The organism is Paracoccus thiocyanatus (assembly GCF_900156255.1).
Taxonomy (GTDB): Bacteria; Pseudomonadota; Alphaproteobacteria; order Rhodobacterales; family Rhodobacteraceae; genus Paracoccus; species Paracoccus thiocyanatus.
Map to the genome: position 1 here is coordinate 1 of NZ_FTMK01000014.1, position 56,089 is coordinate 56,089.

A 56,089-nucleotide genomic window follows, 5' to 3' on the forward strand; every position below is an offset into this window, starting at 1 on the left:
CAGAGCCTCGAACACCCGCAGCCAGACCCCGGATTTCGCCCATCGGTTGAACCGGTTGTAGATCGTGGTCGAAGGACCGTAGCGTTCCGGCAGGTCCCGCCAGGGCGAGCCGGTCCTGAGTACCCAGAAGATACCGTTCAGCACCCGCCGGTCATCCACCCGCGCCACCCCACGCGGCTTGTTAGGCAGAAGCGGGCGGATCAGTTCCCATTCAAAGTCCGTCAGATCGAAACGCGCCATCCTGAACCCTCCATAGGTCCAGTGAATCACGCCGGCCATCATAACGGAATCCCGTTTATGAGTTCACAGCCTAGCCCCAGCCTAGGGCGCCGGTCCCGGACCCGCCTGCCGGTCCCGCCCGCGGGTCCGGTCCTTGCCAAAGCCCGGAATCGGCAGGCGCCCCAAAAGCAGCGCGGCCAGCGCCGGCAGGCCGACGGCGAACAGCATCAGCCCGCCCAGTTCCCGTATTCCCAGCGCATTGGCCAGTTGCAGCGCCATCACATGGCCGAAATAGATCATCGCCGAAATCGGGTCGAGCCGGATCGGCGATTGCGGCATCGACAGCTCCAGCACCGACAGAAACAGCGCCGGCGCCGCGACATAGGACATGACCGGGATGTCCAGCATCACCTGGTCGCCGCGCCAGCCCAGGACCAGCCGCGCCTCGATCACCAGCAGCAGGGTGCCGGCAAGGCTGGCCAGATGCACCAGCCGCCGGGGCGGCAGCCCCCCCGTGCCCAGCCGCGCCACCCGGCGCCCGCACAGATAGCCGATGGAGACGAAGGGGAAGCACATGAACAGCCCGTTCGAGAATTTCTTCACCCCGATCTGCGCGATGCCGGACAAGGCGGCATATTGCAGCGCCAGCCCGATCAGCGCGCATGTCGCCGCCGCGGCCAGCAGGATGCGGTATTCAAAGGCCGGCGCCAACCGCCGCGCCAGGCCGCGCAGCAGCAGCACCGCCGCGCCCGCGACCAGGATGCCGGCCATGAACCACAGGTGGAAATAGCCCCAGGCCAGGGTCTTGAGCAGCGAAAGCGGGCCGCTTACCTGATTCAGCCAGAAGGGCAGATAGACCGCCATCCAGAACAGGTACAGCGCCGTTACCCGCCACAGCCATTTTCCGCCCTTGCCGCGCGCCACCGCCGAATAAAGGAAATAGCCCGCCACGATGCAAAAGATCGGCACCATGACCCGCATCAGCCCGTTGCCGATCAGGAAGATCAGCGGGTTCATATGGGATTGCAGCCAGTAGGTATGGGCAAAGGCGACCAGCACCGCCAGTCCCAGCTTCAGATAATCCAGCGAATGAATGCGATGCAACGCGATGATCCCGACCCTGTGCCGCAGGGGCGGCGCAACCGCCCGCCCCTATCTGACAAGCATTTTGCCCTGTCTGCGCAAGTGTTTTTTCACTTCACATCGCCCCGGCATCGCGCTATAGCCCCGGCTTCGGCCATGCACCCTTGGAGGATGGCCGTCATTTGTAGCATAAGGAAACCAACCATGGCCAAAGAGATCCCGGATCTGGTGGCCGAGGCACGCGCGGGGACAGGCAAGGGGGCCGCCCGCCAAGCTCGCCGCGAAGGCAAGGTGCCCGGCATCGTTTACGGCGACGGCAAAGAGCCGCAGCCGATTCAAGTCGAGTTCAACTCGCTGCTGACCAAGCTGCGCGCCGGTCGCTTCATGTCCACCCTGTGGAACCTGAAGGTCGAGGGGCAGGACGACGTGCGCGTCATCTGCCGCGGCGTCCAGCGCGACGTGGTCAAGGACCTGCCGACGCATATCGACTTCATGCGCCTGCACCGCAACACGCGGGTGAACCTGTTCATCCACGTGCAGTTCGAAAACCACGAAGAGGCCCCCGGCCTCAAGCGCGGCGGCACCCTGGTCGTGGTGCGCCCCGAGGTCGAACTGGTCGTGACCGCCTCGGACATCCCCGAGCAGATCACCGTGGACCTGACCGGCAAGCAGATCGGCGACACCATCCACATCAACGACGTGGTGCTGCCGGCCGGCGTGAAGCCCACCATCGACCGCAACTTCGTCATCGCCAATATCGCCGCGCCCTCGGGCCTGCGTTCGGCCGATAACGAGGAAGCCGCCGAGGAAGAGGCCGCCGCCGAGGCCTGATCGCCTGCCAAAGGCTGAACGGAATCGGGCGGCACCCCTGGCGGGCGCCGCCCTTTCTCTTGCCGCCGCCACCCGCGATTGATACCAGATCGCGCCTGACGCAGGGGGGTAAAGCATGGAACCCATCCATATCATCGGTGCGGGCCTTGCCGGATCCGAGGCCGCCTGGCAGATCGCCCGCGCCGGCATTCCCGCGGTGCTGCACGAGATGCGGCCCCAAGTCGCGACCTTCGCCCACCGCACCGGCGATTGCGCGGAAATGGTCTGCTCGAACAGCTTCCGCTCGGACGACGACCGCATGAACGCCGTGGGCCAGTTGCACTGGGAAATGCGGGCGGCGGGCGGGCTGATCATGGCCATGGCCCAGCGTCACCGCCTGCCCGCCGGCGGCGCGCTGGCCGTGGACCGCGACGCTTTTTCCCAGGCCGTGACCCAGGCTTTGCACGATGAGCCGCTGGTCAGCTTCCAGCCCGGCGAGATCGGCGAACTGCCCGGCGAGGGGCGCTGGATCGTCGCCACCGGCCCCCTGACCTCGGACGCGCTTGGCCAGTCGATCCGCGACCTGACCGGCGAAGGGTCGCTGGCCTTCTTCGACGCCATCGCCCCCATCGTCCATGCCGACAGCATCGACATGTCGATCTGCTGGCGCCAAAGCCGCTACGACAAGGGCGAGACCGAGGCAGAGCGCACCGCCTATATCAACTGCCCGATGACGCGCGAGGATTACGAGGGTTTCATCGACGCCCTGCTGGCTGCCGACAAGACCGAGTTCCACGAGGGCGAAACCGCCGGCTATTTCGACGGCTGCCTGCCGATCGAGGTCATGGCCGAACGCGGCCGCGACACGCTGCGCCATGGCCCGATGAAGCCCGTGGGCCTGACCAACGCCCATCAACCGACGGAAAAGCCCTATGCCGTGGTGCAGCTTCGCCGCGACAATGCGCTGGGGACGCTCTACAATATCGTGGGCTTCCAGACCAAGATGAAATATGGCGCACAAGTGGATGTTTTCCGGCGCATTCCCGGATTGCAAGACGCCAGCTTCGCCCGGCTGGGCGGCATCCATCGCAACAGCTTCCTGAATTCGCCGCGGCTGATCGACGACCGGCTGCGGCTGCGCGCGCGCCCGAACCTGCGCTTTGCCGGCCAGGTGGCGGGGGTCGAAGGCTATGTCGAATCCGCCGCCATGGGCCTGCTCGCTGGCCGCATGGCCGCGGCCGAGGCGCTGGGGCGCGACCTGCCGCCGCCGCCGCCCTCTACCTCGATGGGCGCGCTGGTCAACCACATCACCGGCGGCGCGGATGCCAAGACTTTCCAGCCGATGAACGTGAATTTCGGCCTCTACCCGCCGCTGGACGCCATGCGCGGCGGCCGCAAGGGGCGCAAGGACCGCTACCCGGCCTATACCGACCGGGCAAAAGCCGATTTCACTGATTGGCTTGCGGGACAAAGTTGAACCGGACCCGGTTCGCCCCCTCGCCGACCGGCCCCTTGCATCTGGGCCATGCTTTCGCGGCGCTGACCGCCGCGCGGCTGGCGGATCCCGGCCAGTTCCTGCTGCGGATCGAGGATATCGACCAATCCCGCTGCCGCCCGGAATACGAGGCGCTGATCGCCCAGGACCTGCATTGGCTGGGCCTGGACTGGCCGCAGCCGGTCATGCGCCAGTCCGAACGCCTGCCCGCCTATCAGGCGGCGCTCGATCGGCTGGCGATGCTTGGCCTGACCTATCCCTGCCGCTGCCGTCGCGCCGATATCCGCGCCGCCCTTTCCGCCCCGCAAGAAGACGCGCCGGCCATCGGCCCCGACGGCCCGGTCTATCCCGGCACCTGCCGCGGCCGGCCCATGGCGGATGCCGGCCCCGATGACGCCATCCGCCTGGATGCCGCGCGGGCGCTGCACCATCTCGGCCTGGACGAAATCGCCTTCCTGGATGAAAACATCGCTCCCGGCCTGCCGCACCGGCTGGCGGCACAGGATTTTCTGGACGGCATCGGCGACGTGGTGCTGGCGCGGCGCGGCATGGGCACCAGCTATCACCTTTCGGTGGTGGTGGACGATGCCGCCCAAGGCATCACCCTGGTCACGCGTGGAAAAGACCTTTTTGATTCAACATGGATACACGTCATTCTTCAGAAACTGCTGGAACTGCCGACACCGCGCTACCACCACCACCGCCTGATCCGCGACGCCCAGGGCAAGCGGCTGGCCAAGCGCGACGACGCCCGCGCGCTGAAGCTTTTTCGCGACGAAGGCACCAGCGCCGAGGCGATCCGCCGCCAGCTAGGCTTCTGACGGCGCCATGATGACGACCTCCGCCCCCTCGCGGATGGCGGTGTAAAAGCAACTGCGCCGATTGGTGTGGCAGGCCGGCCCGTGCTGGTCCACCAGCAGCAGCAGGCAGTCGCGGTCGCAATCCACCCGCAGTTCGACCAGCATCTGGACATGGCCCGAACTTTCGCCCTTGACCCAGAATGCCTGGCGCGAGCGCGACCAATAGGTGACGCGCCCCGTCTCCAGCGTCTGCCGCACCGCGTCCATATTCATCCAGGCCATCATCAGCACCTCGCCGCTGCGATGATCCTGGGCGATGGCGGGAATCAGGCCCTTTGCATCATATTTCAGGCTGGAGGGGTCGAACATCGGCTTTCCTTTCGGGCATGCCGCACCTATCTAGACCGGGCGGCAGCAAGGGGAAAGACCATGTCCGACAGCGACCTGATGCAGCTTTATTCCCGGCGCATCCTGGCGCTGGCCTCGGACATCCCGCATCTGGGCCAGCTCGACAGCCCCACCGGCAGCGCCCATCGCCGCTCGCCGCAATGCGGATCTTCGGTCACGGCGCATGTGGTGATGCAGGACGGCCGCATCGCCGATTTCGCGCAAGAGGTGCGGGCCTGCGCGCTCGGCCAGGCCTCGGCCGGGGTGCTGGGACGCACCGCGCTTGGCCGCTCGCGGGCCGAGATCGCGCAGGGCCGCGACGACTTGCAGGCGATGCTGAAATCGGCAGCCCCCGCCCCCGGCGCCCCTTTCCAGGAACTCGAAACCCTGCTGCCCGCCCGAGACTTCCCCAACCGCCACGCCTCGATCCTGCTGGCATGGGAGGCGCTTTTGGGCGCCATCGACGCCTCGGCCTGACCGGCTTCTTCGTTCCCCGAATACCCCCCGGCGGAGGCGCGCCCTGCCCGCCTTCACCGTTTTCCAAATACTCCCGCCGGAGGCGAAAAAGAAAGCCGGCCCGCAAGGGACCGGCAGTTGCGCGCAGGATCATCCGGGGAAAGGACGCGGCCCCAGGCGAAGGGCCGTCGATTGCGCGGGGCAGTAAGGATCAGGCCGCCAGGATCGAGGGCAGCGAAAACAGGATGATGGCCGTCACCGAAATCGCGACGGTGCCAAGCAGGTCAGAGAGGGATTCGCGGGTCATGAGAGTTCCTCCACGGTATGTTTATGCTTTGTTCTCACGCCAAGGGAACAAAGTAAAGAACTTTTTAAGAACATCCGTGGAGCGTCTAGCCGGCGGCGATCAGGCGGATGGCCCGGTCCTGTTCCATCAGCCACAAAAGCAGCCGCACCGCGGCGCCACGTTCGCTTTCCATCGCCGGGTCGCGCTCCAGGAAGCTTTGCGCATCCTTGCGGGCCAGGGCCATCAACCCGGCCTGGCGTTCCAGGTCGGCGATGCGAAAACGCGGCAGGCCGGATTGCGCGGTGCCGATCACGTCGCCCGCCCCGCGCATGGCCAGGTCTTCCTCGGCGATGCGGAACCCGTCCTCGGTCTCGCGCAGGATGGTCAGCCGCCGCCGCCCGGTTTCCGACAGCGGCTCGTGATACATCAGCAGGCAGCTTGACGCGCCCGAGCCGCGCCCGACCCGGCCGCGCAACTGGTGCAGCTGCGCCAGGCCGAAGCTTTCGGCGCGCTCGATCACCATGATCGTGGCCTCGGGCACGTCCACGCCGACCTCGATCACCGTGGTCGCGACCAGGATGCCGGCGCGCCCGGCGGCGAAATCGGCCATCGCCGCGTCGCGCTCTTCGACCGGCATCTGGCCATGGACCAGCCGCACCCGCGCGCCGAACTGCGCCCGCAATTCCTGGAAACGCGCCTCGGCCGCGGTCAGGTCGATCGCTTCGCTTTCCTCGACCAGCGGGCAGACCCAATAGGCCCGCGCGCCGTCCGCCAGCGCGCGGCCCAGATGCGCCACCACCTCGGCCATGCGGGCGTCGGACAGCGCCGTGGTGCGGATCGGTTGCCGCCCGGCCGGCTTTTCGTCCAGCACCGACAGGTCCATGTCGCCAAATTGCGCCAGGGCCAGCGAACGCGGGATGGGTGTCGCCGTCATCACCAGCATGTCGGGCGGCTGATGCCCGCCCTTGGCGCCCAGTTCCATGCGCTGGTTGACGCCGAAACGGTGCTGCTCGTCGATCACCGCCAGGCGCAGGTCGTCGAACGCGACCGATTTCTGGATCACCGCATGGGTGCCGACCAGGATGTCGATGCGCCCCTGGGCCAGATCGGCCAGGATATTGGCGCGCGCATCGCCCTTGTCGCGGCCGGTCAGCGCCTCCAGCCGGATGCCGGCCAGCCGGGCCAGCGGCTCCAGCGCGCGAAAATGCTGGCGCGCCAGGATCTCGGTCGGGGCCATCAAGACGCCCTGCCCGCCGGCCTCGACCGCGACCAGCAGCGCAAGAAAGGCGACAAGCGTCTTGCCGGCACCGACATCGCCTTGCAGCAGCCGGTTCATCCGGTGCGGCGCGGCCATGTCGCCGGCGATCTCCTCGACCGCGCGGGTCTGCGCCCCGGTCGGCGGCCAGGGCAGCCCGGCCAACACCTTGTCGCGCAGATGGCCGTCGCCGCGCGTGACCAGCCCCGCCCGGCGGCGGCGGTCGCGGCGCATCAGCGCCAGCGTCAACTGATGCGCGAAAAGCTCGTCATAGGCCAGGCGCGCCCGCGCCGGATCGGTCGGCGACAGGCCCGCCGGGCTGGCGGGCGCATGGGCGCGGGCCAGCGCCTCGGCCCAGGTCGGCCAGCCCTCGCGCGCCAGGACCGAGGCGTCGATCCATTCCCCCGCCTGCGGCAGCCGCCCCATCGCCGCCCCCACCGCCTTTTGCATCACGCCCTGCGTCAGACGGCCGGAAAGCGGATAGACCGGCTCGAATTCCGGCGGCGGCACCGCGCCCTCGGCGCCGATATGATCGGGATGCACCATCTGCGCCATGCCGTCGAACAATTCGACCTTGCCCGAGACCAGCCGGCGCGCGCCCGTGGGCAACTGGCCCTCGATCCAGTCCTTGCGCGCATGAAAGAAGACCAGCAACAGATCGGCGCTGCCGTCCGAGCAATGCACCCGCCAGGGCCGGCCCTTGGCCGTCGGCGGGCTGTGGCGCTGCACGGTGATCGCCACGGTCACGATTTCGGGCGGACGGGCGTCGGCCAGGCGGGCGATCGGGCGGCGGCGGATGCCGGAATGCGGCAGGGTCAGGACCAGGTCGCGCAGCCGCGTCACGCCCATCTGGGCCAGGGTTTCGGCCGCGCGGGGGCCGACGCCCGGCAGCGTCTCGACCCCCGCGAACAGCGGAAACAGCGCCGGCGGGCGGCCCGGCGTCACCCCTGGGCGAGCGCCAGCCATTCGTCCTCGTCAATGACCTTGACGCCCAGTTCGGCGGCCTTCCTGGCCTTTGATCCGGCCCCCGGACCGGCGATCAGCAGGTCGGTCTTGGCCGAGACCGAGCCCGCGACATGGGCGCCAAGCGCCTCGGCCCGCGCCTTGGCCTCGGCGCGGGTCATCTTTTCCAGCGTGCCGGTAAAGACCAGGATCTTGCCGGCAATGGCGCTGTCGGTCGCGCGCCGTTCGGGCGGCAGGACGGCCAGATGCGCGACCAGCCGGTCGATCGCCTGGCGCTCGCGCGGATTGGCAAGCGCGTCCGACAGCGACATGGCAAGGACCGGACCGACCCCGTCGGCCGCGATCAGCCCCGCCCAGGCGCCGGCGGCATCAGGCGCAACCGCAGCCTGCGCCAGGGCCGCTTCCCGCGCACCCGAAGGCCGGGCGCGGCGAGCCTGGGCAAGCGCGGCTTCGCGTTCGGCCTGGGCGGCCTCTTCGGCGCGGCGATGCGCCAGCGCCGCCGGACGCGCGGTGTCAAGCGCCGTCGCCAGCGCCTGCCAACTGCCGTAATGGCGCGCCAGGTCCTGCGCCGCGACCTCGCCGACATGGCGGATGCCAAGCGCGAAAAGCAGCCGGGCCATCGGGATCTCGCGGCGCTTGTCGATGGCCTGGAACAGGCTGGCGGCGCTTTTCTCGCCCCAGCCCTCCCGGTTCTTCAACTGCTGGGGCCGGCCGGGCCCGTAGCGGTCGCGAAGGGTGAAGATATCGGCCGGCTCGGCGATCCAGCCGTCGCGGAACAGCTCCTCGACCAGCTTGGCGCCCAACCCCTCGATGTCGAAGGCGGCGCGCGAGACGAAATGGCGCAGCTTCTCGACCGCCTGGGCCGGGCAGATCAGCCCGCCGGTGCAGCGCCGCACCGAATCGCCCTCTTCCCGGATCGCCGGAGAGCCGCATTCCGGGCAGGTCTGGGGGAACGCATAGGGCACGGCCTGGGCGGGACGCTTGGCCAGGTCCACATCGGCGACCTTGGGGATCACGTCGCCGGCGCGATAGACCTCGACCCAGTCGCCGATGCGGATGTCCTTGCCAGCGCGGATCTCGCCGCCATCGGCACCGCGGCCGGCGATGTAATCTTCGTTATGAAGGGTGGCGTTCGAGACGACGACGCCACCCACCGTCACCGGATGCAGCCGCGCGACCGGGCTTAGCGCGCCGGTGCGGCCGACCTGGATGTCGATGGAATCCAGCCGGGTCCAGGCGCGCTCGGCCGGGAATTTATGCGCAAGCGCCCATCGCGGCGTGGTCGAGCGCATGCCCAGCCGCGCCTGATAGGCCAGGTCATTGACCTTGTAGACCACGCCGTCGATGTCATAGCCCAAGGTCGCGCGCATCTGCTCGATCCGGTCCCAGGCCGCCAGCATCTCAGCCACCGAAGTGCAGACGCCGGTCAGCGGGTTGACCTGGAAGCCGAAATCCCGCATCCGCGCCACCGCCTTCATCTGGGTTGCGGCCAGGGGCGTGCTGACGTCGCCCCAAGCATAGGCAAAGAAGCGCAGCGGGCGCGATGCCGTCACCTTCGGGTCAAGCTGGCGCAGCGAGCCGGCGGCGGCATTGCGCGGATTGGCAAAGATCCGGCCGGTATCGGACTGGTTCAGCTTTTCGAAATCCGCATGCGCCATGTAGACCTCGCCGCGGATCTCCACCACTTCGGGCAAATCCGTGCCGGCAAGCCGGTCGGGGATGTCGGCGATGGTGCGGGCATTGGCGGTCACATTCTCGCCCACCGCGCCGTCGCCGCGGGTCGCGGCCTGGACCAGCCGCCCGGCTTCATAGCGCAAGGACAGCGACAGCCCGTCGATCTTGGGCTCGGCGGTGATTTCCAGTGCCGCGCCGGGGGGCAGGTTCAGGAACGACCGCACCCGCTGGACGAAGGCTTCTACATCGGCCTGGGTAAAGCCGTTCTCCAGCGACAGCATCGGCAGGCGGTGCCGGATCTTGGCAAAGCGGGTATCGGGGGCGGCGCCGACCTGTTCGGTCGGGCTGCCGGCATGGGCAAGCTGGGGAAAGCGCGCCTCGATCTCTTCCAGCCGGCGCTTGCCGGCATCATATTCGGCATCGCTGAGGAATGGCGCGTCATCCTGGTAATAGGCCAGGTTCGCCCGCGCCACCTCGTCGCCAAGCCGCGCATGTTCGGCGGCGGCTGCCGCGGCGTCCAGTTCCCCGACCGGCACCGGGGCCGAAAGCGGCGCACCGGCCCCATTCCCGGCCGGCGCCGCGCGATCCTGGTCATTTCCGGCCATTTGTCCCCTGTCCCTGCTGCCGGCCTTGCGGCCCCTGTCCGGGGAAAGGTGATAGCGGTGCCAGGGCGGGCTTGTCCAGCGCCCGGCCCCGTCCCCATTCGCCTGCCCCGCGCCGGGCTTCGTTCAGGCGCGCAGCGCCATACGCTCGGCGTTATGCGGCTCCGATGCCGGATCGCGCAGCACATAGCCGCGGCCCCAGACCGTCTCGATATGGCTTTCGCCGTTCATGGCCGCGGCCAGCTTCTTGCGCAGCTTGCAGACGAAGACGTCGATGATCTTCAGTTCCGGCTCGTCCATGCCGCCGTAAAGGTGGTTCAGGAACATTTCCTTGGTCAGGGTGGTGCCCTTGCGCAGGCTGAGCAGTTCCAGGATCTGGTATTCCTTGCCGGTCAGGTTGATCGGGCGGCCCGCCACCTCGACCGAGCGCGCGTCCAGGTTCACCACCATTCCGCCGGTGCGGATCACCGACTGGCTGTGCCCCTTGGACCGGCGGATGATGGCCTGGATGCGGGCGACCAATTCGTCGCGGTTGAAGGGCTTGGTCATGTAATCATCGGCCCCGAAGCCAAAGCCGCGCAGCTTGCTTTCGGTATCGTCCGAGCCGGTCAGGATCAGGATCGGCGTGTCGATGCGCGACATGCGGATCTGGCGCAAGACCTCCATCCCGTGCATGTCGGGAAGGTCCAGGTCCAGCAGGATCAGGTCGTAGTCGTAAAGCTTGGCAAGGTCGATGCCTTCCTCGCCCATATCGGTGCGATAGACGTTGTAGCTGGCATTCGTCAGCATCAGCTCGATGCTGCGCGCCGTGGTCGGATCATCCTCGACCAGAAGGATTCGCATGTCATTTCCCCTTGCTAACCAGTCGACTGGTAAAACCTCCGCGCAAAAGGTTAATATCACGTTACCAGCATATTGAACAAAACAATCTCAATCTAAGGTTGCCTGAATTTCTGCAACTGGGTGATCTTCAACGCATTGCGGCCATGCTGGCGAAAGGCGCTGGCCCAGGCGTCGAACTCCTCCTCCGTCAGGCCATAGCGGCGAATCGCCTCGTCCCGCGCCAAAAGTCCGTAATGGACGGCATCGACGACCGCGGCCTTGCGGCTGGCCACCCAGCGGGTCTGCGGCTGGGGCAGATCGGCCAAGGTCAGGATGCCGCCATCGGGCAGGATCACGGTGCGCGGACCGGGGGTTTTCTTCAAAAACATCGGCAAGTCCCTGTTCTGCTTGCCTGCTTATGGCGCAAACTTCTTAAGCCCCGGTGAAGCTGCGCCAGGTTTTTTCGGCCTCCTGCCCTTGAGAATCCGGGGATTTTACCTATAAATGAGGGGAACTGCGGGACGCAGGCCGCGCGCCCCCGCGAAAGGACGATCCATGACAGCGCCAAGCACCACCCTGCGCCATGCCGCGCCCGATTCCACCGTGAATTCGCTGGGCTTTGCCAAGCCACCGGCGCAGACCCGCGTGGTCGTCGCCATGTCGGGCGGCGTGGACAGTTCGGTTGTCGCCGCCATGCTGGCCGCGCAGGGCTATGACGTGATCGGCGTGACCTTGCAGCTTTACGACCATGGCGCGGCGCTGGCGAAAAAGGGCGCCTGCTGCGCGGGCCAGGACATCCACGACGCCCGCCGCGTGGCGGAACGCATCGGTTTTCCGCATTACGTGCTGGATTACGAAAACAAGTTCCGCGAATCGGTGATCGAGGAATTCGCCGACGCCTACCTGGCCGGCGCGACGCCGGTGCCCTGCATCCGCTGCAACGAACGGGTCAAGTTCCGCGACCTGCTGGACACCGCGCGTGAACTGGATGCCGATTGCATGGCCACCGGCCATTACATCCGCCGTTTCGACGGGCCGCGCGGGGCCGAGCTGCACATGGCCGCCGACCCGGCCCGCGACCAAAGCTATTTCCTGTTCTCGACCACGCAGGAGCAGCTTGATTTCCTGCGCTTTCCCCTGGGCGGGCTGGCCAGCAAGGCCGAGACGCGGGCGCTGGCCGCGCAATACGGGCTGGCCATCGCCGACAAGCCCGACAGCCAGGACATCTGCTTCGTGCCGGATGGCGATTATGCCAGCGTGATCGAAAAGCTGCGCCCCGGCGCCGCCGATCCCGGCGAGATCGTGGACCTGGACGGCAATGTGCTGGGCACGCATCGCGGCGTGATCCATTACACCATCGGCCAGCGCCGCGGCCTGGGCATCGGCGGCCTGGGCGATCCGCTTTACGTGGTGCGGCTGGAGCCCGCGACGCGGCGCGTCGTCGTCGGCCCGAAACAGGCGCTGGCGACCCGGATCGTGCCCGTGACCGAGGTGAACTGGCTGGGCGACGAACCCTTCGCGGGCGAAATCCCCATCAGCGCCCGCATCCGGTCAACCCGGCCGCCCCGCCCGGCCATCTTGCGCGTGACCGGCCCGCGCCGGGCCGAGGTCGAATTGCTGGCCCCGGAAGAAGGCATCAGCCCCGGCCAGGCCTGCGTCTTCTATGCCGGCCAAGGAACGCGGGTGCTGGGCGGCGGCTGGATCTCGCACCGCCGCGGCGGCTGACTTCAGGCCGCCGCCGCCAGCAGGCGGATGCGTTCGACCATGGCGCGCAACCCGTTCGAGCGTTGCGCCGAAAGATGCTCTTCCAGCCCCAGCCGGCCAAGTTCGGCGCTGGCGTCGATCGCGGCCACCTCGCCGACCGGGACGCCGGAATAAAGCGCATGCAGGATGGCGATCAGCCCGCGCACGATCAGCGCGTCGCTGTCGCCTTGAAAGCCAAAGCGGCCGGCTTCGATCCGGGGCATGATCCAGACCTGGCTGGCGCAGCCCTCGACCTTGGTGGCCGGCACTTGCAGGGAAGGGTCCATGGGCTCCATCGCCTTGCCCAGTTCGATGACATGGCGATAGCGCTCTTCCCAATCGTCCAGGAAATCGAAGGTTTCGGCAATGTCTTCAAAGGCGGGCGTGGCCATCGGGGGGTCCTTTTGCGGCGGCGAGCCCGGCATAGCGCGATGGCCCGGCAAGGTCAAAGAGGCTTTCGTCCCCGCACGACTTGCCCTATCACTGCGCCAAAGACTTGGAACAGGGGGGCGGGCATCATGCGGTCACTGACATTGGGCATTCTTGCCTGTGCGATGCTGGTGCCGGCCGGTTGCGGCCGCATGGGCGACAGCGGCTTGAACCCGCTGCGCTGGTTCGGCGGCGGCGCGCCTCGCCAGCAGACGCTGGAGCCCGAAGGCGGCTATCCGATCACGGCCGAGGACGGGCGGCTGCCGCTGGCGCAGGTCACGGCGGCGAAATGGGAACCGCTTTACGAAGGGCGGCTGCTGGTCGTGACCGGGCTTGCCGCCAGCAAGGGCTGGTGGGATGTCGCCCTGGTGACCGAGGTGCCGATGCCGCGGGGACGCATCCGCGCCGATCAGGACGGCGTGCTGCGCCTGCGGCTGGTCGGCAAGCCGCCCCTGGCCGACACCTTTGCCGCGGCCAATCCGCCGAACCCGGCCAGCGATATGGCGACGGTGGCCTTGACCATCCCCAATGCCGCACTGGCCGGCTTGCGCGAGGTGGTCATCACCGGCGCCGGCAACGCCATCACCCTGCGGCGCTGAAGCCCGGCACCGGCAGCGCCAAAGGCTGCGCCCAAGCCGCGGCCGGCGTGGTTGCGCCATGGGTATTTAAGGGACAAGGAAGATCCTGGCGCCGCCCTTCTTCGTTCTTCAAATACCCATGCCGCGACCTTGCCGCATCGGCTCATCTGCCATTTGATCGTCCGGCCAGACTGGCCCTGGACCGGCGTGATCAGCCCATCTTTCGCAGATAGGTCCAGGTCGGCACACGGGCGTCGCGCGCCACCGACCAGCTTTCCGCATCGCCAAGATAGTCGAAGCCGCAATTGGTCAGCACCCTGGCCGAGCCCGGATTGTCCTGGAACGCCTCGGCAAACAGGGTGCGCGAGCGGTGGGGGTTGGCCTCGACCAGGGCCGAGACCGCCTCGGTCGCGAAGCCGGTATTCCAGAAACCGGCGCCGACCCAGAAACCAAGTTCGGACTGCTCCCGGTCGATGCGGGTCAGGGAAACCACGCCCAGCACCTCGGCCAGCTTGTTGGCCGAACCGTCGATGGCCCAGACATCTTCGTCGCGATCTTCCGCCATGGCGCGGCGGACATAGGCTTCGGATGCGCCGGGCGGCAAGGGATGCGGGATCGAACGGGTTCCCTCGGCCACGCGGCGGTCGGCGGTGTAATGCGCGATGAGCCCGGCATCCGACGCCCGAAGCGGGCGCAGGACGAAACGTTCGGTCACGATCTCGATCTGCCGCGCTTCCGAGGAAAGCAATTCGTTCATGTCACTCTTCTCCCTCAACTACTCGCAATCATATGGGTGCCAATCCGGAAAACGCGAAGGGGACCGGCCTTGCCGATCCCCTTTTTCAGCACCTGCGTGGTGAAATCGGCTTACTCGGCGGCCTCAAGATTGGCGGGAAGCACGGAAATATAGGTGCGGCCCTTAAGGCCCTTCTTGAAGGTCACGTGGCCGTCGGCCAGCGCGAACAGGGTATGGTCGCGGCCCATGCCGACGTTCTGGCCCGGCCACCAGGTGGTGCCGCGCTGGCGCACGATGATATTGCCGGCGACGGCCTGCTGGCCGCCATAGAGTTTCACGCCGAGACGACGACCGGCCGAATCGCGGCCGTTGCGGGACGAACCGCCTGCTTTCTTATGTGCCATGGCTCAGTCTCCTTCTGCCTCAGTTGGCGTCTTGGGCCGGAACTTCGGCTTCCGACTTCTTGGCTTTCGCCGGCTTGGCGGCGGATTCGAGTTTGGTGCGGGCGCCGACGGCCGGTTTCACGTCGGTCTTGTCGCCGCCTTTTTCAAGCAGCTCGGTGATGCGGATCAGGGTTAGCTGCTGGCGGTGGCCGCGCGTGCGCTGCGAGGAATGCTTGCGGCGGCGCTTGACATAGGTGATCACCTTGTCGGCCTTGATCATGTCGATGACTTCGGCCTGCACGGCGGCGCCGGCGACCAGCGGCGCGCCCACGGTCGCACCGATCATCAGCACGTCGTTGAACTGGATCTTGTCGCCGGCTTCGGCGTTCAGCTTTTCGACGCGCAACACGTCACCGGCCTGAACCCGGTATTGCTTGCCGCCCGTCTTGAGAACTGCGAACATTCCGTCTTTCCTTGCTCTGCCGCATCCTTCGGCCCCTGGCTTGCAGGTGTTTCCGGGGCCGGGCCCCGCCTTCGGACAGCGCATCCCTGTTCGGGGATGAGGTTCAAAATAACATGCCGGCAACGGACATGCGCCCGGCCGGTTGCGGGTATATCGCGGATACGGCCCCGCAAGTCAACCGAAATGGCGGCCTGCATCGCAGGTTTCGCCCTGCCCGGCGGTGGCTTGACCTTGGGGCACCGTCACAGGTCATCCTCACGCAGACGCTACTTTAGGTTGCGCGATCGTGATCGCTGATATAGGTCTGGATTCGCTGAACCGTTCAGTTCACGGTTTGGCGATCGATGCGAGAAATCCGTCTGTTTTTAGATCTCTCCTCCTGTTTCCGAGAGACGGTTTCAGCACCTGCGGTTGTCTGCCGGCGATGCTGGTAATGCGCTTGATGGAGAAACAGGAATGGCAATTATTAACATTGATCTTCTTAGCGGCGAGACCGTTATCGACAGCACGAATGCGTCTGATGGCGATACCATCGACCTGAACGTCATCGACTCGGGAACCTTGATCGTCGATGGCGTCGACGTGTCGATCAGCAACCTTGTGGGCGTGGGCGCGGCGTCCAGCCCGACATTCGCGGCCCAGAATGGCGGTAGCCTTACCCTGGACCAGGGGCTGCTGAACGCCGATTTGCTCACCAATACCACATTCGAAGTTCGCGACAGCGGGACGGTGACGCTTGATGCCTCGACGCTGAGCGTGGGCCTGACGGAAACGGTGCTGAACGAGTTTAATGTTGAGTTCACCGGCGAGTATCATACCGGCAAGTTCGTCTACGATCCGCCGGCGGTTTCGCTGCTGGTGCTTAACCCGCAAACGCTGAACGTCTCGGGAATGCAGGCCACGGACATCTTCGAAGTGGACGGCCGAACCAACTTTCAACTTGATTCCAGTGACCCCGAAGACGCCTATCGCGACGGCGTTCTGCACCTGACGTCGCCCGGCACTCCGCTTCTGGCCGAAACGGTGAATGTCGAAATCCCCATGACGCGCGCCGAGTTCGACCTTTTCCTGTCGGACCAAAGCACCTACCTGAACGGCGACACCTTTATCTTTCCAGGAACCTTGGCGACGCCCTGTTTCTGCCGCGGCACGCTGATTCTGACGGATGAAGGAGAGGTTCCCGTCGAAAAGCTTCGCGCCGGCGATATCGTGATGACCCGCGATCACGGGCCGCAGCCCATCGAATGGATCGGCTCGCGCCACCTGGGCCCCGAGTTCCTGGACAAGAACCCCAAGCTTCTGCCGATTCGCATCTCGGCGGGCGCGCTTGGCGCCGGATTGCCCAGCCAGGACCTGGTGGTTTCGCCCCAGCACCGGATTCTTGTGCGCTCGCGCATCGCGCAACGCATGTTCGGCGCCTCGGAAGTCCTGGTTGCCGCGAAGCAGTTGCTGCAACTGGACGGCATCGACATTGCGCATGACCTTGCCGAGGCGGAATATTTCCACATCCTGTTCCGTCAGCACGAGGTGGTCATTTCCAATGGCGCCGAGACGGAATCGCTTTACACCGGCCCCGAGGCGCTGAAATCGGTGGGCGCCCAGGCGTTGCAGGAAATCTTCTCGCTTTTCCCGCAATTGCGCGCCCGCGACTATAGCGCTGTTCCGGCCCGGTCGCTTCTGTCTGGCCGGCAGGGCCGCAAGCTGGCGGTGCGGCACGCCGCAAATGGCCGCGCCCTGGTCAGCTAGGCCGTTTCTGCGATCCGCTTGGTAAATAACCCCGCCCAGGATCGGACCCTGGGCGGGGTTTTCCGTTCCAGGCCGCCTTGGCCGGGCCGTCGGCGTCATGACGCCGCCGGGGTGAAATCGGGATTGTCCGTCCATGACATGCAGCGCGCGCCGGCCGTCATTCGCAGGGGGGGAAATCTGGTGGGGCGGGAGGGGATCGAACCCCCGACCAACACGGTGTAAACGTGTCGCTCTACCGCTGAGCTACCGCCCCGAATGGAACATGGCCGTTGAGGCGTGCCGCATGTTCCGTTTGTCTTCGCGGGCTTCCCCGCCCACCGGCCTGCACCGGGCAGGACGGCGCCGTTCGGACCCGGTCCCGCTGATAGCCCGACCGCCGCCGGTTTGGCAAGCGCGGCGTCAGCGGCGCAGACGGGCGATCAGGGCCGAGGTGTCCCAGCGCCCGCCGCCCATGGCCTGCACCTCTTTGTAGAACTGGTCCACCAGCGCCGTCACGGGCAGGCTGGCGCCCGTCTGATCGGCGGTGGCCAGGCAGATGCCCAGATCCTTGCGCATCCAGTCCACGGCAAAGCCAAAGTCGAAGCGGTTCTCGGCCATGGTCCCGGAACGGTTCTGCATCTGCCAACTGCCGGCGGCGCCCTGGCTGATGACCTCGACCACCTCGGGGATCGACAGCCCGGCCTTTTCGGCGAAATGCAGCGATTCCGCCAGGCCCTGCACCAGCCCGGCAATGGCGATCTGGTTGCACATCTTGGCCATTTGCCCCGCGCCCGACGGTCCCATCAGCTTGCAGATGCGGGCATAGGCGGCAATCACCGGCTCGGCGCGGGCATAATCGGCAGGCGCGCCGCCGCACATCACCGAAAGCTGGCCGTTCTCGGCCCCCGCCTGCCCGCCCGAGACCGGCGCATCGACAAAGCCCAGCCCCGATTGCGCGGCCAGCGCCGACAATTCGCGCGTCACCGCGGCGGAAACCGTGGTGTGATCGACAAAGACCGCGCCCTTGCCCATGCCGGCGAATGCGCCCGCCTCGCCCAGGCAGACCTGGCGCAGGTCGTCGTCATTGCCGACGCAGGCCATGACGAATTCGGCGCCCTCGGCCGCCTCGCGGGCACTGGCGGCGCTGCGGCCGTTATGGGCTGCGGTCCAAGCCTCGGCCTTGGCGGGGCTGCGGTTCCAAACCGCGACCTCGTGCCCTGCGGCCGCCAGATGCCCCGCCATCGGAAAGCCCATCACCCCCAGTCCCAGAAAAGCCACGCGCGCCATCGGTTTCACTCCCTCGTGTCGAAAGGCGCGTTGATCCGGCACGCGCCCTGCCCTATTCACCCCGATGAATTCCATCACCCGGCGCGGGGGTCAACCTCTCGCGCCCAAGCTCGGGACCGTGCCTTTCCATGGTGACACTTTTCCGCTGGCTTGTGCGCCTGACGGTCGGGCTGATCATGCTGGCCGTGGTGCTGGTGGTGCTGGCCTGGTATTTCGCCATCCGCTCGCTGCCTGACTACGATGGCAGCTATGCGGTGCGCGGCATCTCGGCCCCGGTCGAGATCGTGCGCACGACCGAGGACGTGCCCCATATCTTCGGCGACAGCGACCGCGACGTGTTCTTTGCCCTGGGTCTGGCCCATGCCCAGGACCGGCTGTTCCAGATGACGGCATTGCGCCGCGCAGCCCAGGGCCGGCTGGCCGAGATCTATGGCGCGGGCGCCCTGCCCGCCGACGACCTGGCCCGCCGCCTGGGGCTTTACCGCAACGCCCGCAGCTCGCTTTCCGCCCAGGATCCCGAGGTCGCCCAGGCGCTGCAAGCCTATGCCGAGGGCGTGAATGCCTGGATCGAACAGGTCAATCTGGGCGCGCGCGGACGGGGTGCGCCGGAATTCTTTCTTTACCCCGACGAGATCGCCTATTGGGAGCCGGCCGATTCGCTGGCGATCCTGAAGCTGTTGGCGGCGTCATCGACCACGCAGCTTCGCCGCGAAGTGCTGCGGGCGCGGCTGTCGCTGGCCGAGCCGCAGCGCGGCCAGGACCTGGTTGCCGGCCAGGACGAGCCGCCCTTGCCCGCCTATGCCGACCTGTTCCCCGGCGCGCGCTTTGCCGGCCCGGAACGCGGCGCGGGTCCGCAGGACTGGACCGCGGCGCTGGCGGGCTATCTGGCGCCGGCGGCGGGGGCCTGGGCGAACGGTTTCGCCGCCGCGGCGGGGCGCACGGCCGCCGGGGGCGCGCTTCTGGCCAATGATCCGCAATTCGCCCTGACCGCGCCGGGCCTGTGGTATCTGGCCCGGATCGAACTGGCCACCGGCGGCGTCATCGGCGGCACCATTCCCGGCCTGCCGCTGGTGCTGTCGGGGCGCAATACCAGCATGGCCTGGGGCATCACCCCGGCCGCGCTTGACGACCAGGACCTGTATGTCGAAGAGGTCCAGCCTGGCGATCCCGACCGTTACCGCGGCCCGCAGGGCTGGACCGATTTCGCCACCCGACGCGAAACCTTGCGCGTCCGCGGCGCCGAGCCCCGGACCATCACCCTGCGCGAGACGGCGAACGGGCCGGTGATCCCGGCCGCGCATCTGGATCTTGCCACCATCCTGCCCGCCGGCCATGTCGCGGCGCTGGCCTGGACCGGCAGCCGGGGCGACGATCGCAGCATGACCGCCCTGATCGGGCTGATGCGCGCCCAGGACCGGCAGGCGGCGGCTGATGCGCTGCGCGACATGGTGGCGCCGATGCTGGTCGTCACGCTGGCCGATGGCTCGGGGGTAAGCCAGGTCCAGGCGGGCATGCTGCCGCAGCGGGCGCCCACACACCAGACCGCGGGCCGGCTGCCGGCGCCGGGCTGGATCGTCGCAAACCGCTGGCAGGGCATGGGTCCCGCACCGGCCGACCCCGGCAAGCTGGACCCCGCCAGCGGCATCGTCGCGACGACGGGCACCGCGGGGCACGGCGCCGACGCCTATCGCCTGGACCGGCTGCGCCGGATGATCGAATCGCGCGAGGTGCATTCGCGCGACAGTTTCATCGCCGCGCAGAACGACATCGTCAGCCCCGTCGCCCGCGCCCTGCTGCCGCTGGTCGGGGCGGAATTGTGGTTCACCGGCGAGCCGGCAGCGCAGGGCACGCCCGAGCGGCTGCGCCAGGACGCCCTGGCGCTGCTGGCGAACTGGGACGGCGCGATGAACGAACACCTGCCCGAGCCGCTGATCCACGCCGCCTGGATGCGCGCGCTTCAGGATCGGCTGGTGCGCGACGACCTGGGGCCGCTGGCCGACGACCTGACCGAGCTTTTTCCCGATTTCATCGACCGCGTGTTCCGCAACCGGGGCGGCGCGGCGGCCTGGTGCGATATCCGCCAATCCGCCCCGGTCGAGACCTGCACCCAGATCGCCCGCCAGGCGCTGGACGCGGCGCTGCTGGACCTGGTTGCGCGCTTTGGCCCCGACCTGGCCAGTTGGCGCTGGGGCGATCTGCACCGCGCGCGCCATGTCCACCCGGCGCTGGGGGACATGCGCGGCATGTCCTATATCGTGAACCTGATCCAGCCGACCTCGGGCGGGGAATCGACCATCGCCCGCGCCGGCTTTCTGGGCCATGGCCGCAATCCCTGGCTGAATGTGACCGGCGCCGCCTATCGCGGGGTCTATGACCTGGCCGATCCCGACAGTTCGGTCTTCATCATCTCGACCGGGCAGTCCGGCCACCCCTTTTCGCGCCATTACGACGACATGGCCGAATTGTGGCGGCGGGGGGAATATGTGGTCATGTCGCTTGACCCGGCGCTGGCGCGGGCGGCGGCGGCGGGCATCACCCATCTGCGACCGGCCGCCGACTAGGGGCTTGCATCCCCGGCGCCGCCGCGCTTCCCTGTGCGGACCCGGCACGGAGGCGGCCATGGCGCGCAAGATCATCATCGACACCGATCCCGGCCAGGACGATGCCGTCGCCATCCTTCTGGCGCTGGCCAGCCCGGAACTGGAGGTGCTGGGCCTCAGCGTGGTGGCCGGCAACGTGGGCCTGGACCATACCCAGCGCAATGCCCGGATGATCTGCGAACTGGCCGGCCGCCCCGACCTGCCGGTCCATGCCGGTTGCGACGCGCCCTTGCAGCGCAAGCTGATCACCGCCGAGCATGTGCATGGCAAGACCGGGCTGGACGGCGTCACCCTGCCCGAGCCGGCAATGCCGCTTGCCCCCGGCCATGCCGTCGATTTCCTGATCGAAACGCTGCGCCGCGAAAAGCCGGGCAGCGTGACCCTGGTGCCCATCGGCCCGCTGACCAATATCGCCACCGCCTTTCGGCGCGCGCCCGACATCGTCCCGCGCGTGCGGGAAATCGTGCTGATGGGCGGCGCCTATTTCGAGGTGGGCAACATCACCCCCGCCGCCGAGTTCAACATCCATGTCGATCCCGAGGCGGCGAAGATCGTCTTTGCCAGCGGCGCGGCCCTGACGGTGATGCCGCTGGACGTGACGCATCGCGCCCTGACCAGCCGCGCCTGGGTCGAAACCATGCGCGGCATGGGCCGCATCGGCCAGGCCGTGGCCGGCTGGACCGATTTCTTCGAACGCTATGACCGCGAGAAATACGGCAGCCAGGGCGCGCCCTTGCATGATCCCTGCACCATCGCCTGGCTTCTTGACCCCGAATTGTTCAGTGGCCGCCTGATCAACGTCGAAATCGAGACGCGGGGCGAATACACCCAAGGGATGACCGTCGCCGACTGGTGGGGTGTCAGCGGCCGGCCCGCCAACGCCACCTTCATCCGCGAGGTCAAAAGGGATGCCTTTTTCGCGCTGCTGACCGAACGGATCCGGGCGCTGGACCAGCGCGCCGGATAGCGGCGGCCGGGTGGCGGCGCGGCGCTATTCCTCGGTCGGAGCGGATGGCGGCGCAGGCGCAGCCGGCGCGGCCTGGGGCGCATCCCCGCCATCCTGGACGGTTTCGTCCTGGCCCGCCTGGGGCGCGGCTTCGGTCTGCGCCCCGGTCTCGGGCGGGGCGGGGCCGGCGCCGATTTCGCGGTCCATGCGCTCGACCAGCTCGTCGGTGACGTCGATGGATTGCGAGGCGACGAAGATCGCGCGCTGGTCCAGGACCACCACCGCACCGCGTTCGCGCATCAGCGCCGCAAGCACCGGCAGGGCGGCGCGGAAGAAGGCCTGCCGCTCTTCGTCGGCCCCGGTATGAAGCGCGCGGGCGGCGGCGTCGCGGGCCCGGCGCACCTCGACGGCGCGCTGGTCGAATTCATCGGCGCGCTTGCGGAACTCGTCGGGCGGCAGGGATTGGCGCAGCGCCGTCAGTTCCTGTTCCTCGGCGGCGAACTGGTCCGCCAGCCGGTCGTTTTCGGCTGCGACCTCTCTGGCGTTGCGCTCTAGCTCGGCCTGGGCGCGCTGCCCCCATTGCGACCCCAGGTAAAGCGCCTCCTGGTCCAGCGTCAGCACCGGCAGCACCCCTTCGCCATGGCTGGGCGGGGTTTCGATCACCATGGGCGCCACGTCGGTATTGGCCGGCCCCGGCGGGGGCTGCGGCGGGTCGACCACCGGCTGGGCCTGCGTCGCCGGCGCCCCGGCCAGCAGGGCCGCCACGGCCAAAGCCGCGATGCCGCGCCGCCAAGCCATCAGAACCGGGTCGAGATCGTCAGGTCGAAGCTTTGCTCTTCGTCATAGTCCTCTTTCTTGAGGGCCTTGGCGAAGTTGAAGCGCAGCGGCCCGATCGGCGTGGTCCAGAAGATCGAGGCCCCCACCGCGGCGCGGACCTTCATGCCGTCATCGACTTCGACCCCGCCGGTGCCGCTGGTGCGGTCCAGCCCCCAGACCGAGCCGGCATCGGCGAAAAGCCCGCCGCTGATGCCATATTCCTCGGGCAGGCCCAGCGGAAATTGCAGTTCGGTGCGCAGGGCCCAGAAATAGTTGCCGCCAAGCGCGTCCTCGTTGGGGGCTTCCAGATCGCGCGGGCCCAGGCCGTTCGGCTCGAAGCCGCGGATCTTGCCGTTGCCGGTAAAGCGGTTCAGGAAACGGCTGTCCTGGTCGTCCAGCATATGGACCGCGCCGGTCTCGAACTCGGCCAGCATGGTCACGCTTTCGCGCCAGGCCCGGCTTTCCACGCCGGCGTAAAGCGTGCTGGTGACCGATTTCACGTCGCCGCCCAGCCCGGCGAAATCCTGGCCCACGCGCAGCCGATAGCTTGTCACCGGGTCCAGCCCGGCGATGCGGCTGTCATAGCTGTAGGTATAACCAAGCGCCGAGGTGAAGAAACCGCCCTGCTCGTCATAAAGGATCTGGGACGAGCCGACATATTCGCCGGTCTCGGTATCGACATGCGGCATTTCCACGTCGAACAGCGTGTCCTTGCTGAGCTTGTAGCGCAGCTCCAGCCGGCCGTTCTGCGAGATGGGGAACTCCATCCCGGTCAGGAAGCCCAGGGTGCGGGTGTTGTAGTCCGAATTCAGCCGGTCGGTGGTGTTGTACCAGACCTGCGCCCGCGCCTTGAGATCGCGGCCCAGGAAATAGGGCTCGATGAAGGTCAGGCCCGAACTTTGCGTATCGGTGCCGGTGGAAAAGGACAGGTCCACATGCTGTCCCCGGCCCAGGAAGTTCTTTTCCGACAGGGCGATGTTGAACCCGGCGCCGGTCGCCACGCCATAGCTGACGCCAAAGTTCAGACTGCCGGTCGGCTGTTCCTCGACATTGACGTCCACGATCACCCGTTCGGGCGAAGAGCCGGGGCGGCTTTCGGCCTGCACATCCGAGAAATAGCCAAGCGCCCGCAGCCGTTCGGCCGAGTTGCGGATCTCGCGCGGGTTGAAGGGGTCGCCCTCGACCGTGGCGAACTGGCGGCGGATCACCTCGTCCAGCGTGGTCGTGTTGCCCTCGATGTCGATGCGCTCGACAAAGACGCGCGGGCCGCGGGTCAGGGCAAAGGTCAGGTCCAGGGTCTGGTTGCGTTCGTTGCGGGTGACGCGCGGTTCGATGCTGACGAAGTCCAGCCCCTTGCGCAACGCCAGCGCCTCCATCCGGCGGATGGTGGTGTCGATATCGGTCGGGTTATAGACCGCGCCGCGCTTGACCCGGTTCTGGGCGGCGAATTCCGCCGCATCGACGCCGGGGATATCGCTGGTCGTGTTGACGGTGCCAAAGGTATAGCGCGGGCCTTCGTGGATCTGGAAGGTGATGTAGAACGCATCGCGTTCGCGCGCCAGTTCCGGCGCCACCGCCTGGACGCGGAAATCGGCATAGCCGCGCGAGCGATAGAAATCGGTCAGCAGCTTTTCGTCCAACGGCACCCGGTCGGGGGCAAAGGTGTCGCGCTGGATAAAGGTGCGCAGGATGCCCGCCTGCTTGGTTTGCAGCACGTTGCGCAGCCGGCGGTCGGAAAAGGCGCGGTTGCCGACAAAGCCGATGCGCTCGATCTCGGTCAGGGCGCCTTCGCGGATCTCGAAGACCAGGTCCACCTGGTTGTTGCCGCGGCGGATGATGCGCGGATCGACACGCGCGGCCAGCCGCCCCTGCGAGGCATAGACCTGGCTGATCGCCGCCGCATCGGCCTCGGCCTGGGCGGGGGAATAGACGCGCCGGGACTGGGACTGGACGATCTCGGCCAGGTTTACGTCCTTGACCCGCCTGTTGCCTTCAAAGGCGACGGTGCTGATGGTGGGATATTCCGACACCCGGACCACCAGCGTCCCGCCCGACGGCACCAGCTCCACCGTTTCGAACAGCCCGGAATTTTGCAGCCGCTGCATGGCGTCGTTCAGCGTCCCGCTGGACACGTCCTGGCCGCGCGGCAGGTCCAGATAGGACAGGATCGTCGCGGGTTCGATCCGCTGGTTGCCCTCGATCCGCACATCGCCGAAGACATAGGCCGAGGCCGCGCCTGCGGCCATGACGACCGGCGCGGCCGTGGCCAGCGCCGAGATCAGCGCCAGCGCGCCCTTGCCGAGTTTCCTGTCCGTCATCGCCGCCCCTCGCGAAAAATGCGTTGCCCGGCGGGTTTGTCCCGCCATATTTGCCCCGATGGATACCGCGAAGCGGGCCGTGCTGTCAAAAGCCAAGGCCGGTTCACGGGCAGAAAAGATCGTTGCTGAGGCCCAGAACCATCAGCGACAGAACCGCCGCCAGCCCCAGCGCCGACAGGATGTCCATCACCCGGTCCGAAGGCCGCCGCCCCGCAACCGCCTCGTAGAGATAGAACATCAGGTGCCCGCCATCCAGCACCGGCACCGGCAAGAGGTTCAGAAAGCCGATGGCCGCCGACAGCACCGCGATCCACCAGATGAAGTTGCCGCCCCCCGCCGCAGCCGCCTGTCCCGTGGTCTCGGCGATCGAGATCGCGCCGCCCAGGTTGCAACTGCCGATCTGGCCGGTGATCATCGCCCAAAGCCCCGACACGGACGAGGCGATGATGTCCCAGGTGCGCGCGGCGCCGATCCCCAGCGCCTCGGCGGTGCCGGCCGGCCGGGTCGCCGGCTCGAAATAGGTGCCGCCGCCGGTCACGCCGATCAGCCAGCGCCGGGTATAGCCGTCCTCGGTCGGCAGGTCCTGTTCGCGCGCCGCCAGGGTATAGTCGGCCACCCCCTCGCCCTGGCGCCAGACCTTCAGCAGCACCGGCCGCCCCTCGGCCTTGGCCACATGTTCGCGCAGCTCGTCAAAGCGCGAGACCGGCTGTCCGTCGATGGCCAGGATCACGTCGCCGGGTTGCAGGCCCGCGGCCGCCGCCGAACTGCGCGGCGCGATGCCCGTGACCAACGGCGGCATCGGGCCAGGCCCCGGCACGGTGATCTGCGCGCCGTCGCGCAGCACCGTCCAGTCATGGCTGTCCCGCGCGGGCAGGTCGGCCGCAGCCGCGCCAAGATCGCGCCAGCTTTCGACCGGACGGCCGTCCAGCGCCAGGACGCGGTCGCCAGGCTGCAACTGCATCTCGACGCCGGGCGGCACCGGGTGCAGCCGGCCGACCTCGACCTCATCGACCGGCAGGCCCTGCCAGATCGCCATGCCGGCAAAGACCAGGATGGACAGGGCAAAGTTGAACAGCGGCCCCGCCGCCACGGTGGCGAAGCGCGCCCAAAGCGGCGCGCCGGTCAGGCTTTGGCGCGCCCGGCCCGGCTCGACCGGGACCGAGCCGGCGCTGGCCGCATCCGCATCGCCCAGGAAGCGCACATAGCCGCCCAGCGGGATCGCCGCCACCTGCCACAACGTGCCATGCCGGTCGCGGCGCGAGACCAGCCGCGGCCCGAAGCCCAGCGAAAAGCACTCGGCCTTGATGCCGCAAAGCCGGCCGATGATGTAATGGCCGTATTCATGCACGGTGACGATGATCGACAGCGCCACGACAAAGGCCGCCGCGGTCCACAGGAACCCGCCCATCATGTCCAGAACCAGGCTCATGCCGCCCCCTGCCATTGCGCGGCCGCCCGGCGCGCGAAACCGTCCCAATGCAGCACCTGGGCCAGGTCGCGCGGGCTTTGCCCGAAACCGGCCTCGCGCGCGGCTTGTTCCAGCGCATGCTCGACCGCCGGGGCCATGTCGGTAAAGCGGATGCGCCCGGCGATGAAATCATCGAGCGCCTGTTCCTTGGCCGCGTTCAGCACCGCGCCCGCGGCCCCCCCGGCCGCAATCGCCTCGCGCGCCAGGCGCAGGGCGGGCCAGCGCGCCTCGTCGGGCGCGGCAAAGCTCAGGCTGCCAAGCGCCGCCAGGTCCAGCGCCGGCACCGGCAGCGCGGCGCGCTCCGGCCAGTTCAGCGCATAGCCGATGGCATGGCGCATGTCCGGCGCCCCCAGATGCGCGATGCTGCCGCCGTCGCGATGCGTCACCATGGCATGGATGATCGACTGCGGATGCACCAGAACCCGCAAACGCTCGGCGCCAAGGCCGAAGAACTCATGCGCTTCAATGACTTCCAGCGCCTTGTTGAACATGCTGGCGCTGTCGATGGTGATGCGCTGGCCCATGTCCCAGTTCGGGTGCCGGCTGGCCTCGGCCACGGTGGCCTGCGCCAGCCGCTCCAGCGGCCAGTCGCGGAACGCCCCGCCCGAGGCGGTGATGGTCACATGCTCGACAGTTTCCAGGTTTTCGCCCTGAAGCGCCTGGAATATCGCGGAATGTTCGGAATCGACCGGCAGGATCCGCGCGCCGGTTTCGCGGGCGCGGGACATGACCAGCGGCCCGGCGGCGACCAGGGTTTCCTTGTTCGCCAGCGCCAGCGTGCCGCCGCGGGCCAGCACCTCCAGCCCCGGCGGCAGGCCGGCGGCGCCGACGATGGCGGAAAGCGTCCAGTCGGCGGGACGCGCCGCGGCCTCGGCCACGGCCTGCGGCCCCGCCGTGGCCTTGATGCCGCTGCAGGCCAGCGCGGCGCGCAACTGGTCCAGGCATTGCGGCCAGGCGGTGACGGCGATTTCGGCCCGCAAGGCGCGGGCCATCTGGGCCAGGCGCAAGACATTGGCACCGCCGGTCAGCGCGACCGTTCGGAACCGGTCCGGCCCGCCCGCGCGCATCAACAGATCGAACGCGCTTTCGCCGACCGATCCGGTCGCGCCCAGCACGGTTATGCTGCGCATCCTTTCAGCCTCCGATCACGGGTAAAAGATTGCCTATCAACAACACAAGCGCCACCAGCAGCGCCCCCGACATGGCGTCGAAGCGGTCCATCGCCCCGCCATGGCCTGGGATCAGATCGGAACTGTCCTTGACCCCGACCCGCCGCTTGAGCCAGCTTTCCGCGATGTCGCCGAACTGCCCGGCCAGCGCCAGCAGCGGTCCCAGCACCAGCACCGGCCAGGGTGCCTGGCCGACCAGCACCAGCAGCAGCGCCAGCACCAGCGCGCCCGCCCAGCCGGCGATGGTGCCGCTCCAGGTCTTCTTGGGGCTGATCGCGGGCCAGAAACGCGGGCCGCCCAGCTTGCGGCCGACGAAATAGCCCAGCAGGTCGGACAGCACCACGGTGCCGACGATCCAGGCCAAGGTGGGCAGGCCCATCACCTCGCGGATGACCACCAGCCCGTAGCCCGCCCCCAGGATCGCCAGGGTGAACAGCAGATAGGCCGGGCGTTCGTGTTCATGTGTGCCCGGCCAGCCGGCGATCATCGGCACCAGCGCCAGCGCCATCGGCCAGTCGCCGGGCAGCACCAGCATGGCCAGCATCACCAGCCCCGACAGGATGGCGATCAGCACCGGGTGGCGCGGACTGTGGAATTCGGGGTGACGCCAGCCGGTCAGCCGCGCCAGTTCCCAGATCATCACCCCGACGGCCACCGACACGCCCAGCCTGATCCACAACCCGCTGGAAAACAGCAAAAGCAGCCCCAGAACCGCCAGCACCGCGCCCGACAGGACGCGCGGCCAAAGGTCGGCCCATCGGTCGCGGCCGCGCTGCAAGGCGCCGCGCAACCGGCCCTGCTGGGGACCATCCCGGCTCATACGCTGCCGAAGCGCCGTTCGCGCAACCCGTAGCGGTCAAGGATTTCGGCCAGATGGTCCGGCGTGAAATCCGGCCAGAGCGTCTGGGTGAATTCATATTCCGAATAGGCCGCCTGGAAGGGCAGGAAGTTCGAGGTCCGCGTCTCTCCGCTGGTGCGGATCACCAGGTCGGGATCGGGATGGCCGGCGGTATCCAGGCAATCGGCCAGATCGGCCTCGGTCGGCTCGGCGATGTCGCCGCGCGCGATGCGGGCCGCCAGCCGGTTGGCGGCGCGCGCCAACTCGTCCCGGCCGCCGTAATTGATCGCCACGGTCAGGTTCAGCCGCGTGTTGCGGGCGGTGCGGCTTTCGATCCCTTCCATCAGGCGTTGCAGCTTGGGCTCCAGCCGCTCGCGCCCGCCGATGAAGCGCATGCGCACGCCTTCGGCCGAAAGCCCGTCGGCCTCGCGCTCGATATAGCGGGCAAAGATGCCCATCAGGCCCAGCACTTCCTCGGTCGAGCGCTTCCAGTTCTCGGTCGAGAAGGCATAGACGGTCAGCCAGTTCACCCCCAGGTCGGGACAGGCGCGGACGATCTGCTTGACGCGCTCGGCCCCGCGGCGATGCCCGACCAGCCGCGGCCAGCCCCGGTTCTTGGCCCAGCGGCCGTTGCCATCCATGATGATGGCGACATGGCGGGGCCGCTGGTCCCCTTCGCCGGGTTTCGACAGGCTGGCTGCGGTTTCGGCCATGCGTCAGACCTGCATGATTTCGGCCTGCTTGGCCTCGAGCGCCTGATCGACCGAGGCGATCATCTTGTCGGTCAGTTCCTGCACCGCCGTTTCCCAGAATTTCTGGTCGTCCTCGGACATGCCCGAGGATTTGGCCTTCTTGATCTGGTCCATGCCGTCGCGGCGCACGTTGCGGATGGCGACGCGGGCATGTTCGGCGAATTGCGCGGCCACGCGGGTCAATTCGCGGCGGCGTTCCTCGTTCAGTTCGGGGATCGGCAGCATGATGATGGTGCCGTTGAGCTGCGGGTTGATGCCCAGGCCCGATTCGCGGATCGCCTTCTCGGCCTTGCCGACCAGCGCCTTGTCCCAGATGTTGATCGTGACCATGCGCGGCTCGGGCACGTTCACGGTGCCGATCTGGTTGATCGGCGTGGGCGAGCCATAGGCATCGACCATGATCGGTTCGACCATGCCGGCCGAGGCGCGGCCGGTGCGCAGCGAGCCGAATTCATGGCGCAGGGATTCCATCGCGCCCTTCATGCGGCGTTCCAGGTCGTCGGTATCGATCTCGATCTCGTCGGACATGCTCGGTCATGGCCTCTATGCTGTGATTTTCGCCGCTTTTAGCCGAGCCGGGCCGGCATGGCAAAGCCTATGCGGGTTTTTCAGCCATGCACACGCGTATATGTGCCGTTGCCCGCCAGAATGCCGCGGAAACCGCCGGGCTCGTCCAGCGAAAAGACGATGATCGGCAGGTCGTTGTCGCGCGCCAGCGCGATGGCCGAGGCATCCATGACCCCCAGGTGCTTTTGCAGCACCTCGTCATAGGTCACGCTGTCGTAACGCTTGGCATCGGGGAATTTCTTGGGGTCCCGGTCATAGACGCCATCGACCTTGGTGCCCTTGAAGATCGCCTCGCAGTTCATTTCATTGGCGCGCAGCGTGGCGGCGGTGTCGGTGGTGAAATAGGGATTGCCGGTGCCGGCGGCAAAGACGCAGACGCGCTTCTTTTCCAGATGGCGGATGGCGCGGCGGCGGATATAGGGCTCGGCCACCTCGTCCATGCGGATGGCCGAGATAACGCGGGTGTGGATCGCCAGCGCCTCCAGCGCGGCCTGCATGGCCAGCGCGTTCATCACCGTGGCCAGCATGCCCATATAGTCGGCGGTTGCCCGCTCCATGCCCTGGGCGCTGCCCTGAAGTCCGCGGAAGATGTTGCCGCCGCCGATGACCATGCAGATCTCGACCCCCATGTCATGGACGGATTTGACCTCTTGGGCGATGCGGGCGACGGTCGGCGGGTGCAGGCCATAGCCTTGGTCCCCCATCAGCGCCTCGCCCGAAATCTTCAGCATGACGCGAGAATAGCTTCCGGGGGTCTTGGACGCGCTTTCCGACATGGGTTCACCTTTTTTGCGGCTGTTTCATCGCCCGGCAAAATGTCGCAAACAGGCTGCATGTTCAACCGCCGCCGACACGAGCCGAAATGACCCAGCGTCACCCCATCCTGTCCGAACTGGATCCCGGCCGCCATGTCCTGATCGCCGGACCCACCGCCAGCGGCAAATCCGCCCTGGCGCTGGAGATCGCCGAGCGTCAGGGCGGCACCATCGTCAATGCCGATGCCTTGCAGGTCTGGTCCTGCTGGCGGGTGCTGACCGCCCGCCCCACGCCCCAGGACGAGGCGCGCGCGCCGCACGCGCTTTACGGCCATGTCGGGCCGGGCCGCGCCTATTCCGTCGGCGCCTGGCTGGCCGAGGTTGCGGCGCTGCTGCGGCCCGGCGGCGGGCGGTTGATCGTTGTGGGCGGCACCGGGCTTTATCTTAACGCGCTCAGCCGCGGGCTGGCGGTGATTCCCCCGACCCCGGCAGAGATCCGCGCCAAGGCCGACCGCCTGCTGCGCGAGCCGGCGGGGCTGGCGCGGCTGATCGCGGATCTGGATGCGCCGACCCGCACGCGCATCGACCTGAAGAACCCGGTCCGCGTCCAGCGCGCCTGGGAGGTGCTGTCGACCACCGGGCGCGGCATCGCCGACTGGCAGGCCGAGACGCCGCCGCCCCTGATCGACCCCGCCACCGCGCATCTGCTGGTGCTGGACCCGGACCGCGACTGGCTGGCCAAGCGCATCGGCGGGCGCTTTCAGATGATGCTGGACCAGGGCGCGCTGGACGAGGTGCGCGCGATGCTGCCGGCCTGGGATCCCCAGGCGCTATGGGCCAAGGCCATCGGCGCGCCGGACCTGGTGGCGCATCTGCAAGGCCGGATCGACCTTGACGAGGCCGTCGGGCGCGCCATCGTCGCGACCCGGCAATACGCCAAGGCACAGCGCAGTTTCTTTCGCGGCAGGATGCGCGACTGGCGCTGGGTCCCCGTCGGCGGCTAAGCGGCAAGCGAATCGAGCCCCGCGCCGGGCGGGCTTCGTTCACGGCTTCGTTGATGGATTCGCATGTCGGCTCGGGGCGGTTCGCACCCGTCCGGCCGGTTTGGCGATCATGTTAGCGGCCCGGTCCCGGCCGGCGGAGCGGGCCGCCGCCTTGGGTGTCAATGCCCGGCGGCGTGACGGATGCGGCGGAATGCAAGCAATGCCCCACCGCGTCCGACCGCCGCCGGAGATCAGCCGAGCCTGCGGCTCAGCGGCATTCCAGTTGGATATTGACGGGGTTCGGCACCAGTTCCAGCATGGCGCCGGAACTTGCATCGACACCCGCGCCGATGATCCCGCCCACCAGCACATTGCCGGCCATTGCCGCGCCGCCGCCGCTGGCGATGCGGTTCGTCACCCGGATCTGCTGCGGCTTGCAGCGATCCTTCGTCACCATGACGTTCAATTCCGACTTGCGCGGAACCTTGAAGCTGCACGGGGTATTGTCGCAGGATTGCCCGTCGCTCAGCTTGACCTGCGCCCCGCCCGGCGTGGAGTTGACGACCAGCACGTCCTTGGTCCCGCGGGTGATGGTTGCGCAACCCGCCAGGGAAAATGCCGCGCAAAGCGCAAAGATACGTCCGACCATAAGAACCTCATACCATATGTGGATCGGGTCTTATTGTCTGTTTTGCGCAATCTCAAGCGGGTTTTTCGCCGCATTTTAGGTATTTAGCCGGAAACGCCTGCAAATATCGCTGCGGTTGGCCGGGCCAGCATCGTTCCCCGGTCAAAGCGCCTCGAACGCGGCCCTCTGCCGCCCGGTCCAGTGCAGGCGCAACCGGACCCCTTCCTCCAGCACCTCTTCGCGGGTGACGACGCCCTGCTGGTGCAGCCAGGCCCTGCGGCGCCCGTCGGAATGCGGCAGCAGCAGCTCCGCTTCGCATCGCGGCTCGTCCAGGGCCTCGGCCAGCAGCGCCTCGATGGCGGCCAGCAGCCCGTCCAGCCCCTCGCCCGACAGGGCCGAGATCGCCTGGACGCCCTGGGTGCGCGCATCTGTGCGCTGAAGCGCGGCGCGGATTTCCGGCGACAGCGCGTCGATCTTGTTCCAGACCTCGATCAGCGGCACGTCCTCTTCGACACCCAGCGAATCGAGGATCTCGCCGACGTCGCCGGCCTGCTCCTCGGTCTCGGGATGGCTGATGTCGCGCACATGCAGGATCAGGTCGGCGGCCAGCACCTCTTCCAGGGTGGCGCGGAAGGCGGCGACCAGCTCATGCGGCAGATCGCTGATGAAGCCCACGGTATCGGACAGGATGACCCGCCGCCCGCCGGGCAAGGTCAGTTGCCGCATCGTCGGGTCCAGCGTGGCGAAAAGCTGGTCCTGGGCCAGGACCTCGGCCCCGGTCAGGCGGTTGAACAGCGTGGATTTCCCCGCGTTAGTATAGCCGACCAGCGCCACGATGGGATAGGGCACCTTGGCGCGGGCCCTGCGATGCAGCTCTCGCGTCCTGACCACCCGTTCCAACTGCCGGCGCAGGCGCACCATCTGGTCGTCGATGGCGCGGCGGTCGGCCTCGATCTGGGTCTCGCCGGGACCGCCGACGAAACCCAACCCGCCGCGCTGGCGCTCCAGATGGGTCCAGGCCCGGACCAGCCGGGTGCGCTGATAGGCCAAGGCCGCCAGTTCCACCTGCAAGACGCCTTCGCGGGTCTGGGCGCGGTCGGCAAAGATTTCCAGGATCAGCCCGGTGCGGTCCAGGATCTTGACGCCCCATTCCTTTTCCAGGTTGCGCTGCTGGACCGGCGTCACCGGCCCGTCGATCAGCACCAGTTCGGCCCCCTCGCCCCCAGCGACGGCGGCAAGGTGCTGGCCGATTTCCTGGCGCTTGCCCTTGGAAAACAGCATGCCGGGATCGGGGTTGCGCAGCCGCGCCACCTCGGCCCCGGCAAGTTCGATCGCGGGCAGCGCACGGGCCAGCCCGACCGCTTCTTCCAGCGCCAGTTCCGGCGCGCGCCGGGTGCGCGCATTGCCCAGATCGGGATGGATCACATAGGCCCGTGTCGGGCGCTGGCGGGTTTCCGTGGGTTCGGCCAATCAGTCCTCGCCCTCATAGAGGCTGATCGGCTGCCCCGGCATGATGGTCGAGATGGCGTGCTTATAGACCAGTTGCGACTGCCCGTCGCGGCGCAGAAGCACGCAGAAATTGTCGAACCAAGTGATGACGCCCTGCAATTTCACACCGTTGATAAGGAAAATCGTGACCGGAACCTTGGCCTTGCGGACATGGTTCAGAAATGCGTCCTGGAGGTTCTGTTTGTCGCCGGCCATTCGATGCACCTTGTTCTTTCTTATCGCTGGTTTCCAAGACTTAGGCGAGCGCGCAGCGGCTTGCAAGCGCGCGATCCCGCCTAGCGGCGCCAATATTCCGGCGAAACCAGCGCCAGGATCGCCAGCGTCTCGACCCGGCCGACGATCATGGCGCCGGCCAGCACCGCCTTGGTCAACGCAGGCAGGCCCGCCCAGCCGGCCCAGGGCGCCCCCGCCATGCCGGCCGATCCCTGGAAGGTCGGGGTCAGCGGAATCGCGCCGGCAAGCTGGCCGGTATTGGTCAGCGCGGCGATGGACAGGATCGTCGCCGAATCGAACTCGATTCGCTGCAACGAGACCAGCATCACCGTCACCGCGATGGAACTGGCGAAAAGCATGAAGAAGATAAAGGCCAGATAGGCCCCTTCGCGCCGCAGCCGCCGCGCCATCCGGCCGCCGCCCCCGACCGAGGCGGGGTGCACGATCCGCTCCAGCTCGCGTTCGGAATGGCGGGCCAGCGCATAGACGCGCAGCAGCTTGACGCCCCCCGCCGTGGTGGCGACGCCGCCGCCCATCATCGCCAGCCCCGCCAGCATCAGGCCGGGCGAGCTCAGCCCCGACCAGTTGCGCGCGCCCTGCCATTCGACCGAGTTCCAGCCGGTGGTGGTCAGATAGCTAAGCCCGTTGAAGATGCCCCCCCAGGCGGCCGAGGCGGCGCTGTCCAGCGTGTCCAGAACCCCCTTGGCCCCGCTGGGCGATACGCCGATCGCGCCGGCGAAATGCCGCGCGAAAAGCACGACCGAAACCAGCAGCACCACGCCCGCCGCCATGCGCAGTTCCGGGTCCTGGACCCAGCTTTCGCTGGTCCGAAGCTCGCCCCCGCCGGGCCAGAAGCGGCGCGACAAGGCTGGGATCAGGAACAGGAAGATCACCACCTCGCCCATGATGCCGCTGCCCTGCCCCGCGGCGCCGTCGACCGGGCTGATGCCGCTGGTCGACAGCGTGCCCATGGCGCGGGTCAGTGCCAGCAGCCCCGGCTCGCCCAGCATCAAAAGCAGCATCCACATCAGCAGCGTCAGCCCGGCATAGACCGGCAGCACCACCCGGCCCGCCCGCATCACCCGATGCACCGGATCGGCCAGTTCGGTCTGAAAGCCGGGATGCGACAGATGACCCGCCGTCGGCGGCGCATCGGCCGAACGCGGCAGCCGCTCGGACCGCTCGCTGCGCCCATAGGGCGAGGACATGATCTCGAACCCGCCGACCCGCAGCGGCGCAAGCAGCGCGATCGCCGCCACCAGCATGAACAGCCCGCCAAGCCAGCCGACGATGGCCCGCCACAGATGCAGCGGCGCCGGCAACAGGTCGGCTGCGTAAAGCGACGCGCCGGTGGCGGTGATCGAAGAGGTCATTTCCCACCAGGCGTTGAAAAAGCCGGTATCGGGCTGGGACAGAACAAAGGGCACGGCCAGCATCGCCGGCAGCAGCGCCATGGTGCCCAGCATGGTCAACAGCACGCTCAGCGCCCTTGGCGCCTCGGGCCGGTCGGCGGTGGCAATGCCCAGCATCGCGGCAAGGATCGCGAACAGCCCCGCCGAACCCAGGAAGATCGAGCCGATCTTATGCTGATCCAGCGCATGGGCATAAAGCCCCGGCCACACCATGGCCAGCGCCCCGATCCCCGCCAGGATCACGATCAGCGGCAGGCGCAGCAATCGCTTCATCGCCCGCCTCAGAAGAAGTCGATCGAGACCTGCAACAGGCGCTCGACCTCGGGAATGTCGGAAACTAGGGCGAAGATCACCACGATGTCGCCCTCTTCGATGCGCAGATCGCCCGTGGGCTTGACCACGCGCCCGCCCTTGCGCACCGCGCCCATCAGCGCCCCCTCGGGAAAGTCGATGTCGCGCACCGCCCGCCCGGCGATGGGCGATGTCGACAGCACCTGCGCCTCGATCACCTCGGCCTCGGCATCGCCGACGGAATAGATGTCGCGCACCCGTCCGTGCCGGATATGGCGCAGGATGGTGGAAACCGTGCTGGCGCGCGGGTTGATGAAGGCGTCGATGTCCAAGGGCTCCATCAGCGGCATCAGGGTCGGGTCGTTGACCAGCGATATGGCCAGCTTGGCGCCGGCCTGCTTGGCGCGCACCGCGGCCAGGATATTGGTCTTGTCGTCGTCGGTGATGGCCAGCACCGCATCGGCGCGCGGCACCGCGGCCTCTTCCAGCAGTTCCGCCGACAGCCCGTCGCCATGCAGCACGATGGTCCGGTTCAACGCGTCCGCCGCATCCTCGGCGCGGGCGCGGCTGCGCTCGATCAGCTTGACGCGGATACGCTCGGGACGCGCCTCAAGCGATTGCGCGACGGCAAGGCCGACATTGCCCGCGCCGATGATGACGACGCTGTCCTGCCGCGCCATGGGCTTGCCAAAGATCTCCAGCGTGCGCGCCACGTCCTCGGTCAGGGTGAAGACATAGACCTGGTCGCCCTCGAAAAGCTGGTCGCCGGGTTCGGGCGCGAACAGCTTGCCGCCGCGCCGCACCCCGGCCACGATGGCGCTAAGGCTGATGAACATGTCGTTAAGCTGGCGCAGGGGCGTGTTCAGCACCGGGCTGTCGGGTTCCAGCGCGATCCCCAGAAGATGCAGCCGACCTTCCAGAAAGGTCTCGGCATCAAAGGTCGAGGGCGCCGAAAGCCGCTGCATCGCCGCGCGCGCCACCTCGCGCTCGGGGCTGATGACCACGTCGATGGGCAGGTGGTCGGTGCGATAGAGATCGGAATAGATCGCGTCCAGATAGGCCGAGCTGCGCAGCCGCGCGATCTTGCGCGGCACCTGGAAGACGGAATGGGCGACCTGGCAGGTGACCATGTTCACCTCGTCCGAATGGGTCGCGGCGATGATCAGGTCGGCGTCGCGCGCGCCGGCCCGGTCCAGCACGTCGGGATGGCTGGCAAAGCCGGTGACGCCCTGCACGTCCAGCGCATCGGTGGCGCGCCGGATCAGCTCGGCATTGGTGTCGATGACGGTGACATCGTTGCGCTCGCCCGCAAGATGGCGCGCGATATGCCAGCCGACCTGCCCTGCCCCGCAGATGATGATCTTCATTCCGGTCCCGGTTCATGCCCTTCTTGAAGCGCGATCCTAGCGCGGGGCGCCGGCGGCGGATACAGCGAAAGCGTCAGCGACACCCATGCCGCCACCCCGCCAGCGTCATCGCCGCATGAGTATTTGGAAAACGGTGAAGCGGTTAGGCTTTTCTTAACTTCGTTTCTGTAGACGGGTCATGCGGTACAGGCTGGAGAGCCGATGACCGCAAACGGTGAAAGCGCCCCGGATCGCCCTGGAGCGATCTTCAGACTCCCGGTGACCCGGGGCGCAGCATCTGCCATTCACCGTTTTCCAAATACTCATGCGGCGGCGCCACCGGCACGGCGCCGCCATCATTTCCCCATCATCTCTTCCTCGACGCGCATGCCGCCGACGACGCCGAGCGACTTGAGCTTGCGGTGCAGGGCCGACCGCTCCATGCCGACGAATTGCGCCGTCCGGCTGATATTGCCGCCAAAGCGGTTGATCTGTGCCAGCAGGTATTCCCGCTCGAACAGTTCGCGCGCCTCGCGCAGCGCCAGGCTGGTGATCTGCGGCCCAAGCGCCAGGGCCTCGCTGGTGCTGGCGCCGGCATTGCCGTTCTGCCCTTCCAGTTCCGAGGGCTGGATCGGTCCGGTGCCATCGCCCAGGATCAGCACGCGTTCGACCACGTTGCGAAGCTGGCGGATATTGCCCGGCCAGTTCATCGCCTGCAATGCGGCGCTGGTTTCCTCGGGCAGGGCGCGCAGCGGCAGGCCTTGCGCGGCGTGGAACTGTTCGATGAAATGCTCGGCCAGCAGCGCCACGTCCTCGCGGCGATCGGCCAGCGACGGCACCGCCACCGGCACCACGTTCAGCCGGTCGTAGAGTTCCTGGCGGAAGCGGCCGGCGGCGATCTCGGCGGAAAGGTCGCGATTGGTCGAGGAGATCACCCGCAGGTCCACCCGCACCTTGTCGGTGCCGCCCGAGCGGGTGAACTGCTGTTCGGTCAGCACCCGCAGGATCTTGGTCTGGGTGCCGGGCGGCATGTCCGCCACCTCGTCGAAATAGATCACCCCGCCATGCGCCTGTTCCAGCAGGCCCGGCTCGATCCCGCGCCCTTCGGTTTCGCGGCCAAAGAGCACCTCTTCCATATGTTCGGGCTCGATGGTCGCGCAAGGGACGGTGACGAAGGGCGCGCGGGCGCGCGGGCCCTGGCCATGGACATAGCGCGCGGCGGTTTCCTTGCCGACGCCGGGTTCGCCGGTCAGCATGACCCGGCCGTTCGATTTCGCCACCTTGTCGAGCTGTTCGCGCAGGCGGCGGAACGGGGCGGAATTGCCCAGCATCTCGGCGCCCCGTGCCTCTCCGCGCTTGAGCGTCGAGTTCTCGCGGCGCAGGCGCGCGGTTTCCATGGCGCGGCGGATCACCACCAGAAGCTGGTCGATGTTGAAGGGCTTTTCGATGAAATCATAGGCGCCCTGCTTGATCGCCGCCACCGCGATCTCGATATTGCCGTGGCCCGAGATGATGACCACCGGCACGTCGGGATTGTTGCGCTTGACCTGCTTGAGGATGTCGATCCCGTCCATCTTGCTGTCCTTGAGCCAGATGTCGAGGATCATCAGCGCCGGCTCGGCCGTGTTCAACTGGGCCACCGCCTGGTCGGAATTGGCGGCGAGGCGGGTGGAAAAACCCTCGTCGCGCAGGATGTCGGACACCAGTTCGCGGATGTCCCGCTCGTCATCGACAATCAGAATATCGCTCATTTCAGTGCTTCCTGCTCGTGTTTGTGGCGGCGCGCGGACAGGCGCACCGGCTGGCGTTCGCGCGGCAGACGGATTTCGGCCATGGCGCCGCGTCCCTGGGGCGCGTCGGTCAGGACCAGGCTGCCGCCATGTTCCTCGACGATTTTCTTGACGATGGGCAGGCCCAGCCCGGTGCCCCCGGCTTTCATGGTCACATAGGGTTCGAACAGCCGGGTGCGGTCATGGGGCAGTCCCGGCCCGTTGTCGGTGATGCGGATGGCGACGGAATCGGGGGCGACGCTCAGCGTGACATGGACCTGGGGGGACCAGCCTGCGGGCGGATCTTGCCGCAGCTCGTCAATGGCTTCCCCGGCATTCTTTAACAGGTTGGTGAAGACCTGGCGCATCATGCCGGCATCGGCATCGACGATCACCGGCTCGTCCGGGATATCCGAGACCAGCGCGCCTTGCAGGGCGTCGCGCTGCATCAATTCGGCATCGCGCAGAAGCTTGGCGATGTCGGTTTCTTTGCGGTCGGGTTCGGGCATGCGGGCAAAGCGGCTGAATTCGTCCACGATCCGGCGCAGGTCGTTGGTCTGGCGGATGATGACCCCGGTCAGTTGCTCCAGCGCCTCGGCATCCTCGCCCGCCAGGGGGGCGAACTTGCGCTTGAGCCGTTCGGCCGAAAGCTGGATCGGGGTCAGCGGGTTCTTGATCTCATGCGCCACGCGGCGCGCCACGTCGCCCCAGGCCGCCATGCGCTGCGCGGACACCAGGTCGGTAACGTCGTCCAGCGCCACCACGTAGCCTTCCAGCCCGCCGGCGGCGCCGCGGCGGATCGCCATGCGCACCAGCAGGCTTTCCACCCGGCCCTGGCGGCTAAGGCGGATTTCGTCCTGCACCGATTCATTGACCGATTGCGACAGCCGCGCGAACAGCGGCGCGAATTCCGGCACCGCCTCGGACAGCAACTGGTCATGCGCCGTGGCCGGGTCCAGCCCCAGCAGCCGGGTGGCCGAGCGGTTAAGGAAGTCGATCTCACCCGCCGCATCCAGCCCGATCACCCCGGCCGTGACCGAGGACAGCACGGAATCGAACAGCCGGCGCTGGTCGTCGGCGGCGCGATAGCTTTCGACTAGTTCCTGGCGCTGCTGCTTCAACTGCCGGGTCATGCGGTTGAAGCTTTCGCCCAGGGTCTGGATTTCGTCGCCGGTATCGGCGGGCAGGATTTGCAGGTCCAGATTGCCGTCGCCCACCTGTCCCGAGGCTTCGGCCAAGCGCCCGATCGGACCCGAAAGCCGGTCGGCGAACCACAGCCCCAGCCACATCGCACCCGCGACAAGAAGCAGCGCGAAGCCCAGGTACAGCAAGGAAAATTCGAACAGCACGCGGCCGCGTTCCTGTTCCAGCCGCTGATAGTCCCCGACGGTCTGGCGGGTGTCGTCCAAAAGGCCCAGAAGGCTGCCATCCACGTCCCGCGTCACGTAAAGATAGCGGTCGGCCAGCGGCGCCAGCGGCACCATGGCGCGGAACTCGTTGTTCTGCCAGTCCTCGATCAGCACCAGGCCGCGGGTCGCGGCCTCGTCGAACTGGGCGGGCGAGGGTTCCTCGTACCAGAACTGATAGCTGCGCTCGCCCCGCGCGCGGATGGCGCCGCGGCCGTCGATGACATAGGCTTCGCGCAATCCGCGCTGGATCAGCGCCTGGCCCTGGCCCAGCAGCAGCCGCAATTCGCCGTCTTCCAGCATGGGGTTCTGCCGCGCCGCCTGGGTCAGCGCCCCGGCCAGCAGCTTGGCGTCGTTGGTCAGGTCGCGGCGGTGTTCCTCTTGATAGGCTTCGGCGGCGGCCAGCGAGGTCGAGACCACCTGCTGCACCCGGTTCGAGAACCAGCCCTCCAGGCCGATATTCACCGTAAGCCCGGCAAACAGCGCGACCAGCACCGTCGGCACCAGCGCGATGGTGGCGAATACCCCGACCAGGCGCATGTGCAGCCGCGATCCCGCCGCCGACTTGCGGCGCGCCGCGACGATCCGCGTCATGCGCGCCACCACCAGCCCAGTCAGCACGATCAGGTAAAGCAGGTCGGCCAGCAGCACCAGCCGCAGCACCGTCCCGCCCGCCGTCGCATCGGCAAAGGGGCCCATGACCGCGAATGTCAGCCCCGCCAGCGCCGGTCCCAGAAGCGCCAGGCCCAGGGTCGCGGCATTGCGATAGCGCCGCAGGCGACGCAGGCGCGCGACGCGTTCCCATGTGCCCCTGGACAGTGTTCCTGCCACCTTGCCCGCCCTCACGGTTTCGCCGCTGTGCCGCAGCCGTTTGTGGCCTTTCAGCGACTCTCGCAAGGCCATCTGTGGCCGTTTTACATCAGTTTGCGGCGCCGTGTCACCTCGATATTCAGGTCGGTCAGTTTCTTGCGCAGCGTATTGCGGTTGATGCCCAGAAGATCGGCACAACGCAACTGGTTGCCGCCGGTGGCGTCCAGCGCAATCTCCAGCAGGGGTCTTTCGATTTCGCGCAGGATGCGGTCGTAAAGCCCCGCGGGCGGCAGATCGCCGCCGTGCAGTGCGAAATAGCGCTGAAGATGCATTTCGACCGATTGCGCAAGCCGCATTCCGGCCGGTTCGGCCAAGGCCGGGGCGTTGGCGGGCGTGACGCCCCCGGCAGGGGCGGCCCGGCCCAGGACCGGGCCGGATTCGGCCAGCGCGGCGACGGCCTCGGCCTCGGTGATCTGGGCGGCGGCGGCGGTCAGCGCCAGCCGGCGCATCAGGTTTTCCAGCTCGCGCACATTGCCGGGAAAGGGATGGGCGCGGATCACCGCCGCCGCGCCCTCGGACAGGCTGCGCTGGGGCAGGCCCTGGCCGGCGGCGCGCGCCAGCAGGTGCCTGGCCAGCGGCGGGATGTCGTCCAGGCGCGCGCGCAGCGGCGGCACGGTGATCGTCACCCCGGCCAGCCGGTAATAAAGATCGGCGCGCAGCCGGCCCGCGGCCACATCCGCCTGGGGATCGGGGCCGCTGGTCGAGACCAGGCGCGGCATCAGGTTGCGGCCGGGGCCGACCTCCCATGCCTCGACCATGCCGATCAGCCGCGCCTGGGCGGCGGCGTCGAAGCCGGCCGGATCCTCGATCAGCAGGGTGCCGCCCTGGGCGCGGTCGGCACCGGCGTGGAGGGTTTCCTCGGAAAGGTCGGCCGAGGTCAGCACGACAAAGCCCGCCTCGCGCCGGTCCGACAGGTCGTGGAACGAGCGCGCGACCACGGTCTTGCCCACCCCCGCCTCGCCCGCGATCATCACCGGCAGGTCGGCGTTCAGCACCCGCGCGACCATGCGGAACAGGTTCTGCATCGCCGGCGCATGGCCGATCAGCGGCAGCGCCGGGTCGGCGCCGGCCTGGGCCTCGGCCGCGGCCGGCTCGGGCTGGGACCGGCGCGCGCGGCGCGACAGCGCCTGGCCCGCCCGCGCCATCAGGTCCGGCAGGTCAAAGGGCTTGGGCAGGTAGTCGAAGGCGGCGGCCTCGGTGGCGCGGATCGCGGTGACGATGGTGTTCTGGGCCGAGATCACGATCACCGGCAAGTCGGGCCGCAGCTTGCGGATCGCCGGGATCATGTCGATGCCGTTGCCGTCGGGCATCACCACGTCGGTGATGACCAGGTCGCCCCGCCCCTCTTCGACCCAGCGCAGAAGCTGCGAAAGCGAGCCGGTGGCATGGACCCGGCAACCGGCGCGGCTTAGCGCCTGGGTCAGGACCGTGCGGATGGTGCGGTCGTCGTCGGCGATCAGAACGGTGCCGTCCATTGGAAACCTCAGGCTTTGGACAGGGAGATGCGGAAAACGGTGCGGCCGGGGCGGGATTCCAGCGCGATCCAGGCGCCGTGGTCGGTGACGATCTTGGACACCAGCGCCAGCCCCAGCCCGGTGCCGTTTTCGCGCCCCGAGACGAAGGGCTCGAAGACCTGGCCCATGATCGCGTCGGGGATTCCGGGGCCGTCATCCTCGATCTCGATCTGCAAGGGCAGGCTGCGGCCCTGCGGCTCGGCCTCGGTGGGCGCCAGGCGCAGGGTGCCGTCGTAAAAGCTGCGGATGCGGATGGTGCCGCCCCCGCCTGCCCGTCCGATCGCCTCGACGGCGTTCTTGACCAGGTTCAGGCAGACCTGCACAAGCTGGTCGGCATCGGCCAGCGCCGGCGGCAGCGAGGGGTCGTAATCGGGCACGATGCGCAGCCCCTTGCCAAAGCCCACCGCGGCCGAGCGGCGCACCCGCTCCAGCACGTCATGGACGTTCACCGCCGCCAGCCGCGGCGCCGAGGTGTCGCCAAAGCGTTCGACCTGGTCCAGCAATTCGACGATGCGGCGCGATTCCGCGACGATCAGGTCGGCCAGGTCGCGGTCCTCGGCCGTCAGGTTCATGCCGATGAGCTGCGCGGCGCCGCGGATGCCGGCCAGCGGGTTCTTGATCTCATGCGCCAGCATCTCGGCCATGCCGATGGCCGAGCGCGCGGCCAGACGCGCCGCCTGCCCCTGCCCCAGTCGCCCGGCCCCGTCGAGCGGCGAGATCAGGATCACCGTGCCCCCCGCCGGGCTGGGCGCGGGTCCGGCATGGATGGTGGCAAGGCGGTCGATATGGCCGCCGGAACGGTCGCCGATCTCGAAGCGGATCCCGGCGCGGTTCACCGGATCATGGCCCGCCCGCATCCGGTCGAGGGTCGAGCCAAGCCGCGGCACGATGCGCAGCCGCTTTCGCATCTCGGCCCCCTCCAACGCCTGGCCCAGCGACGAGCGGCACGAGACGTTCAGGAAGGCCTCGGCCAGGTCGTTCATCGCGGCGATGCGGCCCTGCGCGTCCAGGATGACCGCCGGCAGCGGCAGCGCCGACCAATTCGGCCCGACCTCGGCCGGGACAAAGCCGCCGCCGCCAGCCGCCGCGGCGTCGGGCAGCATGCCGGACGGCGCGCGGCTGGTCATGAAGGCACCCCGGCCGCCCAAGGGTCCTGTTCGGGGAAAACGGCCTTGCCGGCATCGCCGAAGCCGGCGCGGATCGCCGCCAGCGCCGCCTCGGGCGTGGGGGCGCGCAAAAGTTCGGCGCGGTTCGGGGCGCCGTTCGCCCCAGCATACCAGCCCAGATGCTTGCGGGCGACGCGCAGCCCCAGTTCGCGCCCGTAAAGCGACAGGATGTCGTCGTAATGCTCGGCCACCGCATCGGCCAGCTTGGCGCCCTGCGGCACCTGCGGCGCCGGGGTGCCCCAAAGCGCGTGCGCGATCTGCGCCAGCCGCCAGGGCGCGCCCTGTGCGCCGCGCCCGACCATGACCGCATCGGCGCCCGATTGCGCCAGGGCGGCGCGGGCGCTGGCCGCGTCCACCACGTCGCCATTCGCGACCAGCGGCGGCCGGCCCGGCAGGTTCGCGACCGCGCGGATGGCGGCCCAATCGGCGCTGCCGGTATAGAATTGCGCCCGCGTGCGTCCGTGCACGGTCAGCATCCCGACCCCCGCCGCGGAGGCGCGGCGCGCCAGATCGGCCGCGTTCAGGCAATCGCCGTCCCAGCCCAGCCGCATCTTCAGCGTCACCGGCAGGTCGGGCACGGCGGCGACCACCGCATCAATCAGCCCCAGCGCGTGGTCCAGGTCGCGCATCAGGGCCGCACCCGAAAGCCCGCCCGTCACCTTCTTGGCCGGGCAGCCCATGTTGATGTCGATGATGCGCGCGCCCATGCCGGCGACGATCCGCGCGGTTTCAGCCATCGCGCCCGCCTCGCGCCCGGCGATCTGGACGCTGACCGGCAGCGCCCCTTCGGTCAGCGCCTTGGCGCGGACGCTGGCGCGGGTCGAAGGGCGCGGCGTCACCATCTCGGTCGAGGCGACCATCTCGCTGACCATCAGCCCCGCCCCGCCATGGCGCGCGACGGCGCGGCGAAAGGCCAGGTCGGTGATCCCGGCCATGGGCGCCAGAAAGACCGGCGGGCCAAGCCGCGTCGCGCCAAGGGCAATGGGTTCGGGCAGCGTCATGGGAAAACTCGTATGCCAGGCAGAAGGGATCGGAAAGGGACAGCCCGCGCCGCCGCGCCGGACTGTGCGTCGCAAGGGTGGAACTGCCGCTTTTACATTCGCCCTGCCTAAATATCAGGCAGGCCCCGCCGGGTCAAATGTCGCGGAGCTTCAGGCCGGCTGTCGCAACCGCGCTGGCCTGTCCGCGCCACCCCGGCTAGGCTTTGCCCGGCCAGCCAGGGAGTGCGCGATGTTCCTTTCCGTCTTCGACATCTTCAAGATCGGAGTCGGCCCCTCTTCGTCCCATACCATGGGGCCGATGGTGGCGGGGGGCCGCTTTCTGGACGCGCTGCGCCAGCAGCCGTTCCGCGCCCATGGGCTGCGCGCCAGCCTGCATGGCAGCCTGGCATTCACCGGCAAGGGCCATGCCACCGACCGCGCCACCATCCTGGGCCTGGCCGGGTTCCTGCCCGAGACCATGGACCAGCAGGCAGCCGATGCCGCGCTGGCCCGCAACCGCCAAACCGGGCTCCTGTCGCCCCAGGGCTTGGGCGACCTGGCCTTTGACCCCGCGCGCGACCTGGTCTTCGACTATGACCGCGCCCTGCCCGGCCATGCCAACGGCATGGTGCTGATGGCGACCGACCAGCAGGGCGACGTGATCTTCCGCGAGGTCTATTATTCCATCGGCGGCGGCTTCGTGATGACCGAGGGTGAGCTGGAGGCGCGCGGCGACGACACCCGCACCGATGCCGCGCCCAAGGTGCCCTTTCCCTTCGCCTCGGCCGCCGAGATGCTGGAGATGGCCGAAAGATCGGGCAAGTCCATCGCCCGGATGAAGCGCGAGAACGAGCGGGTGTTTCGCAGCGATGCCGAGATTTCGGCCGGCATCCGCCGCATCTGGCAGGTGATGCGCGACTGCATGGACCGCGGGCTGGCGACGGGCGGCATCCTGCCCGGCGGCTTGTCGATCCGCCGCCGCGCCGCCGCCATCCACGAGGCGTTGAAGGCGGAATCCGGCATGAACCTGACCGCGCCGCATGTCATCAACGACTGGATGTCGATCTATGCCATGGCGGTGAACGAGGAAAACGCCGCCGGCGGCCAGGTCGTCACCGCGCCCACGAACGGCGCGGCGGGGGTGGTGCCGGCGGTGGTGCGCTATTGGCTGGACCATGTGCCCGGCGCGTCCGAGCGCCAGTTGGACGATTTCCTGCTGACCGCGGCGGCCATCGGCGGGCTGATCAAGCATAATGCCAGCATCTCGGGGGCGGAATGCGGCTGCCAGGCCGAAGTCGGCTCGGCCAGCGCCATGGCGGCGGCGGGGATCTGCGCCGTGATGGGCGGCACCGTCACCCAGGTCGAAAACGCCGCCGAAATCGCGCTGGAACATCATCTGGGCATGACCTGCGACCCGGTCAGGGGGCTGGTGCAGGTGCCCTGTATCGAGCGAAACGGCCTGGGGGCGATCAAGGCCGTCTCGGCCGCCAGCCTGGCCTTGCGCGGCGACGGCCAGCATTTCGTGCCGCTGGATGCCGCCATCGAGACCATGCGCCAGACCGGCCGCGACATGAGCGACAAATACAAGGAAACCTCGCTGGGCGGTCTGGCGGTCAATGTCCCCAACTGCTGAACCGCGTGCAAAGAATCGCGCAAGGCCGGGCCTTGGCCCCGGCCGGCCGCTGTCGGCGCTTGCCCAAGCCCTGCCCTTCCTGTAGCCAATCAGCATAAGCAAAACCCAAGGAACCGGGACAGAGCAGATGAAATTCCGTTCGGCATTCGCCGTCCTTTCGATAACCGTGGCGCTTGCCGCCTGCGGCGAACTGCCCTTCCAGAAGTCCGAGCCCGAGGCTCCTGGCCATTCCGGCCCGCCCAATGTCTCGCCGCTGGAACAGCCGATCGAAACCGGGGCCGAGGGGAAACCCGTCGCAACGGCCGAATCCAGCACCATGAGCACCGCCATGTTCCGCGCGGCCGGCAACGGCTGGGCCGTGACCGCCGCGGACAAGACCGCCGTCTATGAACGCAGCGGCGCGCGCTCGGTCGGCGTCACCGTGCGGCGGATGGTCTATGGCGGCGGGGTCGAATTCATCGGCCTGATGAACGGTTCGGTCTTTGCGCTGAACATCCAGGCGGCCGAATGCGGCACCGGCAGCGAGAAGACCCGCTTTACCGCGCGGCTGCGCGTCGGCAGCCAGCGCCTGGAAGGTTGTGCCACGCCCACCGACACGATGCCCAAGGCGCAGGTCCGCGCGTCTTCCGCGACGCCCAAGCCCAAGGCGCAACCCAAGCCCGCCGCGCCCGTCGAAAAGCCGGCGGCAGCGGCCGAGGATGCGCCGGCCGATACGGCCGCAACGCCCGAAACGACGCCGGCTGAAACCGCGCCCGCGACGACTCCGGCGACGACCACCCCGGCGACCACCGCGCCCGAAACGCCCCCGGCAGCCCAGGACACCACCCAGACGCCACCCGGCGACGGGGCTGCCCAGAGCGGCACCGCGACACCGGGCGCGGCAGACACGGCGCCGGCGGCCGGAACCGGGGCGGCCCAGGCGCCCGCAACCCCGCCCGCCGCGCAAACGCCGGCGACCGGCGATGCCGATCCCGCGGCCGGCGCCGGTTCGCAGCCGGCCGATGACGCCCCGGTGCCGGGGTCGGTCCTGCCCCCGCCGCCCGAGGCAAGCGAATAGTTCCAAGATCCCGGCGGCGCGCGGCACGGTTCGCGCGGCGCCGGTCCACCCGCCGCCGCCCGCCGCGGGCCATGACCTGAAAGGAGCCGCGATGCGCGCCCATTCGATGCTTACCCGTCGCCTGCTGGCCTCGACCGTGCCGGTTGCGCTGCTTCTGGGTCTCGGCACCAGTCCGGCCCGCACCGACCCGCTGATCGGCGATGTGCTCAACAGCTACGGCTTGCCGGGCGGGGTCGAAACGCCCACGGCGGAAATGCTGCCCGACGGCACCCTGGGCGGCACCCTGTCCTATAACGGGCTGGGGCGACGCCATAACGTCATCTTCCAGTTGCACCCGCGCATCACCACCGCCCTGCGCTATTCGCGGGTCGAGGGGATGAAGGACCATATCGAGGATCTGGGGAACCATATCTGGGATCGGTCCTTCGACATCCGTTTCCAGGTTCTGGACGAGGCGGGCTGGCGGCCGGCCGTCGCGGTCGGGCTTCAGGACTTCATGGGCACCGGGGTCTATTCCGGCGAATACATCGTCGCCAGCAAGACCATCACGCCGCGACTGCGCGCCAGCCTGGGCATCGGCTGGGGCCGTCTGGCGGGCGAATATCGCCGGCCCGATTCCGATGACGAGGGCGGCAAGCCCAATGTCGATGAATGGTTTTCCGGCAGTCCCAAACCCTTCGGCTCGATCGCTTGGCAGGCCACCGACAAGCTGAGCCTGGTCGCCGAATATTCCAGCGACGAATACGTGCCCGAATCCAGGGATGGCCTGGAAGAAGCGCCCGGCAGCCAATTCAACCTGGGCGCCTATTACACCTTCAACCCGCAATATCAGCTTGGCCTTTACACGCTGGGCGGGGACGTTTTCGGGGCGCAGTTCAGCTTTGCGCTGAACCCGCGCAACGCGCCCTTCCCCTCGGGGCTGGAAAAGGCGCCGGCGCCGGTCCGGCCGCGCCCTGCACCCGCCGCCGACCCCGAGGGCTGGTCGGGCGCCTGGTCGGCCGATCCGACCGCGCAGCCCGCGATCCAGACCGTGCTGAAAGACGCGCTGGCCGACGAAGGCCAGATGCTGGAATCCATGTCGCTATCCGCAAACCGGGCCGAGGTCCGTATCCGCAACACCCGCTATATCCAGCATTCGGAAGCAGTCGGCCGCACCGCCCGGCTGATGACCCGCGCCCTGCCGCCTTCGGTCGAGACGCTGGTCATCACCTCGAACGCCGAGGGCATGGCGACCTCGTCGGTGGTGCTGAAACGCTCGGATGTCGAGCGGCTGGAGAATACCGAGGCCGGCCGGATCGCCACAGCCGCTGAACTGGTCGATGCCACGCCGCGGCCGGGCGATCTTGTGCGCACGCCGGGCCTGTTCCCGCGCTTCCGCTGGAACCTTGCCCCCTATCTGGACATCGGCCTCTTCGACCCCGAGGATCCGCTGCGCTACGAGGTCGGCGCCGAGGTGAAGGCCAGCTACGAGCTGATGCCGGGCCTGATCCTGTCGGGCAGCCTGCGCCAGCGCGCCTTTGGGAACATGGACCAAAGCGGCCCCGCCATCCCGCCGGAACTGAATGGCGGTGTCAGGGGCGATCACTACACCGCCGAGGAATACGAGGCCGATCCCAGCCTGGAAACCTCTCCCGAAGGGGTTCCGCGCGTACGCTCCGACACCCGGATGTATACCGGCCGGACCTCGCCCACGATCCCCGAACTGACCCTGGCCTGGTATGCCCAGCCCACCGAACAGGTCTATACCCGCGTGACCGTCGGCCTGCTGGAGCGCGCCTATGGCGGCGTCTCGGGCGAGGTGCTGTGGAAGCCCGCCAACTCTCCCCTGGCTTTCGGGGCCGAGGTCAACCGGGTGAAGAAGCGCGATTTCGACGATATGTTCGGCTTCCGCGATTACGAGGTCACGACCGGGCACCTGTCGGCCTATTACGAATTCGCCAACGGCTTCACGGCGCAGCTTGATGTCGGCAAGTATCTGGCCGGCGACAAGGGCGCGACCGTGACCCTGACGCGGGAATTCGCCAATGGCTGGCGCGTGGGCGCCTTTGCCACCAAGACCGACATGAGCGACGAGGAATTCGGCAACGGTTCCTTTGACAAGGGCATCACCATCTCGCTGCCGATCACCTGGGCGGCGGGGACACCGACGCGCGACCGCGCCGGTTCGACCCTGCGGTCGCTGTCACGTGACGGCGGGGCGCGGGTGGACGTCAGCGGCCGGCTTTACGACAAGGTCCGCGACGCGCAATCGGTCAAACTTTACCAAGGTTGGGGGAGGTTCTGGCGATGACCACGACCCGCATTCACCGGGCGGCCCTGTCGACGCTGCTGATCGCGGGCCTGGCCGCCTGCGGCAACCAGGATGGCGGCCAGGACGCGAACCCGCTGCTGATCGCCGCCCGGACCGCCGCGGGCGGCGTGTCCGCCATGCGCGGCGACAAGGCGGCCCAGGCCCAGGCCCCCGCCCGCACGCCCGAGCAGATGGCGGCCGAGGCGCTGCGCGTCAACCCGGCGCCGCTGGTCATGGTCGGCTTTGAATCGCTGGGCCGGACGCAGGTCATGGCGATGACCGGGCAGAACGGCGCCATGCGCACCTATATGGCGCCCTCGAAAGAGGCGCTGATCCTGCGCGACGGCATGGTGGTCGGCACGCGCGGCCTGGGCCACGACCTGTCCGTGGCCGAGCCGGGAACCGAGGCGCTGATCCGGGCCGGCCGCTCGGGCACGGCCCGGCGCGTCATGCGCTATTACAGCGGCGACGGGCTGGAACGGCCGCTAAGCTTCGATTGCACCGTTGGACCGGGACCCAAGCCGGGCGTGGTGCTGGAAAGCTGCGAAGGCCATGGCGCACGCTTCCAAAACAGCTTCATGCCGCAGGGCGGCCACCTGCCGGTGTCGCGGCAATGGGCCGGGCCGAAACTGGGCTATGTCACCATCCAGGTGCTGCGCCCCTGACACGCGCCGCACCAGGCGACAGCAAAAACCGGCCCCCGCGGCCGGTTTTTTCATGTCCGCAGCCGCCATGGCAGCACCGGGACCGGACATGAAAAAAGGGCTGGCCATGGGCCAGCCCTTCCAGACTTTGCGGAACCGAGGTTCCGTTCAGCAATCAGTGGTCGTCGTCGTCCGAAGCCACGGCGGCGATGACGCCCAGCAGCAGAAGCGCCGGAACGACGAGGCCAGCGTTGGTCGATGCGGGCTTCTCGTCCACGACAACCGGCTCGACTTCGACGACCGGGGCGACATAGCCACCAGCAAGAGCGGTCGAAGCCGACAGGCCCAAGGCCAGGGCGAAGGTAGCGAATTTGGTCATGATCATGCTCCGTTCAGTACTTTGACGGCTGCCGTCACCGGCAACATCGCTGTGACAGTCGCACAATCCCAAGGGCTTGGAAAGCGGTCTTGATCGGTCGGTCCCGCGGGGTCGATGCAACTGTTGCATAATAGCCAACACCCCCGCCACTAGGCGATTTGCCGCCAGCGCACCAGCGAAAACCCGCAAGCTTTCGCCGGTTTCGCCAAGCGGGTCATCTGCGGCAAACCATTAACGTGAAAGCATAAATTCCCGCGGATATCACGACGATCGACGGGCCGGCCGGCGTATCCAGCCAAAGGCTGGCCGAAAGCCCGCCCAGAACCGAAAGCGCACCGATCAAAGTGGCGGAACCGGCCATCCGTTCGGGCGTTGCAGAGAATCCGCGCGCCGCCGCAGCGGGGATGATCAGCATGGCCGAGATCAGCAGCGCCCCCACCAGACGAATCGCAATCGCCACCACCAGGGCCAGCGCCAGCGACAGGATCAGCCGTTCGCGCGCCGGGTCGATCCCCGCCGCCATGGCCAGTTCCTCGTTGACCGAGGCGGTCACGAGCCGCTGCCAGCGCCAGATCAGCAGGCCCAGAACCGCGGCCGCCCCGGCCCAGATCCAGGCCAGGTCCGCCCGCGTGACCGCCAGGATGTCGCCGAACAGGAACGCGTCCAGCCCCACCCGCAGCGAGGGCACGAAGCTGACCCCGACCAGCCCCAGCGCCAGCGCGCTATGGGCCAGCACCCCCAGCACGGTATCCATGGCCTGGCCGCGCGCCGCAAGCTGCGCCACCGCCAGCGCCATGGCCACCGCCACGGCCAGCGTGCCCAGATAGATCGGCAGCGAGAAGGCAAAGCTTAGCGCCACGCCCAGGATCGCCGCATGGGCGGTCGAATCGCCGAAATAGGCCATGCGCCGCCAGACGACAAAGGAACCCAGCGCCCCCGTGGCCAGCACCAGGCCAAGCCCCGCCAGCGCAGCACGGATCAGGAAATCGTCAAGCATGTGGCCTCAATGGTCCTGGACGCAGCGGGGGCCATGGTGGTGGCCCTGTGCGACATGGTCATGGTCGTGGTCGTGGTGATGGCGATAAAGCGCCAGCGTCCCCTGGGCCTCGGCCCCGAACAGGGCCCGATAGGCGGGGGCGGCGCTGACCACCTGCGGCGTGCCTTCGCAGCAGACATGGCCGTTCAGGCACACCACCCGGTCCGAGGCGCGCATGACCACCAAAAGGTCGTGGCTGACCATCAGGATTGCGGCCCCCGTCTCGGCCCGCACCTCTTCGATCAGCTTGTAAAAGGCGACGATGCCGGGCTGGTCCAGCCCCTGCGTCGGCTCGTCCAGCACCAGAAGCTGCGGATCGCCCAGCAGCGCGCGGGCCAGCAGAACCCGCTGGAACTGCCCGCCCGACAGCGCGGTGATCTGCCGCCCCTCCAGCCCCGGAACGCCGGTCCGCGCCAGGGCCGCCGCAGCATCCGCATTACCGACCCGCCGCGGCAGCGACAGGAAGCGGCGCACCGTCATCGGCATCGACCGCTCGACATGCACGCGCTGGGGCACATAGCCGATGCGCAGGCCGGGCGCGCGCTCGACCTGCCCGGAATCCAGCGCCACATGGCCCAGCAGCGCCCGCACCAGCGTCGATTTGCCCGAGCCGTTCGGGCCGACGACGGTGACGATTTCCGCCGGGGCTATGTGGAAATCGACATGGCTCAGCACCGGGCGATCCGGCTCGGCATGGCTGACCGTCAGATCGGTGGCGCGAATCAGCGGCGCTGCGGGCGGGGTCACAGGCCGGCCTCGGTGCAGCGGGCGCAAAGGCCCAACAGTTCGACCGTCACCCGTTCGGTGCGAAAGCCCGAAGCCCCGGCCAGCCCCTCCAGCGCCGCCCGCAATTCGGGCGTTTCAGCCTCGGCCACCTGTTCGCAGCCGCGGCAGATCAGGAAAGCCGGCGAATGCTCGCGCTGGGTCGAAAGACAGGCGGCATAGGCGTTCAGGCGCTGAACGCGATGCGCAAGCCCCTGTTCCACCAGAAAATCCAGCGCCCGATACGCGACCGGGGGCTGCTTGCCGAAACCTTCGGCCGAAAGCCGCTCCAGCACCTCATAGGCGCCCATGGCACGGTGCGATTCCAGCAGGATTTCCAGCGCGCGGCGCCGCACCGGGGTCAGGCGCACGCCTTCGGTCCGCGCCTGTTCCTCGGCGCGGCGCAGCACGGCGGCGGCACAATGGCTGTGATCGTGCTCGTGGAACGGATCGGATGCTATAGGGGCGGTCATGATGTTATATCATTACCTTTCTGCTTGACGGGTTACGATATTACATAAATAAACCTCGCGTTTCTGCAAGAGAGCCCGCCATGATCCGATCTTCTTCTTTCGCCTTTGCCCTGGCCCTTGGGGCCGCCGCCCTGCCAGCCCATGCCCAGACGCCGCATGTCGTGGCCGATATCCCGGTGATCGGGTCGCTGGTCCAGCAGGTGATGGGCGACCTGGGCCAGCCCGAGGTCCTGCTGGAAGCCGGCGGCAACGCGCATCACTATCAGTTGCGGCCCAGCCAGGCGCGCAGCCTGCAACAGGCCGGGCTGGTGGTCTGGGTCGGCCCCGGCCTGTCGCCTTGGCTTGAACGCGCGAATGCCAGCCGCCCGGCCGATGCCGACACCCTGACCCTGCTGGACCTGCCGCAGACGCATCTGCGCGACTTTGCTGCGCCGGATGCCCAGGCGCACGATCATGACCATGACCATGACCACGAAGCGCATGATCACGACCATGATCACGAAGCCGACCATGGCGATCACGGCCATTCCCATGACGGGACGGACCCGCATGCCTGGCTGGACCCGGTGAACGGCCAGGCCTGGCTGGCCGCCATCGCACAGGCCCTGTCGCGGCACGATCCCCAGAACGCCGCCACCTATGCCGCCAATGCCGAACGTGCGGCGGCGGAGCTGGCGGCGCTTGACGCCGAACTGGATGCGCGGCTTGAACCGGCGCGTGGCCAGCGCTTCGTCGTCTTTCATGATGCCTATGGCTATTTCACCGACCATTACCGGCTGACGCCCGCCATCGCGATCAGCCTGGGCGATGCCTCGACCCCGTCGGCCGCGCGGCTGCGCGCGATTCGCGAGCAGGTCACGGCCGAGGGCGCCGCCTGCGTCTTTCCCGAGGCCAACCACGATCCCGCGCTGGTCGCGACCGTGGCCGAGGGCACGGGCATGCGCCAGGGCGCGGCACTTGATCCGGCCGGCAGCACCGCCCAGCCCGGCGCCGGGCTTTATCCGCAGATGCTGCGCGGCATGGCGGATGCTTTGGTCGATTGCCTGGGCCGTTGATCCGGCGATATCGGCAATCGGGGCGGATGCCATTCGGCGTCCGCCCCTGCTTTCTGGGGGTCCGAAATTTTCGCGAAAATTCCCGACTATTTTCCTTTGACATGCCCTAGGTATTTTGTCAGGTTACAGTTACCGCGACAGAAACGAGGAACTGGACATGACCGCGATCCGCCCCGCCGAATTCACGCGTCCCGGCGTGACCGCCCTGCAACGACTGCCCGAACATGACGCCGAACTGCTGACCAATGGCGGCAATCAGGCGCTGATCGTGCTGGGCGAGCAGGTCTATAACCTGCGCATCACCCGCGCAGGCAAGCTGATCCTGACCAAGTAAGGGCGGGCGGCGCGCCTAGCCGCGCCGCGGTCCCTTCCCCTCTGGCCGCGTTCCCTTTCCGGGGGCGCGCTGGGGTTTTCCGAAGCCCGGTTTCGGGCCGGACTTGCCGCCGGGTTTCCCGGACTTGAAATCGCGCGCGGGCTTGCCTTCGCCACGCGGCTTGAAGCCGCCGTCGGCACGGGGCTTGAAACCGCGCCCTTCCTCGCCCGCCCGGAAATTGGGCTTGCCGGAACGCTCGTCCCTGTCCCCACCGCTGCGCGCATCATCGCGCCGGGCAAAGGGCGTTCTTTCGCCGTCGTCACGCTTGGCGAATGGCTTGCGATCTCCATCCGGGCGCTTGCCAAAGGGCTTGCGCTCGCCATCCTCGCGCCGGGCAAAAGGTTTGCGCTCGCTATCTTCACGCTTGGCAAACGGCTTGCGATCACCGTCCGGGCGCTTGCCAAAGGGCTTGCGCTCACCATCCTCGCGGCGGGCAAAAGGTTTGCGCTCGCCATCTTCACGCTTGGCAAACGGCTTGCGATCCCCCTCTTCGCGCCGGGCAAAGGGCTTGCGCTCACCATCCTCGCGCCGCGCAAAAGGTTTGCGATCCCCTTCGCCGCGCGGCCTGCGCGGGCGGGCATCGCCTTCTTCGGCATGGGCCGCACCGCGTTCGCGGAAGCTGCGCGGCTTTTCCTCGGTCTCGCCGGTCAGAAGACCGCCCAACTGATCGCGCAGCACCTTGCGCTTGACCTCGCGGACCTCGTTCTCCTCCAGCCCGGTCAGCTTGAACGGACCGTATCCCACGCGGATCAGCCGGTTCACCATCAGTCCGATATGGGCCATGGCACGGCGGATCTCGCGATTGCGTCCCTCGCGGATGCCGACGGTCAGCCAGGCATTGGCGCCCTGCTGGCTGTCCAGGCTGATCTCCATCGGCGCGAATTCCTCGCCTTCGATGGTGACGCCGCGACGCAGCGGGGCAAAGCTCAGGTCGTTGGGCTGGCCGTTCACCCGCACGCGATAGCGGCGCAGCCAGCCGGTGGTGGGCAGTTCCAGCCGGCGCTTCAACTCGCCGTCATTGGTCAGAAGCAGCAACCCTTCCGAGTTCAGGTCCAGCCGGCCCACGGTCATTACCCGCGGCAGGTCGCGCGGCAGGGCGTCGAACACCGTCTGCCGCCCCTTTTCATCCGAATTCGAGGTGACAAGGCCCAAGGGCTTGTAATAAAGCCACAACCTGGTCTGCTGCGGCTCTTCCAGCGGCTTGCCGTCGACACTGATCCTGTCGGCGGGCGTAACGTCCAGCGCCGGGCTGCCGATCTTTTGCCCGTTTACCGTGACGCGCCCTTCCAGGATCATGCGCTCGGCGTCGCGGCGCGAGGCGATACCGGCCCGCGCCATCACCTTGGCGATGCGGTCGGCCTGGGGGGCGGGCTGCGGATTGGATCGGGGGGAATCGGGCGGCGTATCGGTCATGGCAATCTCCTGCGCATCGCTGCGGTGGCAAAGCGGGGGTTCTACGCATAACGCCGCAGGAAGGAAAGCGGTTCTTGCGTGCGGGCGATGACCGGGCCAAAAGCACGCATGGATTTCGCCTCGCACATGCCCGAAGCGCTTGATGAAGCCCGCGCCGCCGCCCGTCGCGGCGAGGTGCCGGTCGGCGCGGTCCTGGTCGCGGCCGATGGCACGGTCCTGGCCCGCGCCGGCAACCGCACGCGCGAGTTGCACGATCCGACCGCCCATGCCGAGATCCTGGCGATCCGCGCCGCCTGCGCGCGCGCCGGTTCGGAACGCCTGCCGGGCGCGCGGCTTTGGGTGACGCTGGAACCCTGTCCCATGTGCGCCGCCGCCATCGCTGCCGCCCGCATCGCGGTGCTTTACTACGGCGCCGACGATCCGCGCATGGGCGGGGTGCGCCATGGCGCGCGGGTCTTCGAC

At 68.0% G+C, this 56,089-nt stretch carries 52 protein-coding genes and 1 tRNA gene (1 of these 53 cut by a window edge); 17 read left to right on the forward strand and 36 right to left on the reverse strand.

Annotated elements, in window-relative coordinates:
* Positions 1–240: IS5 family transposase (locus F3H32_RS11140; RefSeq protein WP_149765926.1), on the reverse strand; the 240-nt coding region annotated here is incomplete at its 3' end.
* Positions 241–321: 81 nt separating this feature from the next.
* Entirely contained in the window at positions 322–1,323 is a 1,002-nt protein-coding gene (locus tag F3H32_RS11145; RefSeq protein WP_223191421.1) for an acyltransferase family protein, read from the reverse strand.
* Between the two features lie 183 nt (positions 1,324–1,506).
* Here F3H32_RS11145 and F3H32_RS11150 point away from each other — a divergent pair, with 183 nt between their 5' ends.
* The 3 genes from F3H32_RS11150 to gluQRS all read left to right on the forward strand — a co-directional run bounded on the left by F3H32_RS11150 (position 1,507) and on the right by gluQRS (position 4,428).
* Positions 1,507–2,133, forward strand: a complete 627-nt coding sequence (locus F3H32_RS11150; RefSeq protein ID WP_149765927.1) for a 50S ribosomal protein L25/general stress protein Ctc — start codon at positions 1,507–1,509, stop codon at positions 2,131–2,133.
* 115 nt (positions 2,134–2,248) lie between these two features.
* Positions 2,249–3,589: a methylenetetrahydrofolate--tRNA-(uracil(54)-C(5))-methyltransferase (FADH(2)-oxidizing) TrmFO gene (trmFO, locus tag F3H32_RS11155; protein ID WP_149765928.1), complete on the forward strand. Its 1,341-nt coding sequence runs from the start codon at positions 2,249–2,251 to the stop codon at positions 3,587–3,589.
* Positions 3,586–4,428 (forward strand): tRNA glutamyl-Q(34) synthetase GluQRS, encoded by an 843-nt coding sequence (gene gluQRS, locus F3H32_RS11160; RefSeq protein ID WP_149765929.1) that lies wholly within the window; start codon positions 3,586–3,588, stop codon positions 4,426–4,428. Before trmFO ends, gluQRS begins: the two co-directional genes overlap by 4 nt.
* Here the strand turns inward: gluQRS and hisI are convergent.
* Positions 4,417–4,776 carry a phosphoribosyl-AMP cyclohydrolase gene (hisI, locus tag F3H32_RS11165; RefSeq protein WP_149765930.1) on the reverse strand — a complete coding sequence of 120 codons (360 nt, stop codon included), beginning with the start codon at positions 4,774–4,776 and terminating at the stop codon, positions 4,417–4,419. The two genes, gluQRS and hisI, sit on opposite strands and share 12 nt — an antisense overlap.
* Before the next feature lie 60 nt (positions 4,777–4,836).
* Between hisI and F3H32_RS11170 the strand changes: the two genes are divergently transcribed.
* Positions 4,837–5,271 (forward strand): iron-sulfur cluster assembly scaffold protein, encoded by a 435-nt coding sequence (locus F3H32_RS11170; RefSeq protein WP_149765931.1) that lies wholly within the window; start codon positions 4,837–4,839, stop codon positions 5,269–5,271.
* 371 nt (positions 5,272–5,642) lie between these two features.
* Here the strand turns inward: F3H32_RS11170 and recG are convergent, their stop codons facing one another.
* From recG to sciP, 4 genes are all read right to left on the reverse strand, one after another.
* Complete coding sequence (gene recG, locus F3H32_RS11175) at positions 5,643–7,757, reverse strand: ATP-dependent DNA helicase RecG (protein ID WP_149765932.1); 2,115 nt, start codon at positions 7,755–7,757, stop codon at positions 5,643–5,645.
* Entirely contained in the window at positions 7,733–10,033 is a 2,301-nt protein-coding gene (ligA, locus tag F3H32_RS11180) for an NAD-dependent DNA ligase LigA (protein WP_149765933.1), read from the reverse strand. Before ligA ends, recG begins: the two co-directional genes overlap by 25 nt.
* A 123-nt stretch (positions 10,034–10,156) precedes the next feature.
* Positions 10,157–10,873, reverse strand: coding sequence for a response regulator transcription factor CtrA (ctrA, locus tag F3H32_RS11185; protein ID WP_115756542.1), 717 nt, complete (start codon positions 10,871–10,873; stop codon positions 10,157–10,159).
* Positions 10,874–10,965: 92 nt separating this feature from the next.
* Positions 10,966–11,241, reverse strand: coding sequence for a CtrA inhibitor SciP (gene sciP, locus F3H32_RS11190; protein WP_149765934.1), 276 nt, complete (start codon positions 11,239–11,241; stop codon positions 10,966–10,968).
* Between the two features lie 166 nt (positions 11,242–11,407).
* Here sciP and mnmA point away from each other — a divergent pair, with 166 nt between their 5' ends.
* Positions 11,408–12,577, forward strand: coding sequence for a tRNA 2-thiouridine(34) synthase MnmA (gene mnmA / locus F3H32_RS11195; protein ID WP_149765935.1), 1,170 nt, complete (start codon positions 11,408–11,410; stop codon positions 12,575–12,577).
* 2 nt (positions 12,578–12,579) lie between these two features.
* Here the strand turns inward: mnmA and F3H32_RS11200 are convergent, their stop codons facing one another.
* A complete protein-coding gene (locus F3H32_RS11200) occupies positions 12,580–12,987 on the reverse strand; it encodes a SufE family protein (protein ID WP_149765936.1) in 408 nt (135 codons plus the stop codon).
* A 126-nt stretch (positions 12,988–13,113) separates the two neighbouring features.
* Between F3H32_RS11200 and F3H32_RS11205 the strand changes: the two genes are divergently transcribed.
* Positions 13,114–13,623, forward strand: coding sequence for a hypothetical protein (locus F3H32_RS11205; protein ID WP_149765937.1), 510 nt, complete (start codon positions 13,114–13,116; stop codon positions 13,621–13,623).
* A 190-nt stretch (positions 13,624–13,813) separates the two neighbouring features.
* On the opposite strand, the gene F3H32_RS11210 is transcribed toward F3H32_RS11205, so the two are convergent.
* From F3H32_RS11210 to rplU, 3 genes are all read right to left on the reverse strand, one after another.
* Positions 13,814–14,359 carry a GNAT family N-acetyltransferase gene (locus tag F3H32_RS11210; protein WP_115756546.1) on the reverse strand — a complete coding sequence of 182 codons (546 nt, stop codon included), beginning with the start codon at positions 14,357–14,359 and terminating at the stop codon, positions 13,814–13,816.
* Between the two features lie 110 nt (positions 14,360–14,469).
* A complete protein-coding gene (gene rpmA / locus F3H32_RS11215) occupies positions 14,470–14,742 on the reverse strand; it encodes a 50S ribosomal protein L27 (RefSeq protein WP_115756547.1) in 273 nt (90 codons plus the stop codon).
* Between the two features lie 19 nt (positions 14,743–14,761).
* Positions 14,762–15,184: a 50S ribosomal protein L21 gene (rplU, locus tag F3H32_RS11220; RefSeq protein ID WP_115756548.1), complete on the reverse strand. Its 423-nt coding sequence runs from the start codon at positions 15,182–15,184 to the stop codon at positions 14,762–14,764.
* Positions 15,185–15,640: 456 nt separating this feature from the next.
* On the opposite strand from rplU, the gene F3H32_RS11225 reads away from it, so the two are divergent.
* Complete coding sequence (locus tag F3H32_RS11225) at positions 15,641–16,930, forward strand: Hint domain-containing protein (protein ID WP_223191422.1); 1,290 nt, start codon at positions 15,641–15,643, stop codon at positions 16,928–16,930.
* A 178-nt stretch (positions 16,931–17,108) separates the two neighbouring features.
* On the opposite strand, the gene F3H32_RS11230 is transcribed toward F3H32_RS11225, so the two are convergent.
* Positions 17,109–17,183, reverse strand: a tRNA-Val gene (locus F3H32_RS11230).
* A gap of 146 nt (positions 17,184–17,329) precedes the next feature.
* Positions 17,330–18,196: an NAD(P)-dependent oxidoreductase gene (locus tag F3H32_RS11235; protein WP_149765938.1), complete on the reverse strand. Its 867-nt coding sequence runs from the start codon at positions 18,194–18,196 to the stop codon at positions 17,330–17,332.
* A 128-nt stretch (positions 18,197–18,324) separates the two neighbouring features.
* On the opposite strand from F3H32_RS11235, the gene F3H32_RS11240 reads away from it, so the two are divergent.
* Positions 18,325–20,757: a penicillin acylase family protein gene (locus tag F3H32_RS11240; protein WP_149765939.1), complete on the forward strand. Its 2,433-nt coding sequence runs from the start codon at positions 18,325–18,327 to the stop codon at positions 20,755–20,757.
* A gap of 58 nt (positions 20,758–20,815) precedes the next feature.
* Positions 20,816–21,763 (forward strand): nucleoside hydrolase, encoded by a 948-nt coding sequence (locus F3H32_RS11245; protein ID WP_149765940.1) that lies wholly within the window; start codon positions 20,816–20,818, stop codon positions 21,761–21,763.
* A gap of 24 nt (positions 21,764–21,787) precedes the next feature.
* On the opposite strand, the gene F3H32_RS11250 is transcribed toward F3H32_RS11245, so the two are convergent.
* The 8 genes from F3H32_RS11250 to pyrH all read right to left on the reverse strand — a co-directional run bounded on the left by F3H32_RS11250 (position 21,788) and on the right by pyrH (position 30,446).
* Complete coding sequence (locus F3H32_RS11250) at positions 21,788–22,540, reverse strand: OmpH family outer membrane protein (protein WP_149765941.1); 753 nt, start codon at positions 22,538–22,540, stop codon at positions 21,788–21,790.
* Positions 22,540–24,876 (reverse strand): outer membrane protein assembly factor BamA, encoded by a 2,337-nt coding sequence (gene bamA / locus F3H32_RS11255; RefSeq protein WP_149765942.1) that lies wholly within the window; start codon positions 24,874–24,876, stop codon positions 22,540–22,542. The genes F3H32_RS11250 and bamA overlap by 1 nt, the downstream gene beginning before the upstream one ends.
* 103 nt (positions 24,877–24,979) lie before the next feature.
* Positions 24,980–26,305, reverse strand: coding sequence for an RIP metalloprotease RseP (rseP, locus tag F3H32_RS11260; RefSeq protein ID WP_149765943.1), 1,326 nt, complete (start codon positions 26,303–26,305; stop codon positions 24,980–24,982).
* Complete coding sequence (gene dxr / locus F3H32_RS11265; protein WP_149765944.1) at positions 26,302–27,474, reverse strand: 1-deoxy-D-xylulose-5-phosphate reductoisomerase; 1,173 nt, start codon at positions 27,472–27,474, stop codon at positions 26,302–26,304. The genes rseP and dxr overlap by 4 nt, the downstream gene beginning before the upstream one ends.
* A 4-nt stretch (positions 27,475–27,478) precedes the next feature.
* Positions 27,479–28,333 carry a phosphatidate cytidylyltransferase gene (locus F3H32_RS11270; RefSeq protein WP_149765945.1) on the reverse strand — a complete coding sequence of 285 codons (855 nt, stop codon included), beginning with the start codon at positions 28,331–28,333 and terminating at the stop codon, positions 27,479–27,481.
* Positions 28,330–29,064: a polyprenyl diphosphate synthase gene (uppS, locus tag F3H32_RS11275; protein ID WP_149765946.1), complete on the reverse strand. Its 735-nt coding sequence runs from the start codon at positions 29,062–29,064 to the stop codon at positions 28,330–28,332. The genes F3H32_RS11270 and uppS overlap by 4 nt, the downstream gene beginning before the upstream one ends.
* Before the next feature lie 3 nt (positions 29,065–29,067).
* Positions 29,068–29,631 (reverse strand): ribosome recycling factor, encoded by a 564-nt coding sequence (gene frr, locus F3H32_RS11280; protein ID WP_149765947.1) that lies wholly within the window; start codon positions 29,629–29,631, stop codon positions 29,068–29,070.
* Positions 29,632–29,711: 80 nt separating this feature from the next.
* Positions 29,712–30,446 carry a UMP kinase gene (pyrH, locus tag F3H32_RS11285; protein WP_115755949.1) on the reverse strand — a complete coding sequence of 245 codons (735 nt, stop codon included), beginning with the start codon at positions 30,444–30,446 and terminating at the stop codon, positions 29,712–29,714.
* Between the two features lie 86 nt (positions 30,447–30,532).
* Between pyrH and miaA the strand changes: the two genes are divergently transcribed.
* Positions 30,533–31,429: a tRNA (adenosine(37)-N6)-dimethylallyltransferase MiaA gene (gene miaA, locus F3H32_RS11290; protein ID WP_149765948.1), complete on the forward strand. Its 897-nt coding sequence runs from the start codon at positions 30,533–30,535 to the stop codon at positions 31,427–31,429.
* Positions 31,430–31,676: 247 nt separating this feature from the next.
* Here the strand turns inward: miaA and F3H32_RS11295 are convergent, their stop codons facing one another.
* The 10 genes from F3H32_RS11295 to dusB all read right to left on the reverse strand — a co-directional run bounded on the left by F3H32_RS11295 (position 31,677) and on the right by dusB (position 44,533).
* The gene (locus F3H32_RS11295; RefSeq protein ID WP_149765949.1) at positions 31,677–32,057 is read right to left on the reverse strand and encodes a translation initiation factor 2; all 381 of its coding nucleotides are present in this window, start codon (positions 32,055–32,057) and stop codon (positions 31,677–31,679) included.
* A gap of 141 nt (positions 32,058–32,198) precedes the next feature.
* The gene (gene hflX, locus F3H32_RS11300) at positions 32,199–33,506 is read right to left on the reverse strand and encodes a GTPase HflX (protein WP_149765950.1); all 1,308 of its coding nucleotides are present in this window, start codon (positions 33,504–33,506) and stop codon (positions 32,199–32,201) included.
* A complete protein-coding gene (gene hfq, locus F3H32_RS11305) occupies positions 33,507–33,740 on the reverse strand; it encodes an RNA chaperone Hfq (RefSeq protein ID WP_020949330.1) in 234 nt (77 codons plus the stop codon).
* A gap of 80 nt (positions 33,741–33,820) precedes the next feature.
* On the reverse strand, positions 33,821–35,443 hold the full coding sequence (locus tag F3H32_RS11310) for a potassium transporter TrkG (protein ID WP_149765951.1): 1,623 nt from the start codon (positions 35,441–35,443) through the stop codon (positions 33,821–33,823).
* Between the two features lie 8 nt (positions 35,444–35,451).
* On the reverse strand, positions 35,452–36,828 hold the full coding sequence (gene trkA / locus F3H32_RS11315) for a Trk system potassium transporter TrkA (RefSeq protein WP_115755944.1): 1,377 nt from the start codon (positions 36,826–36,828) through the stop codon (positions 35,452–35,454).
* A gap of 335 nt (positions 36,829–37,163) precedes the next feature.
* On the reverse strand, positions 37,164–38,558 hold the full coding sequence (gene ntrX, locus F3H32_RS11320) for a nitrogen assimilation response regulator NtrX (RefSeq protein ID WP_149765952.1): 1,395 nt from the start codon (positions 38,556–38,558) through the stop codon (positions 37,164–37,166).
* Positions 38,555–40,813 (reverse strand): sensor histidine kinase NtrY-like, encoded by a 2,259-nt coding sequence (locus F3H32_RS11325; RefSeq protein WP_149765953.1) that lies wholly within the window; start codon positions 40,811–40,813, stop codon positions 38,555–38,557. Before F3H32_RS11325 ends, ntrX begins: the two co-directional genes overlap by 4 nt.
* A gap of 83 nt (positions 40,814–40,896) precedes the next feature.
* Complete coding sequence (locus tag F3H32_RS11330; protein WP_149765954.1) at positions 40,897–42,327, reverse strand: response regulator; 1,431 nt, start codon at positions 42,325–42,327, stop codon at positions 40,897–40,899.
* A gap of 8 nt (positions 42,328–42,335) precedes the next feature.
* Entirely contained in the window at positions 42,336–43,493 is a 1,158-nt protein-coding gene (locus tag F3H32_RS11335; protein WP_149765955.1) for a two-component system sensor histidine kinase NtrB, read from the reverse strand.
* Positions 43,490–44,533, reverse strand: a complete 1,044-nt coding sequence (gene dusB, locus F3H32_RS11340) for a tRNA dihydrouridine synthase DusB (protein WP_149765956.1) — start codon at positions 44,531–44,533, stop codon at positions 43,490–43,492. The genes F3H32_RS11335 and dusB overlap by 4 nt, the downstream gene beginning before the upstream one ends.
* 229 nt (positions 44,534–44,762) lie before the next feature.
* On the opposite strand from dusB, the gene F3H32_RS11345 reads away from it, so the two are divergent.
* The 4 genes from F3H32_RS11345 to F3H32_RS11360 all read left to right on the forward strand — a co-directional run bounded on the left by F3H32_RS11345 (position 44,763) and on the right by F3H32_RS11360 (position 50,157).
* The gene (locus tag F3H32_RS11345; protein ID WP_149765957.1) at positions 44,763–46,145 is read left to right on the forward strand and encodes an L-serine ammonia-lyase; all 1,383 of its coding nucleotides are present in this window, start codon (positions 44,763–44,765) and stop codon (positions 46,143–46,145) included.
* A gap of 127 nt (positions 46,146–46,272) precedes the next feature.
* Positions 46,273–47,202 carry a hypothetical protein gene (locus F3H32_RS11350; protein WP_149765958.1) on the forward strand — a complete coding sequence of 310 codons (930 nt, stop codon included), beginning with the start codon at positions 46,273–46,275 and terminating at the stop codon, positions 47,200–47,202.
* A 91-nt stretch (positions 47,203–47,293) separates the two neighbouring features.
* The gene (locus F3H32_RS11355) at positions 47,294–49,492 is read left to right on the forward strand and encodes a YjbH domain-containing protein (RefSeq protein ID WP_149765959.1); all 2,199 of its coding nucleotides are present in this window, start codon (positions 47,294–47,296) and stop codon (positions 49,490–49,492) included.
* Complete coding sequence (locus tag F3H32_RS11360; RefSeq protein ID WP_149765960.1) at positions 49,489–50,157, forward strand: YjbF family lipoprotein; 669 nt, start codon at positions 49,489–49,491, stop codon at positions 50,155–50,157. The genes F3H32_RS11355 and F3H32_RS11360 overlap by 4 nt, the downstream gene beginning before the upstream one ends.
* Positions 50,158–50,311: 154 nt before the next feature.
* Here F3H32_RS11360 and F3H32_RS11365 read toward each other — a convergent pair whose 3' ends face one another.
* The 4 genes from F3H32_RS11365 to F3H32_RS11380 all read right to left on the reverse strand — a co-directional run bounded on the left by F3H32_RS11365 (position 50,312) and on the right by F3H32_RS11380 (position 52,786).
* Positions 50,312–50,515, reverse strand: coding sequence for a hypothetical protein (locus F3H32_RS11365; RefSeq protein ID WP_371862662.1), 204 nt, complete (start codon positions 50,513–50,515; stop codon positions 50,312–50,314).
* 214 nt (positions 50,516–50,729) lie between these two features.
* Positions 50,730–51,512, reverse strand: a complete 783-nt coding sequence (locus tag F3H32_RS11370) for a metal ABC transporter permease (protein ID WP_149765961.1) — start codon at positions 51,510–51,512, stop codon at positions 50,730–50,732.
* 6 nt (positions 51,513–51,518) lie between these two features.
* Positions 51,519–52,298, reverse strand: a complete 780-nt coding sequence (locus tag F3H32_RS11375) for a metal ABC transporter ATP-binding protein (protein WP_394349620.1) — start codon at positions 52,296–52,298, stop codon at positions 51,519–51,521.
* Positions 52,295–52,786: a Fur family transcriptional regulator gene (locus tag F3H32_RS11380; protein WP_115756736.1), complete on the reverse strand. Its 492-nt coding sequence runs from the start codon at positions 52,784–52,786 to the stop codon at positions 52,295–52,297. The genes F3H32_RS11375 and F3H32_RS11380 overlap by 4 nt, the downstream gene beginning before the upstream one ends.
* Positions 52,787–52,866: 80 nt before the next feature.
* On the opposite strand from F3H32_RS11380, the gene F3H32_RS11385 reads away from it, so the two are divergent.
* Both F3H32_RS11385 and hemP read left to right on the forward strand, forming a co-directional pair.
* Positions 52,867–53,841 carry a zinc ABC transporter substrate-binding protein gene (locus tag F3H32_RS11385; RefSeq protein WP_149765962.1) on the forward strand — a complete coding sequence of 325 codons (975 nt, stop codon included), beginning with the start codon at positions 52,867–52,869 and terminating at the stop codon, positions 53,839–53,841.
* 157 nt (positions 53,842–53,998) lie between these two features.
* Entirely contained in the window at positions 53,999–54,175 is a 177-nt protein-coding gene (gene hemP, locus F3H32_RS11390; RefSeq protein WP_115756741.1) for a hemin uptake protein HemP, read from the forward strand.
* Positions 54,176–54,190: 15 nt separating this feature from the next.
* Here hemP and F3H32_RS11395 read toward each other — a convergent pair whose 3' ends face one another.
* The gene (locus F3H32_RS11395; protein WP_149765963.1) at positions 54,191–55,627 is read right to left on the reverse strand and encodes a pseudouridine synthase; all 1,437 of its coding nucleotides are present in this window, start codon (positions 55,625–55,627) and stop codon (positions 54,191–54,193) included.
* Positions 55,628–55,735: 108 nt separating this feature from the next.
* On the opposite strand from F3H32_RS11395, the gene F3H32_RS11400 reads away from it, so the two are divergent.
* Positions 55,736–56,089 carry the 5' portion of a nucleoside deaminase gene (locus tag F3H32_RS11400; RefSeq protein WP_149766006.1) on the forward strand. 96 nt of this gene lie beyond the right edge of the window, so only the first 354 of its 450 coding nucleotides appear in the window; the start codon lies at positions 55,736–55,738; its stop codon lies off the right edge, out of view.

Excerpts from the sequence above, each read along its gene's own strand:
- F3H32_RS11150 (WP_149765927.1), top strand. The coding sequence starts at position 1,507 with ATGGCCAAAGAGATCCCGGATCTGGTGGCCGAGGCACGCGCGGGGACA.
- trmFO (WP_149765928.1), top strand. The coding sequence starts at position 2,249 with ATGGAACCCATCCATATCATCGGTGCGGGCCTTGCCGGATCCGAGGCC.
- hisI (WP_149765930.1), bottom strand. The coding sequence starts at position 4,776 with ATGTTCGACCCCTCCAGCCTGAAATATGATGCAAAGGGCCTGATTCCC.
- F3H32_RS11170 (WP_149765931.1), top strand. The coding sequence starts at position 4,837 with ATGTCCGACAGCGACCTGATGCAGCTTTATTCCCGGCGCATCCTGGCG.
- recG (WP_149765932.1), bottom strand. The coding sequence starts at position 7,757 with ATGGCTGGCGCTCGCCCAGGGGTGACGCCGGGCCGCCCGCCGGCGCTG.
- ligA (WP_149765933.1), bottom strand. The coding sequence starts at position 10,033 with ATGGCCGGAAATGACCAGGATCGCGCGGCGCCGGCCGGGAATGGGGCC.
- ctrA (WP_115756542.1), bottom strand. The coding sequence starts at position 10,873 with ATGCGAATCCTTCTGGTCGAGGATGATCCGACCACGGCGCGCAGCATC.
- sciP (WP_149765934.1), bottom strand. The coding sequence starts at position 11,241 with ATGTTTTTGAAGAAAACCCCCGGTCCGCGCACCGTGATCCTGCCCGAT.
- mnmA (WP_149765935.1), top strand. The coding sequence starts at position 11,408 with ATGACAGCGCCAAGCACCACCCTGCGCCATGCCGCGCCCGATTCCACC.
- F3H32_RS11200 (WP_149765936.1), bottom strand. The coding sequence starts at position 12,987 with ATGGCCACGCCCGCCTTTGAAGACATTGCCGAAACCTTCGATTTCCTG.
- F3H32_RS11205 (WP_149765937.1), top strand. The coding sequence starts at position 13,114 with ATGCGGTCACTGACATTGGGCATTCTTGCCTGTGCGATGCTGGTGCCG.
- F3H32_RS11210 (WP_115756546.1), bottom strand. The coding sequence starts at position 14,359 with ATGAACGAATTGCTTTCCTCGGAAGCGCGGCAGATCGAGATCGTGACC.
- rpmA (WP_115756547.1), bottom strand. The coding sequence starts at position 14,742 with ATGGCACATAAGAAAGCAGGCGGTTCGTCCCGCAACGGCCGCGATTCG.
- rplU (WP_115756548.1), bottom strand. The coding sequence starts at position 15,184 with ATGTTCGCAGTTCTCAAGACGGGCGGCAAGCAATACCGGGTTCAGGCC.
- F3H32_RS11225 (WP_223191422.1), top strand. The coding sequence starts at position 15,641 with ATGGCAATTATTAACATTGATCTTCTTAGCGGCGAGACCGTTATCGAC.
- F3H32_RS11235 (WP_149765938.1), bottom strand. The coding sequence starts at position 18,196 with ATGGCGCGCGTGGCTTTTCTGGGACTGGGGGTGATGGGCTTTCCGATG.
- F3H32_RS11240 (WP_149765939.1), top strand. The coding sequence starts at position 18,325 with ATGGTGACACTTTTCCGCTGGCTTGTGCGCCTGACGGTCGGGCTGATC.
- F3H32_RS11245 (WP_149765940.1), top strand. The coding sequence starts at position 20,816 with ATGGCGCGCAAGATCATCATCGACACCGATCCCGGCCAGGACGATGCC.
- F3H32_RS11250 (WP_149765941.1), bottom strand. The coding sequence starts at position 22,540 with ATGGCTTGGCGGCGCGGCATCGCGGCTTTGGCCGTGGCGGCCCTGCTG.
- bamA (WP_149765942.1), bottom strand. The coding sequence starts at position 24,876 with ATGACGGACAGGAAACTCGGCAAGGGCGCGCTGGCGCTGATCTCGGCG.
- rseP (WP_149765943.1), bottom strand. The coding sequence starts at position 26,305 with ATGAGCCTGGTTCTGGACATGATGGGCGGGTTCCTGTGGACCGCGGCG.
- dxr (WP_149765944.1), bottom strand. The coding sequence starts at position 27,474 with ATGCGCAGCATAACCGTGCTGGGCGCGACCGGATCGGTCGGCGAAAGC.
- F3H32_RS11270 (WP_149765945.1), bottom strand. The coding sequence starts at position 28,333 with ATGAGCCGGGATGGTCCCCAGCAGGGCCGGTTGCGCGGCGCCTTGCAG.
- uppS (WP_149765946.1), bottom strand. The coding sequence starts at position 29,064 with ATGGCCGAAACCGCAGCCAGCCTGTCGAAACCCGGCGAAGGGGACCAG.
- frr (WP_149765947.1), bottom strand. The coding sequence starts at position 29,631 with ATGTCCGACGAGATCGAGATCGATACCGACGACCTGGAACGCCGCATG.
- pyrH (WP_115755949.1), bottom strand. The coding sequence starts at position 30,446 with ATGTCGGAAAGCGCGTCCAAGACCCCCGGAAGCTATTCTCGCGTCATG.
- miaA (WP_149765948.1), top strand. The coding sequence starts at position 30,533 with ATGACCCAGCGTCACCCCATCCTGTCCGAACTGGATCCCGGCCGCCAT.
- F3H32_RS11295 (WP_149765949.1), bottom strand. The coding sequence starts at position 32,057 with ATGGTCGGACGTATCTTTGCGCTTTGCGCGGCATTTTCCCTGGCGGGT.
- hfq (WP_020949330.1), bottom strand. The coding sequence starts at position 33,740 with ATGGCCGGCGACAAACAGAACCTCCAGGACGCATTTCTGAACCATGTC.
- F3H32_RS11310 (WP_149765951.1), bottom strand. The coding sequence starts at position 35,443 with ATGAAGCGATTGCTGCGCCTGCCGCTGATCGTGATCCTGGCGGGGATC.
- trkA (WP_115755944.1), bottom strand. The coding sequence starts at position 36,828 with ATGAAGATCATCATCTGCGGGGCAGGGCAGGTCGGCTGGCATATCGCG.
- ntrX (WP_149765952.1), bottom strand. The coding sequence starts at position 38,558 with ATGAGCGATATTCTGATTGTCGATGACGAGCGGGACATCCGCGAACTG.
- F3H32_RS11330 (WP_149765954.1), bottom strand. The coding sequence starts at position 42,327 with ATGGACGGCACCGTTCTGATCGCCGACGACGACCGCACCATCCGCACG.
- F3H32_RS11335 (WP_149765955.1), bottom strand. The coding sequence starts at position 43,493 with ATGACCAGCCGCGCGCCGTCCGGCATGCTGCCCGACGCCGCGGCGGCT.
- dusB (WP_149765956.1), bottom strand. The coding sequence starts at position 44,533 with ATGACGCTGCCCGAACCCATTGCCCTTGGCGCGACGCGGCTTGGCCCG.
- F3H32_RS11345 (WP_149765957.1), top strand. The coding sequence starts at position 44,763 with ATGTTCCTTTCCGTCTTCGACATCTTCAAGATCGGAGTCGGCCCCTCT.
- F3H32_RS11350 (WP_149765958.1), top strand. The coding sequence starts at position 46,273 with ATGAAATTCCGTTCGGCATTCGCCGTCCTTTCGATAACCGTGGCGCTT.
- F3H32_RS11355 (WP_149765959.1), top strand. The coding sequence starts at position 47,294 with ATGCGCGCCCATTCGATGCTTACCCGTCGCCTGCTGGCCTCGACCGTG.
- F3H32_RS11360 (WP_149765960.1), top strand. The coding sequence starts at position 49,489 with ATGACCACGACCCGCATTCACCGGGCGGCCCTGTCGACGCTGCTGATC.
- F3H32_RS11365 (WP_371862662.1), bottom strand. The coding sequence starts at position 50,515 with ATGACCAAATTCGCTACCTTCGCCCTGGCCTTGGGCCTGTCGGCTTCG.
- F3H32_RS11370 (WP_149765961.1), bottom strand. The coding sequence starts at position 51,512 with ATGCTTGACGATTTCCTGATCCGTGCTGCGCTGGCGGGGCTTGGCCTG.
- F3H32_RS11380 (WP_115756736.1), bottom strand. The coding sequence starts at position 52,786 with ATGACCGCCCCTATAGCATCCGATCCGTTCCACGAGCACGATCACAGC.
- F3H32_RS11385 (WP_149765962.1), top strand. The coding sequence starts at position 52,867 with ATGATCCGATCTTCTTCTTTCGCCTTTGCCCTGGCCCTTGGGGCCGCC.
- hemP (WP_115756741.1), top strand. The coding sequence starts at position 53,999 with ATGACCGCGATCCGCCCCGCCGAATTCACGCGTCCCGGCGTGACCGCC.
- F3H32_RS11395 (WP_149765963.1), bottom strand. The coding sequence starts at position 55,627 with ATGACCGATACGCCGCCCGATTCCCCCCGATCCAATCCGCAGCCCGCC.